This is a genomic window from Candidatus Buchananbacteria bacterium (genome assembly GCA_013359225.1).
In the GTDB taxonomy this organism is placed as follows: Bacteria; Patescibacteriota; Patescibacteriia; order Buchananbacterales; family UBA6539; genus JABWCG01.
This window is the reverse complement of record JABWCG010000001.1, coordinates 171962-229632: the sequence shown is the minus strand read 5'-3', so window position 1 is coordinate 229632 and position 57671 is coordinate 171962. Positions and strand designations below refer to the sequence as shown.

60 protein-coding genes (2 of these 60 running past the window's edge) are annotated in these 57671 nt (G+C 42.5%); 10 read left to right on the top strand and 50 right to left on the bottom strand.

From position 1 onward, the window contains the following. From HUU49_01260 to HUU49_01195, 14 genes are all read right to left on the bottom strand, one after another. Window positions 1-1358 carry the 5' portion of a hypothetical protein gene (locus HUU49_01260; protein ID NUM25236.1) on the bottom strand. Its footprint begins 784 nt before the window's first position, so 1358 of the gene's 2142 nt are visible here — the first part of the coding sequence; the start codon lies at window positions 1356-1358; its stop codon lies beyond the left edge, outside the window. Further along, window positions 1342-3738 carry a hypothetical protein gene (locus HUU49_01255; GenBank protein ID NUM25235.1) on the bottom strand — a complete coding sequence of 799 codons (2397 nt, stop codon included), beginning with the start codon at window positions 3736-3738 and terminating at the stop codon, window positions 1342-1344. The genes HUU49_01260 and HUU49_01255 overlap by 17 nt, the downstream gene beginning before the upstream one ends. After that, window positions 3728-4561 (bottom strand): glycosyltransferase, encoded by an 834-nt coding sequence (locus tag HUU49_01250; protein ID NUM25234.1) that lies wholly within the window; start codon window positions 4559-4561, stop codon window positions 3728-3730. The genes HUU49_01255 and HUU49_01250 overlap by 11 nt, the downstream gene beginning before the upstream one ends. After that, on the bottom strand, window positions 4558-5370 hold the full coding sequence (locus HUU49_01245) for a glycosyltransferase family 2 protein (protein NUM25233.1): 813 nt from the start codon (window positions 5368-5370) through the stop codon (window positions 4558-4560). Before HUU49_01245 ends, HUU49_01250 begins: the two co-directional genes overlap by 4 nt. A 4-nt stretch (window positions 5371-5374) precedes the next feature. Further along, a complete protein-coding gene (locus HUU49_01240) occupies window positions 5375-6331 on the bottom strand; it encodes a glycosyltransferase family 2 protein (GenBank protein ID NUM25232.1) in 957 nt (318 codons plus the stop codon). Window positions 6332-6524: 193 nt separating this feature from the next. After that, entirely contained in the window at window positions 6525-8426 is a 1902-nt protein-coding gene (locus HUU49_01235) for a hypothetical protein (protein ID NUM25231.1), read from the bottom strand. Window positions 8427-8766: 340 nt separating this feature from the next. Further along, window positions 8767-11916 (bottom strand): DUF5011 domain-containing protein, encoded by a 3150-nt coding sequence (locus tag HUU49_01230; GenBank protein NUM25230.1) that lies wholly within the window; start codon window positions 11914-11916, stop codon window positions 8767-8769. 321 nt (window positions 11917-12237) lie between these two features. Beyond that, window positions 12238-12861 carry a hypothetical protein gene (locus HUU49_01225; GenBank protein ID NUM25229.1) on the bottom strand — a complete coding sequence of 208 codons (624 nt, stop codon included), beginning with the start codon at window positions 12859-12861 and terminating at the stop codon, window positions 12238-12240. Between the two features lie 85 nt (window positions 12862-12946). Then, complete coding sequence (gene dnaJ, locus HUU49_01220) at window positions 12947-14047, bottom strand: molecular chaperone DnaJ (protein ID NUM25228.1); 1101 nt, start codon at window positions 14045-14047, stop codon at window positions 12947-12949. A 9-nt stretch (window positions 14048-14056) separates the two neighbouring features. Continuing rightward, complete coding sequence (locus HUU49_01215) at window positions 14057-14341, bottom strand: DUF3467 domain-containing protein (protein ID NUM25227.1); 285 nt, start codon at window positions 14339-14341, stop codon at window positions 14057-14059. Between the two features lie 97 nt (window positions 14342-14438). After that, on the bottom strand, window positions 14439-16325 hold the full coding sequence (gene dnaK, locus HUU49_01210) for a molecular chaperone DnaK (GenBank protein NUM25226.1): 1887 nt from the start codon (window positions 16323-16325) through the stop codon (window positions 14439-14441). A gap of 125 nt (window positions 16326-16450) precedes the next feature. After that, a complete protein-coding gene (locus tag HUU49_01205; protein NUM25225.1) occupies window positions 16451-16876 on the bottom strand; it encodes an Hsp20/alpha crystallin family protein in 426 nt (141 codons plus the stop codon). A gap of 32 nt (window positions 16877-16908) precedes the next feature. Further along, window positions 16909-17403: a nucleotide exchange factor GrpE gene (locus HUU49_01200; protein ID NUM25224.1), complete on the bottom strand. Its 495-nt coding sequence runs from the start codon at window positions 17401-17403 to the stop codon at window positions 16909-16911. Further along, the gene (locus HUU49_01195; GenBank protein ID NUM25223.1) at window positions 17404-18102 is read right to left on the bottom strand and encodes a hypothetical protein; all 699 of its coding nucleotides are present in this window, start codon (window positions 18100-18102) and stop codon (window positions 17404-17406) included. A 152-nt stretch (window positions 18103-18254) separates the two neighbouring features. On the opposite strand from HUU49_01195, the gene HUU49_01190 reads away from it, so the two are divergent. From HUU49_01190 to prmC, 4 genes are read left to right on the top strand one after another with little or no spacing between them, the layout of a single operon-like run. Then, a complete protein-coding gene (locus HUU49_01190) occupies window positions 18255-18653 on the top strand; it encodes a hypothetical protein (GenBank protein NUM25222.1) in 399 nt (132 codons plus the stop codon). Between the two features lie 42 nt (window positions 18654-18695). After that, window positions 18696-18989, top strand: coding sequence for a 50S ribosomal protein L31 (rpmE, locus tag HUU49_01185; protein NUM25221.1), 294 nt, complete (start codon window positions 18696-18698; stop codon window positions 18987-18989). Window positions 18990-19043: 54 nt separating this feature from the next. Further along, the gene (gene prfA, locus HUU49_01180) at window positions 19044-20087 is read left to right on the top strand and encodes a peptide chain release factor 1 (protein NUM25220.1); all 1044 of its coding nucleotides are present in this window, start codon (window positions 19044-19046) and stop codon (window positions 20085-20087) included. Between the two features lies 1 nt (window position 20088). Next, entirely contained in the window at window positions 20089-20928 is an 840-nt protein-coding gene (prmC, locus tag HUU49_01175; GenBank protein NUM25219.1) for a peptide chain release factor N(5)-glutamine methyltransferase, read from the top strand. On the opposite strand, the gene HUU49_01170 is transcribed toward prmC, so the two are convergent. Genes HUU49_01170 through HUU49_01155 form a run of 4 tightly spaced genes read right to left on the bottom strand, consistent with a single transcriptional unit; the run spans window position 20925 to window position 25179 of the window. Further along, window positions 20925-21536 (bottom strand): hypothetical protein, encoded by a 612-nt coding sequence (locus HUU49_01170; GenBank protein NUM25218.1) that lies wholly within the window; start codon window positions 21534-21536, stop codon window positions 20925-20927. The genes prmC and HUU49_01170 overlap by 4 nt on opposite strands. A gap of 38 nt (window positions 21537-21574) precedes the next feature. Next, on the bottom strand, window positions 21575-22105 hold the full coding sequence (locus HUU49_01165; protein ID NUM25217.1) for a class I SAM-dependent methyltransferase: 531 nt from the start codon (window positions 22103-22105) through the stop codon (window positions 21575-21577). Window position 22106: 1 nt separating this feature from the next. Then, window positions 22107-24674, bottom strand: coding sequence for a type IV secretion system DNA-binding domain-containing protein (locus HUU49_01160; GenBank protein ID NUM25216.1), 2568 nt, complete (start codon window positions 24672-24674; stop codon window positions 22107-22109). 1 nt (window position 24675) lies between these two features. Next, window positions 24676-25179 carry a hypothetical protein gene (locus HUU49_01155; GenBank protein ID NUM25215.1) on the bottom strand — a complete coding sequence of 168 codons (504 nt, stop codon included), beginning with the start codon at window positions 25177-25179 and terminating at the stop codon, window positions 24676-24678. Between the two features lie 94 nt (window positions 25180-25273). On the opposite strand from HUU49_01155, the gene corA reads away from it, so the two are divergent. The 3 genes from corA (at window position 25274) to HUU49_01140 (ending at window position 26771) form a co-directional block, all read left to right on the top strand. Next, window positions 25274-26206, top strand: a complete 933-nt coding sequence (gene corA / locus HUU49_01150; protein NUM25214.1) for a magnesium/cobalt transporter CorA — start codon at window positions 25274-25276, stop codon at window positions 26204-26206. 166 nt (window positions 26207-26372) lie between these two features. Further along, on the top strand, window positions 26373-26549 hold the full coding sequence (locus tag HUU49_01145) for a hypothetical protein (protein ID NUM25213.1): 177 nt from the start codon (window positions 26373-26375) through the stop codon (window positions 26547-26549). 84 nt (window positions 26550-26633) lie between these two features. After that, a complete protein-coding gene (locus HUU49_01140) occupies window positions 26634-26771 on the top strand; it encodes a hypothetical protein (GenBank protein NUM25212.1) in 138 nt (45 codons plus the stop codon). 88 nt (window positions 26772-26859) lie between these two features. Here HUU49_01140 and HUU49_01135 read toward each other — a convergent pair whose 3' ends face one another. The 14 genes from HUU49_01135 to HUU49_01070 all read right to left on the bottom strand — a co-directional run bounded on the left by HUU49_01135 (window position 26860) and on the right by HUU49_01070 (window position 38844). Then, complete coding sequence (locus HUU49_01135) at window positions 26860-27987, bottom strand: glycosyltransferase (GenBank protein ID NUM25211.1); 1128 nt, start codon at window positions 27985-27987, stop codon at window positions 26860-26862. A gap of 2 nt (window positions 27988-27989) precedes the next feature. Continuing rightward, a complete protein-coding gene (locus tag HUU49_01130) occupies window positions 27990-29387 on the bottom strand; it encodes a cysteine--tRNA ligase (protein ID NUM25210.1) in 1398 nt (465 codons plus the stop codon). Window positions 29388-29469: 82 nt separating this feature from the next. After that, window positions 29470-30144, bottom strand: coding sequence for a CDP-alcohol phosphatidyltransferase family protein (locus tag HUU49_01125; protein ID NUM25209.1), 675 nt, complete (start codon window positions 30142-30144; stop codon window positions 29470-29472). A gap of 91 nt (window positions 30145-30235) precedes the next feature. Next, on the bottom strand, window positions 30236-31543 hold the full coding sequence (locus HUU49_01120) for a UDP-N-acetylmuramoyl-tripeptide--D-alanyl-D-alanine ligase (GenBank protein ID NUM25208.1): 1308 nt from the start codon (window positions 31541-31543) through the stop codon (window positions 30236-30238). Between the two features lie 7 nt (window positions 31544-31550). Continuing rightward, complete coding sequence (locus HUU49_01115) at window positions 31551-33290, bottom strand: penicillin-binding protein 2 (GenBank protein NUM25207.1); 1740 nt, start codon at window positions 33288-33290, stop codon at window positions 31551-31553. Window positions 33291-33370: 80 nt separating this feature from the next. Then, window positions 33371-33733: a hypothetical protein gene (locus HUU49_01110; protein NUM25206.1), complete on the bottom strand. Its 363-nt coding sequence runs from the start codon at window positions 33731-33733 to the stop codon at window positions 33371-33373. Window positions 33734-33762: 29 nt separating this feature from the next. Next, window positions 33763-34701, bottom strand: a complete 939-nt coding sequence (gene rsmH / locus HUU49_01105; protein NUM25205.1) for a 16S rRNA (cytosine(1402)-N(4))-methyltransferase RsmH — start codon at window positions 34699-34701, stop codon at window positions 33763-33765. A gap of 10 nt (window positions 34702-34711) precedes the next feature. Then, entirely contained in the window at window positions 34712-35143 is a 432-nt protein-coding gene (gene mraZ / locus HUU49_01100; GenBank protein NUM25204.1) for a division/cell wall cluster transcriptional repressor MraZ, read from the bottom strand. Window positions 35144-35424: 281 nt separating this feature from the next. Continuing rightward, window positions 35425-35805, bottom strand: coding sequence for a response regulator (locus HUU49_01095; GenBank protein ID NUM25203.1), 381 nt, complete (start codon window positions 35803-35805; stop codon window positions 35425-35427). Window positions 35806-35810: 5 nt separating this feature from the next. Next, window positions 35811-36281 (bottom strand): 8-oxo-dGTP diphosphatase, encoded by a 471-nt coding sequence (locus HUU49_01090; GenBank protein NUM25202.1) that lies wholly within the window; start codon window positions 36279-36281, stop codon window positions 35811-35813. After that, window positions 36281-37015 carry a L,D-transpeptidase family protein gene (locus HUU49_01085; GenBank protein ID NUM25201.1) on the bottom strand — a complete coding sequence of 245 codons (735 nt, stop codon included), beginning with the start codon at window positions 37013-37015 and terminating at the stop codon, window positions 36281-36283. The genes HUU49_01090 and HUU49_01085 overlap by 1 nt, the downstream gene beginning before the upstream one ends. Next, the gene (tsaB, locus tag HUU49_01080) at window positions 37012-37416 is read right to left on the bottom strand and encodes a tRNA (adenosine(37)-N6)-threonylcarbamoyltransferase complex dimerization subunit type 1 TsaB (protein NUM25200.1); all 405 of its coding nucleotides are present in this window, start codon (window positions 37414-37416) and stop codon (window positions 37012-37014) included. Before tsaB ends, HUU49_01085 begins: the two co-directional genes overlap by 4 nt. After that, entirely contained in the window at window positions 37413-38219 is an 807-nt protein-coding gene (locus HUU49_01075) for an alpha/beta hydrolase (GenBank protein ID NUM25199.1), read from the bottom strand. The genes tsaB and HUU49_01075 overlap by 4 nt, the downstream gene beginning before the upstream one ends. Then, window positions 38200-38844, bottom strand: coding sequence for a hypothetical protein (locus HUU49_01070; GenBank protein NUM25198.1), 645 nt, complete (start codon window positions 38842-38844; stop codon window positions 38200-38202). Before HUU49_01070 ends, HUU49_01075 begins: the two co-directional genes overlap by 20 nt. Window positions 38845-38921: 77 nt before the next feature. Between HUU49_01070 and HUU49_01065 the strand changes: the two genes are divergently transcribed. Continuing rightward, a complete protein-coding gene (locus tag HUU49_01065) occupies window positions 38922-41249 on the top strand; it encodes a hypothetical protein (GenBank protein ID NUM25197.1) in 2328 nt (775 codons plus the stop codon). Between the two features lie 54 nt (window positions 41250-41303). Here HUU49_01065 and rplL read toward each other — a convergent pair whose 3' ends face one another. The 8 genes from rplL to uppP form a co-directional block, all read right to left on the bottom strand. After that, a complete protein-coding gene (gene rplL / locus HUU49_01060; protein ID NUM25196.1) occupies window positions 41304-41705 on the bottom strand; it encodes a 50S ribosomal protein L7/L12 in 402 nt (133 codons plus the stop codon). Between the two features lie 28 nt (window positions 41706-41733). Next, window positions 41734-42258, bottom strand: coding sequence for a 50S ribosomal protein L10 (locus HUU49_01055; protein NUM25195.1), 525 nt, complete (start codon window positions 42256-42258; stop codon window positions 41734-41736). A 262-nt stretch (window positions 42259-42520) separates the two neighbouring features. After that, window positions 42521-42739 (bottom strand): hypothetical protein, encoded by a 219-nt coding sequence (locus HUU49_01050; protein NUM25194.1) that lies wholly within the window; start codon window positions 42737-42739, stop codon window positions 42521-42523. A 25-nt stretch (window positions 42740-42764) separates the two neighbouring features. Next, window positions 42765-43274, bottom strand: coding sequence for a hypothetical protein (locus HUU49_01045; GenBank protein NUM25193.1), 510 nt, complete (start codon window positions 43272-43274; stop codon window positions 42765-42767). A gap of 122 nt (window positions 43275-43396) precedes the next feature. Then, window positions 43397-44080: a UMP kinase gene (locus HUU49_01040; protein NUM25192.1), complete on the bottom strand. Its 684-nt coding sequence runs from the start codon at window positions 44078-44080 to the stop codon at window positions 43397-43399. 5 nt (window positions 44081-44085) lie between these two features. After that, window positions 44086-45129: an endolytic transglycosylase MltG gene (mltG, locus tag HUU49_01035; protein ID NUM25191.1), complete on the bottom strand. Its 1044-nt coding sequence runs from the start codon at window positions 45127-45129 to the stop codon at window positions 44086-44088. Between the two features lie 6 nt (window positions 45130-45135). Continuing rightward, the gene (locus HUU49_01030) at window positions 45136-45843 is read right to left on the bottom strand and encodes an NDP-sugar synthase (protein ID NUM25190.1); all 708 of its coding nucleotides are present in this window, start codon (window positions 45841-45843) and stop codon (window positions 45136-45138) included. 3 nt (window positions 45844-45846) lie between these two features. Continuing rightward, a complete protein-coding gene (uppP, locus tag HUU49_01025) occupies window positions 45847-46668 on the bottom strand; it encodes an undecaprenyl-diphosphatase UppP (protein NUM25189.1) in 822 nt (273 codons plus the stop codon). A 13-nt stretch (window positions 46669-46681) separates the two neighbouring features. Between uppP and HUU49_01020 the strand changes: the two genes are divergently transcribed. After that, a complete protein-coding gene (locus HUU49_01020; protein NUM25188.1) occupies window positions 46682-47113 on the top strand; it encodes a divergent PAP2 family protein in 432 nt (143 codons plus the stop codon). A gap of 2 nt (window positions 47114-47115) precedes the next feature. Here HUU49_01020 and mutM read toward each other — a convergent pair whose 3' ends face one another. From mutM to secA, 5 genes are read right to left on the bottom strand one after another with little or no spacing between them, the layout of a single operon-like run. After that, a complete protein-coding gene (gene mutM / locus HUU49_01015; protein ID NUM25187.1) occupies window positions 47116-47979 on the bottom strand; it encodes a DNA-formamidopyrimidine glycosylase in 864 nt (287 codons plus the stop codon). Window positions 47980-47987: 8 nt separating this feature from the next. Beyond that, on the bottom strand, window positions 47988-48302 hold the full coding sequence (locus tag HUU49_01010) for a pyrophosphatase (protein NUM25186.1): 315 nt from the start codon (window positions 48300-48302) through the stop codon (window positions 47988-47990). Window positions 48303-48328: 26 nt separating this feature from the next. Then, window positions 48329-48631 carry a nucleoside triphosphate pyrophosphohydrolase gene (locus tag HUU49_01005; GenBank protein ID NUM25185.1) on the bottom strand — a complete coding sequence of 101 codons (303 nt, stop codon included), beginning with the start codon at window positions 48629-48631 and terminating at the stop codon, window positions 48329-48331. Continuing rightward, window positions 48628-49077: a hypothetical protein gene (locus HUU49_01000; protein ID NUM25184.1), complete on the bottom strand. Its 450-nt coding sequence runs from the start codon at window positions 49075-49077 to the stop codon at window positions 48628-48630. Before HUU49_01000 ends, HUU49_01005 begins: the two co-directional genes overlap by 4 nt. Continuing rightward, entirely contained in the window at window positions 49067-51817 is a 2751-nt protein-coding gene (gene secA, locus HUU49_00995) for a preprotein translocase subunit SecA (protein NUM25183.1), read from the bottom strand. The genes HUU49_01000 and secA overlap by 11 nt, the downstream gene beginning before the upstream one ends. Before the next feature lie 129 nt (window positions 51818-51946). Here secA and HUU49_00990 point away from each other — a divergent pair, with 129 nt between their 5' ends. After that, on the top strand, window positions 51947-52297 hold the full coding sequence (locus HUU49_00990; protein NUM25182.1) for a hypothetical protein: 351 nt from the start codon (window positions 51947-51949) through the stop codon (window positions 52295-52297). Between the two features lie 39 nt (window positions 52298-52336). Here the strand turns inward: HUU49_00990 and murB are convergent, their stop codons facing one another. The 5 genes in view from murB to ftsW are tightly spaced (at most 36 nt apart) and all read right to left on the bottom strand, a layout consistent with a single transcriptional unit that may run on beyond the window. Continuing rightward, on the bottom strand, window positions 52337-53299 hold the full coding sequence (gene murB, locus HUU49_00985) for a UDP-N-acetylmuramate dehydrogenase (protein NUM25181.1): 963 nt from the start codon (window positions 53297-53299) through the stop codon (window positions 52337-52339). Window positions 53300-53306: 7 nt separating this feature from the next. Next, complete coding sequence (gene murC / locus HUU49_00980) at window positions 53307-54689, bottom strand: UDP-N-acetylmuramate--L-alanine ligase (GenBank protein NUM25180.1); 1383 nt, start codon at window positions 54687-54689, stop codon at window positions 53307-53309. Next, window positions 54686-55549, bottom strand: coding sequence for a patatin-like phospholipase family protein (locus HUU49_00975; GenBank protein NUM25179.1), 864 nt, complete (start codon window positions 55547-55549; stop codon window positions 54686-54688). The genes murC and HUU49_00975 overlap by 4 nt, the downstream gene beginning before the upstream one ends. Beyond that, window positions 55546-56592: an undecaprenyldiphospho-muramoylpentapeptide beta-N-acetylglucosaminyltransferase gene (gene murG, locus HUU49_00970; protein NUM25178.1), complete on the bottom strand. Its 1047-nt coding sequence runs from the start codon at window positions 56590-56592 to the stop codon at window positions 55546-55548. Before murG ends, HUU49_00975 begins: the two co-directional genes overlap by 4 nt. A gap of 36 nt (window positions 56593-56628) precedes the next feature. Further along, a protein-coding gene (gene ftsW, locus HUU49_00965) for a putative lipid II flippase FtsW (GenBank protein ID NUM25177.1) crosses the window boundary here: on the bottom strand, window positions 56629-57671 show its 3' portion. The gene runs 121 nt beyond the window's last position; only the last 1043 of its 1164 coding nucleotides appear in the window; the start codon falls outside the window, past its right edge — the gene reads right to left on this strand; its stop codon occupies window positions 56629-56631.

The window sequence follows — 57671 nt, the reverse complement described above, 5'->3', positions numbered from 1 at the left end:
GCACGTATGTCAGACATCATCAAAAACTGAGGTTTGCCGTCAAGGTAGTTGCTGCAGTCCCCGGCCTCCTGATCCCACAAGCCCTGTTCAAATGAGGGGTTGAAATCTTTCAACAGATTTGTGGTAGTTCGAGGAAATCTAAAATTATTTTCACCGACTTTTAGAGTAACCACATTATTGGTACCGTAGTTGGTATCAGTTTTTAAACCTTCAAGAGTAACTGTTCGATCAAGCACGTATGAACCAAGTTGAAAATTGTCATAGACGTTTGTTATCTCGCGATCACCTTCCGACGGTGCGTAAACATAAACAGTCATTTCATCCGCCTGGTCAATGGTTGGCTTGATAACGGTTTGATATTTATGCCAATTACGATCCTGGGCATTAAATGAATCAAATTTCTCCTGTGTTTGATCAATTTGGTTTTTTAAATAAAGGTAGTATCGAATTTCATCACCTGTCAGATTTTGATAGTCAAAAGAAAAAACATACAACAGGTTTGTATTAAGGCTGACACTAAACGGCTTAAAGGTACAGGCATAGTGATTAGTTGAAGAGATTTTTAGCGCCTGGCCACCGCTTGGATTGCCAATTAAGTCCATTTTTATTGCCGCATCTCCAGGCAAATACGCGCTGCAATCCCCGACTTGCGGAGTCCAGCGACCCTGCTCGAAAGAATAGTTTTGTGAAACCAATAAATTTTGGTCGGCCGATCGATAGATTTCAAAAGACTGCGAAGTTAATTGGTCCAACGGCACGCTTAAATCGTTAGGATATGTTGCCAAATTAACAACCAGCTCACCGACTTTAATTAAACTGTCAGGACTAATGCCTGGCAAGCGATAAATAACAAAATCGTCAAAACTCTTTAAATCATCGTTGATCTGCAGCGTTTGACCCTTGTAAACTAAATTCAGCGACTGATTTACTTTATCATATTTCAAAGTCACGTTACTGTCGTGCGCCAGATGAAATCTCAAATCAAACGGAAAAGCAATATTAATATTATTATTGAATTTTGATGACAAGTCGTCGGTTAATTGCGACTGGTTAAATAAGCTAATATAAATGTCGTCTGCCATTGAGGCAATAACACTTAAATTCTTTTGCTTATTAATATCATTATATAAAATTACACCCGTGGAATTATTGCCATTCTTTAACTCTTTAATATCTGCCAATAAATACGGCACCTGTTCGGCTCGACTATCAGTTGCCGTAAACGCCAACGACAAATGGTCAGCACGGAATGGCTGATAAATAAAATTAATCTTTTTACTAACCACACCAAAACTGACATAACCGATCAAGGTTAATACTGATAATACTAGGATAATTTTTCTAACGATGATTTTCATATTTCTTTTGAACAATGGTAAACACTATCAGCACTAACAGAACAGATGCGGAAATCAACAAAGTAATAATATAATAAAGCTGCTTATTGAAGTATAACACTAAATATAAATCTTCACCGTCCTGAAATTCGTCTGGAATATCCTGCGGCGTGATTAAAAAAGCGTTGCCAGCTAAGTTTCCCCGTAAATGGTTTTCGCGCTTCAAAAATTTATTATCAAGCAGACCAAAATCCCTAAAATCAAGCGCTGTACCGCCAACGGCACACTTGCTATTCTGAGTCAGCCAATATTCCTGCCACTGCGACTGACATGATATCTGATCCCAAGTTTTTTGATCAACAAAATACAGCCTCCAAAACGGAGAAAAAGTCTGATTAAGCTGAATTAAAAACGGATAATTTTTATTAACTTTCAATTTAAGGTAATACTTGTTTGAATTATTCGGCGAGGCTTTAACAAAAATATACGGTGAATTAAGTTCAAAATTAATGTCTTTAATCGTATTAACCAGATTATATTCATCTTTATTTAATAACACCGGCTTGCTGCTTAAATCAAAATTTTTAAGGTAAAAATTTTCAAAACCGACATCCAAAATAGATTTTGGCGAATAGATAAAATAATCAAAATCATCAGCACTGGCAAACCGATAATGAGTAAAGTGATAGTTGCTCTCGACAACATTCAAATCCGAACGATGAATTAGTTCATTGTTGATTTTTTGGCTGTTATTTTCCAAATTGACGACTTTATATGTGTCAATATTTTTATTAGCATCAACAACATCATGAAAAGCAAAAATATTTTTAATGTTAAATATAAACAAATTAGACAGACCCGGCCGTTTGAAATCTTCATAAATGCGGTTATAAAATTCCACAAAATTATTATCCAATAACCGTAAATTCGGGATCACTAAACTCTTGTATTTAGAATAAGGGAAAACATTAAAATCCAAAAAATAAGGCGACCACTCAAAATTAAGCCAGTGGTACGGCGTGAAAAGCGACGCTTCCTTAAACCCATAGGATTTGGGTGTAAAAAATGTTTTTTGGTAACTTTCGGGAATATCACCCACTTTCTTGAGCCCATAATGCCCCGACAGTAGCGGCAATAAATTAACCAATAAATACAAAACAATCATTCCGGCGAATAACGTCTTTTTAAACTGATGGTGGTGCCGTCCGGTTTCAAACAGCACAATAGCAATCAAAAAAGCATACAAAAAACTCTGGGTAAATTGCATAAAACCGTAATCGTTGTACAAAAAAACCAAAAAACTGTTATTGGCTAGGTTGAAAAAATGTTCATCGGAAAAAAATCCCAAAGTATTTATTAAAAATACCACTAAAATCAAAGCAATAATCTTCAGATTGGTTTTGTTTTTAAACAATACCAACGCTAAAATTAATAAGCCAATGTTAAAAATAATTTGGATAGCTTTATAAAACTCAAAAGAATCCTTGACCGCGAAATTGTCGGCAAACCCCGGCAAACCCCGGTTATTATAGAAAAAACTCAACGTTGAGGGAGTAAAACCTCCGGGATTAGCAAATGCGTTGATAAACGAGCTCTTGAATTCATAATTGGCCTTAGTATATTTATCAAAAGCCTCCTGGTAATACCCAACCACGTTTTCCGAACTGGTGAATGATAAAACGTTGCCAACAATGAATGGGCTACCGACCAAAATAAAAATCGCCAGCGCCAAAAAAAATCGTTCGGGCTTAAAATATTTTTTATCAAAAAAAATAAAACCAATCATCAAACAGGTAACGATAACAATCGGGATCAGCCGAAAATATGACAGCAGATAAATCCCGGAACATGCCGACAAAGCAAGCATCCTAATCTTCCCGTCTTTGAGATAGTTTAAAAATGCATACAAAAAGATAATAAAAGCAACATAAACGTATGAGATGACATACAACGTTACTAGCAAAATTGAAATCGGATTAAACGCCAAAAATAACGCACCAATTTTGGTTTCCGTTTTACCAAAATGAGGAAACAGCGTTTCTAACAACTTGGCGCCAAAATAAAAAGCCAAAAAATAATACAAAAAATAATACATAATCTGACCAAGATCAGCGCCAAACAAGAATGTTAAAATCACCTGATAAAATGCAGCTAATAAATGAGAAAAGCTAATTGAACTGCTGTCAAAACCAAAATAGAAACCGTCAGTATTGGAGAAAAAGCCAAACTTTGACAAAGCAACTTCCAGCGCCTGCCTGAGAGTGGGATAATAAAAACCGCTGTCGGCAAATGCCCAGACGCCGCGCTGAACAATCAGATACCCCAGTGCCATCAAAGCTAGAACGCCAAAGACAAGCCAATCCCAATGTTTAAAAATGAATTGTTTAATATTATTTACCATGATAAAAAATTTTCTTATACCAGCCTTCAAACATCTGCCGCTGACGGCCAGACAGCCCGATACCGATAAAATATTGCAAATAGATCATCAACCACTGCTTTCTAGGTACCTTTAAACTAAAACTCGTAATCGTTTCATGCCTAAGTAACAACATTTTTTTGGCCAATAATTTTGACCGATGAGCTACCGAATCATGATGATAACGATAATAATATAAAAATTCTGGTATATTCGCTAAGATATGTCCTGAATAGACCAAGCGATAAAACAAATCAATATCTTCGCAATAAAGATATTTATCACGATAACCGCCAAGGGCTAAAACTGCTGATTTTCGGTACAATAAGCTGGCGTGGACGACAGGCGAATAAACCAGAAGTTTCTTTTTCATCTGTTCAAAATCAACCGGTTTAGTCCGTTGATCAATTATTTTTCCATTTTCATCAATAATTTTAATAAAGCTGCCAACCGCCGCAACCTCGGGATGCTGCTGCAAAAATTCATACTGTTTAGCAAAACGATCCGGTTCGCAAACGTCATCGCCATCCATGCGGGCGATAATTTCAGATTGAGCCCGCTGTAAAGCCAGATTAAGATTAAAAACAATCCCCTGATTAACCTTATTTTTAATATAAATGATACGCTGGTCGGTTAAATAGCGCTGAACAATCTGGTCGGAATTATCAGTTGAAGCATCATTAATTAAAATTAATTCAAAGTCACGAAAGGTTTGATTTAAAATACTTTCTAACGCCGGGGCTAAAAACGCCGCCGCGTTATAAAATGGCATAATAACTGAAATCTTTGGCGTTTGAGAACTCATCGTTTTGAATTGCGCAAAGTATTAAATAGCCAAATTCTTAAACTAACCGGCGAAAGATACAATGTCACTAACTGCAACAAGTTATAGGCAGCATCAGCAAACCTGAATTGATAGGCCGGATTGGTGCGAAATTCATTTCTGATTTTTAAGGTATTTAATTCCAACGTTTTTAATTTTTTAAACGTAATGGAATTAGACTGTTGGCGATATCGCAATAATACCTCAGGAACATTGGCAAATTGATACCACTGACCAATTTTAAAAGACATCAATAAATCTTCGGCAACGTCAATTCCGGATTCAAAATGACCGGCGCGGTTGATCGCTTCACGGCGAATCATGGCAACCGGTTGAGCAACCGGCGAAAAACGAAAAATATTCTGTCGCAGCATCTTGTCAGTTGCCGCATAACGGCGAACCCCTAAAACTTTGTTTTTATTAAAAAATTCCAGATACCCGCCGCAGATGCCAATATGAGGGTTTTGATCAAGTACACTAACCTGCTTATTCAACCGCCATGGCTGCGAAATATCATCAGCGTCCTGCCAGGCAATATATTCACCGGTTGCCAAACCTAACAAACGGTTTCTGGTGGCGGCAATGCCTAAATTTTCTTGATTACGAACAATTTTAATCCGATCATCAGTAGCGGCATACTGCTCAAGTATCGACCACGTACCGTCGGTCGAAGCGTCGTCAACAATAACAAACTCAAAATCTTTAAAATTTTGATTAAGAATACTTTGAATCGACTCACCGAGGTAAGTCGATGCATTGTGAGCCGGCATTAAAACAGAAACTTTTGGCATAGGTTTATTGCTGTTTCAAATTTTTACGAGACCGCACTACATACATCGGCCGGTTTGTCACTTCGCTTTGAATGTCGGCGATATACAAAGCGATTAAACCAAGCGAACTTAAAATAATACCGGTAAAAAACATATTAATTAGCGCCAAAATGGCCGGGCCGGAAAAATTAAAGCCGGTCGCGTCATCCAAAATATATTTATCAATAAAAATAAATAAACCAAGCGGCCCAGAAAATGAAACAATAATAATACCAAGATAGCCCGCAAATTTTAACGGGAATAAACTATGTGAGACAAATGTTGAAAGTGCCAATTTTACTAATTTGATTTTTGAATATGACGGCTTACCGTGTTGGCGAGTGAGGGCCGTAAAGTAAATATACTCTTTCTTAAAGCCAAGCCAATCAAGTAAACCCCGGGTAATTCGGTTATGCTCAGTAAAACGTTTGAATTCATCAATCACCTTACGATCAATAATTCGGTAATCGGTGGTCCGGCTTGCCAATTTGGTTTCGCCAATCAGCTTCATTGCCTTGTAAAAGGCCACCGAACCTAAACGTTTAATGACACTTTCTGATTCATTATTATTTCGAACGCCAACAACCATATCAAATCCCTGAGTCCAGCGAGCTACGAAATCCGGAATTAACGACGCCGGATGTTGCAGATCAGCATCAATAATAATTGCTGCATCTCCGGATGCTTCATGCAACCCAGCAGTGGTCGCAACCTCTTTACCGAAGTTACGGGAAAATTCAATTAATTTAACTTTTGGATCAGCATCGCATAGTCGGGTAACTGCAAAATTGCTTTTATCAGTACTGCCATCATCCACAAAAATTATTTCATAATCAAAATCACTACCCAATTTGATCAGCTGGTCTTTTACCGCCTGATAAATCAAAGGGATGTTAGCCTCTTCGTTATTAACCGGAATAATGACAGAAATTAGTTTAGCCATATTTATGCTTATTTAAGCAATATTTAGTCATTAAATATAACTTATTTTTAACCAATTATTATACATATAAATTAAAAAAATGTCAATACCTACACAAAAACCCCTTGCCAAGGTCAGCAGTGGGGATTTTTGTTTTAGATAAATTAATATTGTATAAACACCGTATGTCTCCCCCTCCTTGCTCGGCTAGGTTTTACACTACGATAAAGATTACCATCAATGAGATCAATCCAAGAGTCGAGGCAATAACATGAGGATACTGTTTCTTAATTTCAATAAAGATATTCAACAATAGGGCAACAACGGCAATTACTAGAATGATGCGGTAATACCAACCGGAAATATCAAACAATAAATCAACTTGTTTCAAGGGGTAGGACTTCATAAATAAATATTGTCTGGTCAGTGAGGGGCTTGACGGTACGATATGCTCCCAACTAATATCCTGCACTGATTCGTTGCCGCTTACATCAGTGATTGATAACACCGGCAACGTCACTGTATTAAATATATCTTTGCCGTCTGATCCGAATACAATCAACTCTCCAGTCCAAAGATTAAAGCCATCTTTAATTTCGTCTTCCTTCGTCAATTCAATACGATAATTATCAAAAGTAATCTGGGCTTCTTTGGCGTCGGTGCTCAAGTACATTCGTGCCATTATAATTTTATCGTTACCACTTGAAGGTTGAGAAATCACCATCTCGCTGTTTTCCAAATCAGCGCCCGGAACGCTGTCGTTAACCGTTAACGTCAGTGTTTGCGAAACTGCCTCTAAATCACCTTTAAAGGACTTAGCGACTAATGTATGAGATCCAGGCTCAAGTTGCAACGCAAAGTCAAAAAATTCACTCTGTAAACTTGTTTTTTCCGCAATCTTATTGCCGTTATCTAAAATCATCAAGCGTTCAGCTGTTGGCGCATACGCCACAACGAGAACCTGATTTTGTTCGGAGACGTCCTGCGTCGGATACATAACAAATTTAGGATTAGCTAAAACCGGCTTAACAACTACCTGTGGCTCAGGTGTAACAACCGGTTCTGGGCTCGGAGTTGGAATGGCGGTTGGTACTGGCTTGGTTACTACTGGAGTTGGAGCTGGGATTGGTTTAGGTTTTTCAACTACCACTGGTGTCGGTGCAGGAGCCGGGGTTGGTTTAGTCACCACTGGCGTGGGTTCAGGAGTTGGAGCTGGGGTTGGTACAGGAGCCGGTTCTTCAACTTTTTCCGGTAAAACTTCCTGCGGCTGATTTACTGCTGCCACAACCGGTTCTGGGCTCGGGGTTGGAACCACTGCCTCAACAACTTGGGATTTCGGCTCTTCAACGGCAACCGCCGGACCGGAAGCTAAAGCAAAATACTGAGCAACCATCGTCGTATCAACACCGCTATACATACCAGAAGCCATTCCAACACCAATTTCCTCATAGTCTGTGTCAATCAAATTGGCGTAGTGAGTCCGGCTTTTTGTCCAAGCAGTAACAACTTCATCAGCGCTGGCAAACCCCATCGCTAAATTTTCACCAGCCACCAAATAACGATACCCGGTTCCCTTAATCCAATCGCTTAAATCCAAGCCATCAGGACCGACGTGAGCGAAATACTGTTGGATAAGCATATCCTGAGATTTATCAAACGCCGCCTGGGTTAATAACGAACTTTCCTTTAAAGCCGGGACTGATTGGCGCTGTCTGATTTGGTTAGTTAACTCAATCACCCGCTTACTTTCTTGAATCATCAAATCGGGCGTTAACCAAGCGCCGGCCGGAAACAACACAACTAACCCGGCAATAATCACTTTAGTAACCGTGGCAGCAACAGCATAAAACAACACCCGACGCGGCAATAAAATATGCGGCTGATAATTGTTACCAGCATAAGGAATAAATAAATCTTTCAACGTACCGGGTCCGAGCGGATTGCGGCCGCGACGAATTTCTTCACCGTCCGGAATCCCGTCTTTATCCGTATCCGGATTATATGGATTGGTATGATAGATATTGATTTCATCATAATCAGAAAGACCGTCACGATCCGTGTCAATTTGGTGACGGTTAATAGATAAATCCTTAATTTTTTTTAGTAATTTCTTCATGTTTTTAGACATTTAATTACCACTTAAATTAAATCATATTTTAGAGTTTTTGTCAATACTGCGAGATTAAATAACTAGAGCTATGCTATTTTTTACGATACTTTTTTAGAAAAAGTATCCAAAAAGCGTGGGACGGTAATGCGCCTTTAACGCCAATCTAACTTTGACTATTTGTTCTAGGGCTTAATACCGCCCCACACCCCAAAGACTTAAATAGTTGTAGATGATTTAAAAAATTAACTTAAAAAAAGAGCCCTCGCTTTCCCGTTCTTGTTGAACAGTACTTGCGAGGGCGTTGTCACTCTCCCCTAAAGTCGAGTGTTGGTTTGGTTATTGATTGTCACCCGTTGGTGACAAAGGCGAGGCCGAGCACACCGGAAGTGTTTTCCAGGTTTAACCCAAGGAAATCGCTCCACAGCATTGGACCACTTGACCCAGCGTCGGGCATCGAAGTACCATCTTCAACCAAGTACGCCCGCACCTCTTTCCAGGTATTGGCGTCAGGAGCGACCGACGACTCCCAGGTGCCGTCCGGATTGATGGCCGTGTATTTCTCGGCCCCGAAGTTCGGCTTTACCCAAGCGTAATCGTTACCGCTCACCGCATCGTGCACGCGAACGTACAGAACTACTTTATGCGTTGACGGATCGACGCCGCACACTTCGCCGGCCACCGCATTCGGAAATCCATCAATACTGCCGGGTTCGGCGGTAATCTGGATAAATGCCGTTTGGCAGGGGCTAACCGTGACGTTGATGTCGGCCGTGGTGAAATTTCCACTGCCATCGGTCAGTTTCACGGTGAGTACGGTTGTACCACCGACGTTTTTCCCGGTGATCGTCAGGATCGTTCCCGACAAGCTCACCGAAATCAGGTTGGTGTCGTATCCGGGTACGATGGACCACGTCGCGTTCTCGTCGTACGCGTCGTAGCCATAGTTACCGAGATCAAGGTCGCCCGATGCCAGCGCCAAACGGAACTGGTCCGGAATCGGATCAACAACCGGCGCCACCGTGTCGACAACGTAAACGACTTTCACCGCTTGGACCGGGTGGCCGCCGCTGTCTGTGACCGAATAGGTCACGTTGTACGTACCGATCGTCGTCATGTCCACCGTGGACACGGTTCCGATCAGGTTCGAGATGTCCCCATCTTCCGGGTCAAGGGCGGTCGCACCGGATTCCGGATACGGGCCGCTCAAGACTTGGACGGTATGAGGATTTGACCCCAAGATCGTAATGACCGGGGGTTGATCCTCGACCACCTCATCCACCACTACCGTGCGCGAAGCGCTGGCAGAGTTGCCGGAGCTGTCTTGCACGCTGTAGTTAATGGTGTAGGTACCGGGAGTGTTCGTGTCGACCGAACCGGTCTTCACAATGCTGCCGGTGATGTCACCGTTGTAGTTGTCAAACGCCGTGGCGCCTGGATCAACATACGGGCCGCTTCCCTGCTGCACGTGCAGCGGGTTTGCGCCCAAAACGGTAATTACCGGACCGACGGTATCCACCACGTGAACCGTTCGGGAAGCGTTCACCGTGTGGCTCGCACTGTCCGTCACGCTGTAATTCACGTGATACGTTCCCACCGCCGACGTGTTGACGTCATTGGTGGTAACGATTTCTGCCGACAGGTCGCCGTCTTCCGTATCAAACGCCGTAGCGCCCAAATCGGTATACGGCCCGCTGCCAACTGCCAAAGTGACCGGGTTTGCGCCGATGATGGTGATAATAGGTTCTTCATCTTCCGCTCCCGGACGACGATTCACCCAGATCCCAGCACTGGCGTTGTTCACCACCGTGTCGATATTCAGGTCGCTACAAACAGCGTCTCCGCACGGCGTTACTTCAACACCCTTGCCAAACAGCAAAACCCAGATCTCAGTTGCCCGATGATCGTTGGTCTGCCCCGGCAATCCGGTAACGATGTCACACGACCACGTACCGTCAGCGGCAACAACCGTCGCGTCGTCAGGCGCAAAGCCCGGCTTCGCAATCCAGCCTTCACCGGGAACCCGGATAAAGGTATGGATATCGTACTGCGTCGGGTCGAGCGCTTCCACGATACCGCGCAGGTCACCGACCGTGTCTTCGTAGGCCGGAATTTTGGTCAGGCCGATATGCGGTACCCGGTTCACGATGACGTAATCAACCGCGCCCGGGATATCAATACCAGCCACCAAGGATTTGCTCTTGGTCGGATACACCGTGCAGGGTACTGAAGTACCCCGCGGGACGAGAAACGCGGCGAACTGCGTTGCGTTCGCGTCGCTTGGCACCACGGTCACGTCAGCCGACCAGGAACCATTGCTCATGATGTCGACGAGGGTGCAGTCCGGCTTTTGCCACCAGACTCCCTCGACAAGGATGTAGACAGCGACTTGATAGTCAGCGAAATTGACTCCTGAAACCGTACCGCGAAGCACCCCGTCAGGATCCTTGTAGTAGGGCACTTCAGTGAAATCAATCACGCCAGGTCCGCCTTCAACCGGTCCGGGATTACGCACCAATAGCTTGCTGGTGAGCGCTTCCGGAATGTAGGGCTGGTCAAGGCTGGGCGCCTGCGGCACTTGCGTACCGTTTGGCACCACAGCCAAGTAGATCAACGTTGCGCGCTGATCGTCGCCGCCCGTGGTAATGTCGGTCTCAAAGTAACCGCCATTTTCCAACGGGGTCAAGGCGCCGTTGCCGAAATCCGGCTTGGGCCACCACATTGAGTCGACGTTGATGTAGCACGCGACGGAGTGGGTCGACGGATTCACGCCATGGACGATGCCATAGACGTACCCGTTGACGTCTCCGTAATTGCTGAAGTACAGGACTTCCAGGTCGGCGGTGTCTTCGGGATCCGGGTCCGGCGTTGTTCCATCGTAGTCAGGCAACACGGTTTCAAACGGCTTGAACTCAACGTTCTGCTCGTTAAAACCAGTGACCCGAACCATGTAGCGTCCGGCTTCGGGCAACACGAATTGTGCGCCCAAGTACGCCCCTTCACCGTCAACAAACGTCGTTTCGGTGATGGTGATCTCCTCGTCAGTCACGTATGTCTCCCAGTCCACGCTTATGCTGGGCGGAACCGGGTAGAGATACAGCGGCGCATACGGATCCCACCACCAGTAACTGTGAACTCCGCCGCCGCCGATGTCGATCACGGGGTGACCTTCATACGTGCGGTTAACAAGCTGTCCAGTTACGGTGGTTTGGACTCCCGGCTGCATGATGCTGCGCAGGAGCTGGTCGCCGGTTTCGTCGTACGCGGGAAAGTAGTCGCCGGTACGGTCATCCTGGACCAGAATCTGAATGCTGACCTGTCGCGTGTCCGTGTTGCGGACCACTACTTCGGCTTTGCCTTCAATCAGCCGGGTCCGAACGTCGAACGTCGGTTGCGTCGGCTGGTTGGGCGGATCGGGCGTCATCGGGCAGCCGGAGGTCAACAGCACCACCAGCGCCGCCATGACGCACACCATCATGTTGCGAACCATCGTGTTCATTCGTTTCACTCCTCTTCATTCGTTTCCGTTTCGGTTTCACGTTGTTCGACACTCATCTCTCAAGCCGCGCGGCTCAAGAAATGTTCCTTACGCACTTGTCCTGCCAAAGCTTCCCTGCTCTCCTTATAGGCACATCTCCTCTTGTTGTGACACTCCTTTGGTGTCGTTTTTCGTTGTTATCAATAACCCAAATTATAAGGTGCAAACACAAACTGGACCCATGGTGAGCCAGTCCCACATTTTAACCTAATTGCTCAAATTTGTCAAGTGCAAAAAAAATAAACAAGCCTGCGTTAAAAATGGCTTGTTTTAGTAAAAAACTTAAGCTAATTGATCTAAATCACCCTTAAAGAAAATTAATCCGGAAATCGGCAGGATAATCCAACAAAATTTTCCGACGTCTGAAATAAAAACAGTCTTAGTAAATTCAGATAAATTACTATATGCTTCTGACGGCAAAAAAGAAAGAATAATGCTGGTTAATAAGCCAACCTGCAATAACGAAAAAATAATAACCTGCCACCAGCTGCCGCCGAGACTGGCGTATTTTTGCAGCAGACTTCCCCTGGTCAAGAGAAAAAATAATAAAATAAAAACAATCAAAAATGAAGAAACCTGAAACGTAAACGTTACATAGCGGTTGATGATTTCAGTCAGCTTATCCATAAACGGCAAATTAGTTGTTACCGCTAACGATAGATACGTACTGATTAAAATTGCCACTACGCGGTTACGTCCCAGAGCAAAGCCATAAATCAAAACACTCACCAAAAAAAATAGCAGGATAATAATATCCCAGCTCGGCGCCGACCAATCAATATTTAAAAATGCCAACCATAAATCATGACTGCCGACTTTTGCTTGTGCCACTGCCTCTTGAGTTTGAGGTGCTGAAGCAAAATCCATCACCTCATTAATGGTAGTTGTTGCGATTTCTGAAATCATACTTACCTATTAAGTATAGCATCTTTTTAAAACAAGAATAAATGGATTGATAATTAAAAAACGGGGCTAGCCTTAACCCCATTTTTTAATCCAAGTCCAATGCTTCAATCTGTTTTCGTTGTTGCCGGCTTAGCTTAGTCGGCGTTTTAACAATTACCTCAACCAAATGATCCCCTCGGTTACGGCCCTGCAAGTGCGGCACCCCCCTGCCCTTAATAATAAATACCTTACCGCTTTGAGTTCCTTCGGGAATTTTTAACTTTACCACGCCGTCAACAGTTATAACGTCAATTTTATCTCCTAATGCAGCTTGCTTAAAAGAAATTTCAGCAACCGTTTTAATATCATATCCATCTCGCTGTAAACTTTTATTTGGAGTTACCTTAACCTTCAAATATAAGTCCCCGGCCTGTGCGCCACGCCTTCCGGCAGCGCCATACCCGGCCAATCTGATGGCCTGACCATCATCAATGCCGGCCGGAATTTTTACTTTAATATTTTCTGATTTTTTCACCACTCCAGCGCCACGACACACCTGACACTCTTGTTCAACTTTTTTTCCTTCCCCCCGACAATCGGGACAGACACTAGGCATGCCAATGCCAAAACCAACATTTCGCACTACCTGGCCGGTACCATGACAAGTTGAACAGGTCAACACCTTTGAGCCGGCCTGTGCGCCAGTACCGGTGCATGCCTGGCAAGTTGCATCTTTAGTTAAGCTGATATTCTTTTCCGTTCCAAAAACTGCTTCAGTGAACTCAATAGTAATTTGAGCTTCAATATCACTGCCCCGATTACGGCTTTGTGAGCGGCCTTGTCCCCGACCGCCGCCGAAAAAATCACCAAAAATATCACCTAAGTCGCCAAAATCAAAAGAAAAATTCGCACCGGCGTTATTGCCGGCGCTACCTCGAAAAGCCTGGGCAAAATCCGAAAAATCCTGAAAACCGCCAAACCCGCCGGCACCAGAACCCTGTTGAAAAGTCGAACCAAACTTGTCGTACTGCGAACGCTTCTCGGCGTTACCTAAAACACCATACGCCTCGTTGATTTCTTTCATCTTCTGCTCGTCGCCGCCCTTGTGCGGATGGTGTTTATGAGCCAGCTTATAATACGCCTTTTTAATTTCCTCCTGTGTTGAGCTTTTACTGACTCCTAAAATGTCATAATAATTTTTGGCCATAACGCGCCGTTACTCCGTTCGAAAACCAATTTCTTGCTTAGGGCTTTCCGCTTCCTGAACTTTGCCAAAACTGCCTTCATACTTCTTCAAACTTTCTTCCAGTGCTTTAATCAAACGTTTAAGGTGTCCAGGATTAGTCATGATTTTTCCCACTACCCGTCCGGTTGGGCCGGCGATATTCAAAAACGTCAGCATAAATTCTTCCTTACTGTATCCAACCTGCATCGCGTTAGCATATTCCGCACCGGCAAATGTATCGCGAATTTGAATTTTTTGCTCTGGAGTTTGTGTCATATGATTTTTAATATTTTATCTCCTTAGTATACCAAAGTTGTTTCAAAGTGTCAGGCGGGGCTTGCTTGTCACCCCGCCTGATTTCACTGATTAAATCTTACTTTGCGTCTTCAACTTCACCTTCGACCGCTTCACCCTTAGTACCGGCCCCGGGTTCGGCCTGAGACTGATCGGCATTGGGCTGAGCCGAACCATACATCGCCTGACCAATCTTTTGCGCTTCCGTACTTAATTCCTCGCTCGCTTTTTTAATGGCGTCCAAATCATCCCCGTCTTTAACTTTTTTAAGTGCCTCAATTTTTTCTTCAATCGGTTTTTTCTGGTCCGCCGGAATTTTATCACCGGCATCTTTTAAGGCTTTCTCCGTGGAAAAAATCAACGTCTCGGCAATATTTCTGGTTTCAGCCAGCTCTTTCTTTTTCTTATCTTCCTCAGCATGACTTTCAGCGTCTCGTTTCATTTTTTCAATTTCTTCTTTGGACAAACCGGAACTGGCGGTGATAGTAATCTTTTGTTCTTTGCCAGTGCCTTTATCTTTAGCACTAACGTTTAAAATACCATTAGCATCAATGTCAAAGGTAACTTCGATCTGCGGCACGCCGCGTGGTGCCGGTGGAATACCGTCAAGAATAAAGCGTCCGAGCGTTTTGTTGTCCGGAGCCATCGGCCGCTCACCTTGCAAAACATGAATTTCAACGCTTGGCTGATTGTCAGCGGCGGTTGAAAACACCTGAGATTTTGAACTTGGAATCGTGGTGTTTCGCTCAATTAACGGCGTCATCACCCGACCCAAGGTTTCTAGTCCCAAAGTTAACGGCGTAACATCAAGCAACAGTACGTCTTTAACATCGCCCTGCAAGACTCCAGCCTGCACTGCCGCCCCCAGCGCCACTACTTCATCCGGGTTAACTGAGATGTTTGGTTTCTTGTTAAAAAGTTTTTCAACGGTTTTTTGAACCAATGGCATGCGGGTCATACCGCCGACCAAAATCACCTCTTCAATGTCTTTAGCTTCAAGTTTGGCATCTTTCAAAGCCGCCTTACACGGTTCGAGCGTTCGCTCAACCAATCCGCCGACTAATTCTTCTAGCTTTGCGCGGGTCAATTTCATCACCAAGTGCTTTGGTCCGCTACTGTCAGTAGTAATGAATGGCTGGTTGATTTCTGATTCTTGAGCCGTAGAAAGTTCAATCTTAGCCTTTTCCGCCGACTCTTTAATGCGCTGTAACGCCAACGGATCCTTACCAAGATCAATGCCATTTTCTTTTTTAAATTCACTAATTACCCATTCAATAATTACCTGGTCAAAGTCATCACCACCCAAGTGAGTGTCCCCATTAGTTGATTTAACCTCAACCGTGTCTTCCGAAACTTCCAAGACTGAAACGTCAAAAGTACCACCACCTAAATCATACACAACAATCTTTTGCCCTTTCTTTTTGGCAAAGCCGTACGCTAAGGCTGCGGCGGTCGGTTCGTTGATAATCTGCCTGACAGTCAAACCGGCGATTTCACCGGCATCTTTAGTGGCGCGACGCTGCGCATCGTTAAAATAGGCCGGTACGGTAATAATCGCTTCAGTAATTTTTTCACCAAGCTTACTTTCCGCGTCCGCTTTTAATTTCTGCAAAACCATCGCAGAAATTTCCTGTGGCGTGTACTCCTTATCTTTCATTTTCACTTTAACGCCGTCGCCGCTTTTAACAATCTTATACGGCATTAACTTAACGTCTTTTTGTACCTCGGCGTCTTCCCAACGTCGGCCAATCAAACGCTTAACCGAAAAAAGTGTATTTTCCGGATTAGTAACTGCCTGGCGCTTCGCCAGCTGTCCGGCCAGCCGCTCGTTTGATTTGCTGATTGCCACCATTGACGGCGTGGTTCGGTTGCCTTCGGCATTTTCGATGATTTTTGGTTCGCCACCTTCAACGACAGCCATCGCTGAGTTTGTCGTTCCTAAATCAATTCCTAGAATTTTTCCCATAGTATTTAATGATTAATTATTTTAATTATTGATTAATATACCCCGGACCGATTAACTAATGTTTTAATTACCCGGTCCGGACCCGCCCAGCGGCTAGAGGCTGGGCGGTGAGCCGGATGAAAAAATTACTTCTTGTCTTTTGGCGGCGCCACTTTTACTTTAATCGTTTTTGGTTTTGCTTCCGGCGCTTTTGGAATGGTGATCTTTAACAACCCCTCAATCGACTCGGCCTCCGCGTCCGCTGAAACAACATGAGCCGGCAAAGCCACTGAACGAAAGAAACTTCCCGAGCGAATTTCTTTGCGGTAATAATTTTTATCGTCAACCTCTGATTCCCGCTTAACTTTACCCTTGATCGTTAAGACATCGTTTTCAATTGAAATTTCGACGTCTTTTGGGTCAATTCCGGCCAGCGGCGCTTCCACCACAACATTGTCTTTTGTTTCATAGACATCAATGGCTGGGGCAAACCCCGAAGCACCGTGGTCGGAGATAAATTTTTCCATTTCCTCAAATGGCTCAAGGAATGGCGTCCATTTAATGATAGGCATATCTACCTCCTTAAAATTAATTATTAATTATTTTATTCGGCAACTTTGACTTGTGCCGGGTTAATTACTTTATTATGCAATGTATAGCCTGACTTCACCTCTTCAACAATAATGCCGCTTGACACACCGTCACGTTTTTCAGTCACTAGCGCTTCATGAAGCTGAGGATCAAATTTCTGGCCAACTGTTTGAATTTCCTCAATTCCTAGTCGCTTAAAAAATTCCTGAAATTGATTTTTAATATGACCAAGTCCCACCACCCAATCCGCGGTTTTTTGATCATCGGGCACGTGTTGCAACGCCAATTTAAAATGGTCAAAGATTGGTAACAATTCAGCCAGCAGGGCGGCGTTAGCAAATTGAGCCATTTCCTGCACCCGCTTTTCCGACTCTTTTTTCAAATTGGAGTAATCGGCTTTAGCACGGCGCCAACCGTCAAGGTACTCTTGCATTTTATGTTTTAACTCTTCAACTTCCGTTTCTAAACTTTTTTCATCACGGTCCGGAATATCATGTGGCGTAGTCATTTATTTTAAATTATTGATTAATTGCTGGCTGAAGCTAATCAGGCTAAAATTATTCTGGTAATCCATCCTCATTGGTCCAATAATACCAATCATCCCCTCTATCTTATCAGTGCGATATTTGGCAATAACCGAACTGCAATCGCGGGCAAATGGATTTTTGGCGCCGATACTCACCACCACATTTTCGCTGATGGTTGAAAAAATTTTGCCAATCACCTTGTCAAGATGGTCAATTGTTCGGGTTAGGTCATACATCAACTGCTGGTGAGCAAACTCCGGCTGGGAAAAAAGATTTGAAATACCTGTATAAAAAAAATCATTATCTGCAAAAGCTACGAATACCGCCTGATTGGAAATTTCTGCCAGCGCCTTAGCGCCGGATTTAATCGCATAATTATTAAAGTCGTTTGGTTCAAAATATTTAGCCAATATCTCCTGCTGTCGTTTTGACGGCGGCTGGGGTTTCAAAAAATTGTCAACAAAATACTGATAGCCTTTTTCGGTTGGCATCCGGCCGGCTGAAGTATGAGGATGGTAAATGTACCCCGACGCCTCAAGCTCTGCCATTTCATTCCTGATCGTTGCTGAACTTAGATCAAAATCACCAGACTCGGTAATAGCTTTTGAACTGACCGGCTGGGCGGTTTTTATGTATTGAACCGTAATGTTTTTTAGTAGTTCCTGGCGTCGTTCGTTCATAATAGTGTGATGATTAGCACTCTACCTTTAAGAGTGCTAATTCTATAGTAGCGATTCAAAAAAAACTTGTCAAGACAAAAGGAGGCCTTCCTTCCCCCTGCCTTCTTTGAGTGGCAAATTGCCCAAAAAAATGCTACAATACCAATGGATTTATGAACAAACACAACGCGACCATTCGTCACCGGTTGATTCTTAAAGGAATTTTGAACCTCTGGACCATCGTCACCATAACAATGTTTATGGTCGATTTTATTTCTGGAAACGGCTATGACACTTCCGTCAGCGCTATAGGGGTAATTTACCTCATCATCTTGGGAATCTACGTCAGTGACAAAGAATACAGCCGCTGGCAAAATAATTTTGCCTCCCGCTTCCTGGGTGAGGGTTTTGTCATTGTGTGGACAGTAATGATGGTGCTATTTGTCGTTTTAGCACCCCTGTCAGACGGGCGTTTCAGAATTCCGGCGGAATTTGCCTTTATTTACACCAGTGTTATTGGCACCTTTGCCATCACCATGCATTCAAAAGCCTTAAAAGAGCGGAAAAAATAGCCGCTCTTGTCAAAATTAAGCCAATGTGGTAGTGTTAAATTCATGAAAAAAGAAATTCACCCAAAGTATTATTCTGACGCGAAAGTTACCTGTGCCTGCGGTAATACTTTTACTGTTGGCTCAACTCAAAAGGAACTAAACGTTGAAATCTGTTCAATGTGTCATCCTTTTTATACCGGCAAGCAAAAACTGCTTGATACTGCCCGACGAGTTGAAAAATTCCAGGAACGACTTGCCAAGAAAGAAACGGCGGCCAGCACCCGAAAAGGCAAAAAGACAAAACGCCAGAGCCGGACTGCCAAGACTGGAACCAAAACTTCCAAAAAAGAACAGTAACTACTCTAACTGCGAAACTCCTTTTTTAAAAGGAGTTTTGTTATAGATAAAACAATGGACAAAAAATTCCTCGAAATCAAAGAACGGTATAACCAACTTAGCCTTGAACTTGCGGACACGGCGGTGATTAATAATCCCGAAAAGCTAAAAAACGTGTCTCAAGAATTCAGCCGGCTTGAAGGCGCCATTAAAAAAATTAATGAGTTGGAGAAAATTGAACGGCAGCTTGCGGAAAGTGAGGCAACGATTAACCAAGACGAAGATAGTGATCTAATTATGATTGCTCAGGAGGAAATTTCCGGCCTCAATGAATTAAAAGCAAAACTGGAGTCAGATATTCTAGACATCGTCACCCCGCCAGACCCGATGGATCAAAAAAATATTATCATTGAAATCAGGGCCGGTACCGGCGGTGATGAAGCAGCACTCTTTGCGGCAGAGCTTTTTCGGATGTATTCCCGCTATGCGGAAAGTCAGAAATGGAAAACAAAAATTTTAAGCTCTAATCGAATTGGCATTGGCGGTTTTAAAGAAGTTATTTTTGAAATTGCCGGCAATCAAGTTTATAAAAATCTCAAGTATGAAAGCGGTGTTCACCGCGTCCAGCGGGTCCCGGAAACCGAAAAAAGCGGCCGGGTCCACACTTCCGCCGCCACCGTAGCAGTCTTACCGGAAGCTGAGGAAGTTGACATTGAAATCAAGCTTGAAGATTTACGAATTGATGTTTTTCGAGCAGGCGGACACGGCGGTCAAAGCGTCAATACCACTGACTCAGCAGTACGAATCACCCATTTACCTACCGGCACGGTAGTTTCTTGCCAGGACGAAAAATCTCAACAACAAAATAAGGCCAAAGCGCTCCAAATTTTACGCTCACGAATCTTAGCATCGGAACAGGAAAGGATTGCCAAGGAGCGGGGCGAATCACGTAAACTGCAGATTGGTTCAGGTGACCGATCGGAAAAAATTAGAACCTATAATTTCCCCCAGGACCGTGTTACCGATCACCGTATTAAACAAAATTTCAACCAGATTGAACTGATTATGGATGGTAAAATTGAACCAATCATCGAGGCTCTCAAACAAGCCGATCGATAATATGACTATCGCCAGCGCCTTAGCGCGAGCAATGAACACAATTAATAGTTCATCAGCCTCTCTTGATGCAGAGGTTTTATTATCTTTTGTTTTAAAAAAACCAAAAGAATTCTTCTACACTTATCCTGAAAAATTGCTAACCAAAGCTCAGGAAAAAAAATTTGATCAACTGATCAAGCGGCGAATAAAACACGAGCCGATTGCTTACATAACCGGTGAAAAAGAATGGTTTGGTCTTGATTTTTTTGTTAATCGAGATGTCCTTATCCCTCGACCGGAAACCGAATTACTGGCCGAAGAAGCAATCAACCTGGTAAAAAAAAGAAGTGTTACCATTGCCGATATTGGCACCGGTTCGGGCTGTATCAGTATAGTACTGGCTAAACAATTGCCCAACGCCAAAATCTACGCCACGGACATTTCCGCAAAAGCCCTGACAATTGCCAAAAAGAATAACCGCCGCCATCAAACTGACATCAAATTTTTTAAAGGCAATTTGCTCCTGCCGCTAAAAAACAAAAAAATTGACATCATCGTGTCAAATTTGCCGTACGGCAGCACAAAAATTTGGAAAAACCTTTCTGTCCAACAGCAAAAAGGTTTATCCTATGAACCAAAAATTGCCTTATATACGACAAACTCTGGATTAACCAAGTACGAAGAATTATTCAAACAAGTTAAGAAATACCATGTTAAACCCAAAACCATTATCATCGAGATTGATCCGACCCAAAGTCGTCTCATTACTCAGATTATCCGCCGGCAATTTCCCAAAGCAAAAATTGACATAAAAAAAGACCTAGCCAAACTAGATCGGATTGTCATTGTCACGATTGCCTAAGAAGACTTGATTATATTTTCAACCGCCGCCCAGCGGCTACCCCCTTCTTTTGGAACTAAAATTACCACCTCATCGCCCGGCATGCCGTGAAAGTAAGTAACTGAAGCGGTTAAAAGTTTCCACCGTTTTTTACCGTCAACAGCATACCATTCACTATTTGCCTGATCTTGAGCCAAAGTAGCAACCATCTGTTTGCGTTCCACCGGACCAATTTGTTTATAAACAAAAGAACCATCCTTCGTGATGGTTAATTTTAATATGTCGCCTTCAACCAGCTTAGACTTTGAAGCATAATTTGCCGGCATGTTATATTCAAGTCCGTCACCACCGACCATTTTTTCACCATTAAACACCCCTTCAATGATTCGTTCGCTGCCGTTATCCGTACCGATAAACCCCTTTGATGCCTCATTAGCATCCTGCAAAGTTCGCAAAAGACTCTCTGAATCAATATGTCGTTCTTTTAATAAATTCAAAGTTTTTTTAATATTGGCCTGAGTATTTTCTAAAATATCGCGAAGCAAATCTAAATGACGAAGCACCTCTTCTTCGTTTAGCTCTTCAATGTCAATGTCGTCTTGGGTATTTTTTTTAATTTTTCCAGTCATTTTATTTTTTGCCCCTTTTTGATTTTTTTTATTTTGACCTACCGATACAGATAAATGGACGTTTCTCCAGGCCCTTTACTCACTTTCTCCGGCTCCCAATCAGGAATTTTGAAGGCGTAGGAAACGATGCGACAATTTTTATTTTTTTCTTTTTGAAATTTTGGTTTCAATTTTTTCATTGCTTCCGGTGTCAGGAATACACAAATAACGTCCGCCTGACTCAAATCCTGATTGAAAAAATTATTATACTTAAGCTTAGCTTTCTTACTTAAGCCAAGTACCTTTATTTTAATATAACCCCACAGAAATGGCAAGACTGCAACCTCAAAACCGGTTGCGGTTGCGCCAAATTCTTTAGCAGCAATAATGATAATTCGGCCGTCACCGGCACCTAAATCGTACACTGTTTCGCCTGGCTTTACTTCGGCCAATTCCAACATTCGACGAACATCTTTTTTCCAAAGCGGCACCCATGGTGCGGCTAACACACCACCCAAAGCAAACGTTCCCAAACCCAACAGAATAAACGGGATGAAAAATAACCAAAATAAAAAGGCAGCACTAGCCATATTATAAAGACCTTTCAACGGATTGGGTACCAGTTATCCCTAAGCGACTGCGTTTAACAATCTCAGTTTCAATTTGCTGGCGATCACGACCGTATTTAAAACGCGAAAACTCAATAATATCCTCAACACCCCGCACGTCGCCATGAGCGGGCGGAAACGTGTGAATGTTGAAAGCTTTTCGTGGCTGGTTATCAACCAAAAGCCTGATATAAGCATTAAATTTCTCAATATTCATCAAGTCATATTCATCAACAACCGGCGCCATCTGTTTGGCAATAACTTCCGCATCTTCAACACCAATTCGAAATGACATCAATGTGCCGACATTCCCAAAAATTGCGTCTTTAATTTTATCACCGTAGCTCTTGCCTTCCGGCCCCGAACCTTCAGTCAGTTGACCAATATACTGATGAGCCAAAATCAAATTCAGTTTGTATTTTCTGGCTTCCGCTAAAATTGTTGCCACGCTGTCAGTAATGAAATTTTGGAATTCATCAATATACAAATAAAAATCCTGCCTGGTGTTTTCCGGAATATCAGTGCGCGACAGCGCCGCCATTTGTAATTTTGCAACAATAATTAATCCAAGCAAGTTGCTATTTACCTCACCCACTCGCCCCTTTGACAAGTTAACCAGGAGAATTTTTTGCTGATCCATAATTTCCCGGAAATTAAACCCGGATTTCGGCTGGCCAATAATGTTACGAACCATGCTGTTTTCAATAAACCGGCCAATCTTTGAAATCAAGTAGCCAAGCATTTCCGACTTATGAAAATCGGAAGTTTTCGCCATTTCTTGTTCCCAGAACGAACGAACCATCGGATCAGTAACTTTACCGAGCTTATAGCGCTGAAATTCACGATCGGTAAAAATTCGAGGGATTTCTACAATCGTACCAGGGTCCTTTTTATCCGCCATTAAAGTCAGCATGGCATTTCTCATGTTATGTTCAAACATCGGGCCAATCATTGACGGATCAGTGACCAATTTATAAAAAATAGCGATTAATTCCTGAATGGCAAAATCCTGTTGTTCAATAGTCTCAGCTTCCAACATATTCAAACCAATCGGTCGGTTGGTATCGGCTGGATTAAAATAGATCACCTCATCAATTCGTTCCTTGGGGATGCTTTCTAAAATCGACTCCACCAAACTGCCATGCGGATCAATCACACAAACTCCCTTGCCGGCCCTAATGTCTTGAATTGCCAAATTGCTCATCAACACCGATTTACCAGTACCGGTCATGCCGATGATGTACATATGCCGCCGGCGATCATCCGGGGCTAGATAAATATTTGATTTCTTGCCGCGATAAATATTTTCTCCCAGCAATAAACCATTTGATGACAGCCCGACAGCGGGCGGTAATTTTTTGGCCAGAAGCCACTGGATATTAGGTGTCTCTAAAAATGGCGTTGGAAAATGATACAGACTGGCCAGTTCTTCAATATTCAAAATTAATTTCTGACTTTCCCGATAGTGGCGATAAATAAAATCTTTAATCAGCCTATTTGAAGATTCCTTAATCAATTTAAAACTGTTGCCATATTCATAATAATTAAATTGGGAAAAAGAGTTCACAACATTTTTCAGATATACCTCTGCCGATGTCTTATCTTTAGCAGAAACAATAATTCTAATATTACAGTCCAATCCGGCTTTCGAAGTTTTTTCTTCCAAACCCTTCACTAGCTCCTGCTGCATCGGGGACAGTCCGGAAGTAGTTTCCCCTTTTTCTTGCCGCTGTTGCGGTGTTTTAGTACTAAAAAAATTAACCACCTTAGCGAGACTAATCGTTTTAGTGGCATCAATTGCCTCAGATAAGCTGCGGCCCTTCTGAAGCTCGGTAGCCACTTTTGATCCGATCCGATGCCAGCGCTTATGGCTTGACCGAGCGATAATTTGTAGTGCAATACCATCACCAGGTTCAATAGTACTCAAACTGTTTGTTACGGCGTTTAGTGGATCTGAATTAAGATCCAGATAACTTTTAATCGGAAACATGAAACTCCGAGAAAATTTCAAATATCCGGACAACACTTGCGATTGCGGCCCAAAAATATTATAGTCTTCAACTTCAGTCAAATTAGCTTCGGGGTACTGGGCTAAAATCTGCTGTTCCATATACCCCTGTAAATATTTTGGAGTGGCCACATAAAAAGAAATTTGCTGGTGTTTAGCGACAATTTCCAAAGAAAAATGATCAGACCGACCCCACAACCAGGCTTTAAACCCCTTTTGCGGCGCCTGGCCGCCCAGTGTTGCCAGCCAACTTTCGGCCACAGAAATTTGGTTTTTCAACTGTTCAATAGTTTCTTCCTGATCGGCCGAATCAGAAGATTCTTTTGGCACCGTTACCAATAAAACCACTTTTGCAAACGAATCCGGCATAAAACTCTTTGATCGAAGCAAAAGACGAACTAAGTAAAACAAAATAATCACTAAAACAACCAGCACCGCTAAATCTAGAGCAACAAAAAAATAAGACTGGTCGATTGCAACTTCCGGTGCAAGGTTTGGATAGTTAGGTTTTGGCACACCCGCCTGGATTGCAAAAAGACTCATCTTATTTTTTAAGTCTTAAAATTTTATCCGTTTTGATTTTTGCTTCCTGCTCAACAAAAAATTTATTGACCCCTGGCATTAGTCTTAACCACTTAAAAATGAGTTTGAAAATATTTCTTGCCTCATCTTTGGTTTTTAGCAACAGCTGATCAATTTTTTTGGCAATCTGTTCACCTTCCAGTTTAAATTCTTTCTGCTTGGTCGCAGACATTTTAAAATAAGCGTCGGCCAAGTCTTCCTCTAAAATTGCCTCAATCTTAACTAAGCTTTCACTTTTGAGTTCGGCTATTGGGGCTGGTGCCTGACTAGCAGGAATCGAATTTGGCGCCGGCTGTCTGAAAGACGGCTTTTCTGTTTCCGACCCAAAACCGGGCTTTTCCTGAGCCTGCTCAAATCCGGTTTCTTTAATTTCCTTACCGCTTACCTCGCCGGAAGAAAGAGTTTCACCTGGATTGAGCCTTTCCTGATCAGGATTAACAAATTTATTACTTGGTTTTAACGCCATATGACCAAATTATACTATAAATAGGGCTAAAAAACAAACCTATTTATCAGGCCAATGCTTTTATGATATACTTTTTATAATAAGCAAAAAAAATATGCCAAAAGTCCAAAAAGTTTCATTTGCCCATTTTGACTGGATTAACATCACCGACCCCAGCGAAACAGAAATTAACCAATTAGGTCAGGAATACAAATTTCACCCGCTAGACCTGGCTGATTGTATTTCCACCAGTCACCGTAGCAAAATTGACGTGTACCAAAAATACACTTTTTTAGTACTCCTGTTTCCTGTTTTTGACGAAAAAAATCGACAAATTGACTCGACTGAATTTAATATTTTTATCAGTAAAAACTACCTTATCACCATCAACCGCGGAAATCTGAAAATTTTTACTGATTTTTTTGATTTATTCAGAGTCAGTTCCGATATGCGGCAAAAATATGATGATAAATCACCGGAAAAGCTGCTCTATGAAATGCTGCATAAAATCTTTTATTACATTTTCCCAATGATTGATCACTTAAGTGAAGACTGCGACAATATTGAAAATGCCATTTTCGCCGGCAAAGAAAAAAAGATGGTTTCAGAAATTTTGGTCATCAGGCGAAACATTACGGATTTTCGTAAAATTATGCAGGTGCATAAAAACGTTTTGAAAAAATTAATTTATAACCTCAAAGACAGCCCGCTGTTTGTAATGAAAAAAACCGACGCTTACTTTGAAAGTCTGCTTGATTACACCAAAGAAATTTGGGACACGTTAGAAAATCTTAAAGAACGTATTGAAGCCCTTCAGCAAACCAACGAATCACAAATCCAATTTCGACTTAATGATATTATGAGAATCTTAACCATTATCTCGGTTATTGTCTTTCCGGTAACGCTTCTGGCGGGAATTTTTGGTATGAATACCACACATTCAATGCCATTTTTAAATAACGAATTTGGTTTCTGGTATATTATTGGGATCATGGTTTGTATTGTCCTGGGGATGCTGCTGTTTTTCAAAAAAAAGCGTTGGTTATAGCATAATTTATCTTAAATAAGCCAAAAAATCCTCATGTAAGAGGATTTTTTATTGACAAAAAATATAATTTATAGTATAATAAGGTCTAAGTGTTATGTTCCTTTACCTGGTCACTAACCATGACCCTAAAACAGGGTTCAGCAAGAAATAGGAGCACGAAACAAGGATGATTGTACAGTGTTGTGTCTGCAAGAAGATCCACCTGAAAAACTGGTGGATTCGTTTTCCGCAGTGGTTTGTGCGGAAAATCTTTGGGGGAGATATCTCCCACGGCTACTGTCCAAAGTGTGCCGCTAAGGCATACGCCAAGCTGGACGAGTATCGAGCAACAACCAAAACGTAATAAGGAGAACCAGCCATGCCTCAATACGGAATCGCTATCATCGCTGGACAACGGGTCCCGGTCGAAATCGTGAAGATGGCGATCGTGGTCCGTCCTTTAGAAGGACACCTTGGCGACGGCATTGAGCCGGAGATCGAAGTAGATGGTAGACATCTCATCATCTGCAACGATCAGGCTGAAGCGGAAAAGTTCGCCAAAGCCAACGTCCCCGACGCCGCCTAGTCCAATCCTGAACCCTAACCAACGACCCCCGAGCAAAGACGACTGCGTCTACGCTCGGGGGTCAAATCATTTCTGCGCAAATTATTTTTTACTTTTGGGCGATTTTTTTTAGAACAAAATCAGCAACTGCGATCGCTGAATTCGGCCGGCCAATGCTTTTAGCTGCCTGGCGCATCAAAGCAATTTTGGCGGGGTCAGCTAAAAGCTCGCTGACCACTCCCCCAACCTCGTTAAAATCCTTCACCCGCACCGCCGCGCCCTTATCAACCAAATAGGTAACATTATCTTCTTCCTGACCCGGGATAACTTTATTGATAATCATAGGTAAGGCCTTAGCCATGCATTCTGACACCGTCAACCCTCCAGCTTTAGAGAAAATAACATCCGACACTGTCATAAGTTCATCCATGTTACTGACAAAACCAAATACTTTGGTGTTTGATTTTGTCTTTAAGTCGGACGACTCAATCGCCTCTTTCAAATCTTTGTCGCGACCAGCCACCACTAAAAACTGAACTTTGCCATGATGTTTTAACTCGACACTATTAATGACATTCTGCAGTGACTCGAAACTAAATTGTCCACCAACAATCAGCATGGTAAACAAATCACGTTGCAAACCGAACTTAGCCTGCAGTTCGGATCGGTTCAATTCTTGAGAAAATTTCAACTCAACCGGAATGCCGGTAACCACTACCTGCTCTGGTTTAACACCATAATTTTGCAAACACTTACCGACGTCATCAGTCGCCGTAAAATAGTAGTTTACTTCTTTATCGACCCAAAAACTATGACAACCAAAATCAGTGACCACCATTGACGAATAAATATCGATGACGTTAGCCTCTTTGGAATGGGAAATTAACCGCATTGGCAACGGATGGGTTGAAATAATAAAATCCGGATTGTATTTTTTGACGTATGGAATAAAATGCCCTTCAATCGCCAAGCGCGACAAAGCGGTCGGCAATTTCTGGCGGTTTGGATTGTTAAATTTTTTATACAGCCAGCCCCACATTTGTGGTTTTTTGGCGCTGACGTAATTATAACCATCAACAAAAAATTTCTTATACACGGTATTGGCGTAATCAATCACATCAATATTATTAACCTCCACTTCCGGATATTTTTGTTTGAAAGCGCTTTCAATCGCCCGGGCGGCAGAAACATGGCCCATGCCACCGGTGGCGTACACAATTAAAACTTTTTTTGGCATGATTATTTTTTTGTTTTAATAATAAACCCTTGCGCAGTGTCGGCGATTATATATCCGTCCTGCTCAATCTGCTTTCGCAAATTATCGGCCTTCACCCAGTCCTTAGCGGCCCGAGCGGCTTCACGTTCTTCGGCCACAGCCCTAATATGTTCCGGGATTAGTTGTTTTTTAGCCTGTTGCAAGCCCAACCCCAGTACAGTATCAAATTTTAACAACGTGCACTTCTTTGCGCCATCAGAAAAATCTTTATCTTTAACTAACTCCCAGACAATCGCCAAAGCCTTTGGCATATTTAAATCATCATTAACCACTTCTAAAAATCTCTTTTCATATTCCGCACATCCCGTTTTAGCGACCTTGCCATAATCAACTACCGTTTCCCAAAGTTTTAGCAAAGCGTTTTCTGCCGCCTGTAACGATTCCCAGGAAAAATTAAGTTTTTGCCGGTAGTGAGCCTGCAAACATAAATAACGATAGGCCAATGGCTCAAAGTCTTTATCAATTAGAGTTTGCAGCGTGATAAAATTTCCTTCGCTTTTTCCCATTCGAGCCGAATCAATAACCAGAAATTCACCATGGCACCAAAATTCAACTGATTTCTTTTTAGTTGCTCCTTCATTTTGAGCAATCTCATTGGTATGGTGAACCGGAACATGATCAATACCGCCGCAATGAATGTCAAAGTGTTCGCCCAAATATTTCATTGACATCGCGCTACATTCAATGTGCCACCCCGGAAAGCCTGTTCCCCACGGACTTGGCCAAACCATAACATGATTTTTATTTTCGCCAACCGCTTTAATCCACAACGCAAAATCTGTAGGATTCTTTTTCTCCCCCATCGCTACCCGCACACCCGCCTTTAGATCAACTTTTTCCAGTCCAGCCAGCTCGCCATAATTTTCAAGTTTGCTGGTGTCAAAATATATGCCGTCGGCTGTTTCATAGGTGTAGCCATTTTTTTCAATGCGCTGAATTAGCTTGATCATTTCCTCAACATGATCGGTAGCCTTGGTCCATTTATCCGGTTCGGAAATGTTAAGTAGCTTAATATCATGACGGAAAGCTTCGGTATATTTAGCAGCTAATTTCAAAAGGCTCTTGGCGGTAAAGTCCAGGTTCTCGCGCCTTAAAGCTTTCATCATTTTATCTTCACCCTCGTCGGCATCAGAAACCAGATGGCCCACATCCGTAATGTTTTCAATGTGGTTAACTTTATAACCATTGTACACTAACACTCGCTTTAAAATGTCTTCAAAAATATACGTCCGCAGATTACCAATATGAGCATAATCATAAACTGTTGGTCCACAGGTATACAGGCCAACAGTTCTATTTTTTAACGGCTTAAAATCTTGTTTTTTTCTAACTAAAGTATTAAAAAGTTTCAAATTTTCCATACATTGATTTTACCCGATTAAGGGGTTTTAATCAACCGCTTTTAAACAAAATAAAAAGGCTCAAAAGCTTGAGCCAAAACAACTAATGGTGCAATGACGAATCGGGAAAATTAAAGTGCCGTCGAAAGTTAAGAATCACGCTCGACAACCCAAACGCAAATCCTGCCCAGGCGATTTTCCAGGCCACTATTTGCCAAGCCGGCCAAATCGCCAGGATAATTCCGAAACTGTAACAAATCATCCCGACCTTGCCAAACACGTTTTCCGGCACCGCCTGCTCGTCTTGGTAGTATTTATACACCGCCACGACGATAACAACAGCAGCACCAATAACTGAAAGGATCACCAGTGGCCGGTCAATCGTCCAGAATTCCACCGCTCCAAGCGGCAGGATTAAGAACTTGTCAACCACCTTATCCATCAGTGAGCCAAACTTCGACTCCTTCCCCAGCGCCCGAGCAACCGGACCGTCAAACAAATCCGTCACGCAGGCAAAAATTACCAATGCCGCAAACCAGTTCTGGTTTTGGTAACCGGACACGCCGCACCAGAACAAATGATTAATCAGGTATAACGAGATACCAAACCGCAATAACGTCAAATGATTTGGCGAAAACCACCTCGGCCAACAGCGCTTCACGAACGGAATCAATATGCCTTCTTTGCAGTCGGCAAGCGATTCCAGAAAGTTTTCGATCAGCTGTTCAATCGAAGCAATCACGACAAACGGCGCAATAAACGTTTTCGGAGTTTTCATAGTCCCTGCTCCTTGATACGGGTTGCAAAAATAAAAAGACCAAACAACGGTCTTTTAGTTTATCATAATAAATTTTAAAGTCAACTACAATTTAAGCCAACCAGCTTGCATCCTGTCGCACCAAAAGCAAAGCTGCTTGTTCGGGGTTAGCCATTAATTCTTTAACTGCTTTTTCCATTCTCATTCCCTGAGAACCTTTGACTAAAACCACATCACCCTGACTAATCCGTTGCTGCAAAAATTTACCGGCTTCAACGCTATTTTTAAAATTAAAGCATCGATCTTTATCCATTCCCTCAGCCAGCGCACCACGAATAATATCGCGCGACATCTCACCGACAGTTATTAAATAATCAATACCCAGTTCGGCAACTTTTTTGCCGACCTCCTGATGAGCACTTTCAGTTTGTACACCCAATTCCAGCATATCGCCAAGTACAGCAAACTTGCTGTGAAACTCATCAAGATTAATAGCCGCCAGCTGCTCTAACGCTTTATGGCAAGCCAGCGGCGACGAGTTATACGTATCATCAATGATCAAACTGTTTTTAATGCCACTGATAATATGCATTCGTCCTTTCGGCGGTTCAAAATTCTTTAACGCCTCAACAATGGTGTGCAGATTTAAATCATAAATAATGCCAACGGCTGCTGCTGCCAACGAACTATACACCAAATGCCGGCCCAACACTTTTGGCAAAAGCACCGGAACGGTTTTACCCTGATATTTCAGTTTGAAACTAATACCTTGAATTGTGGAAACATCTCGATAATCAACTTCGTGGCTAACCGAAACTTCCAACGCCGAAATATCTGCCGCCGGGTTAAATCCATACGTGATGACTTTTGCGTCGGTTTTTCCAGCCATTGACCTGACCAGCTGGTCATCATAATTCAAAACAGCATAAGAAGTTTTTTTTAACGACCGAATTAACGAGCCTTTTTCTTTGGCAATGCCCTCTAGATTTTCATAAAACTCAAGATGAACTGCCGCCACTGAAGTCACCACCCCGATATTTACTGGAATAAAATTAGTCAGATACCGTATGTCTCCCGGACGATCGGCACCCATTTCTAAAACCAATATATTCGGATATTTTTTACTTTTGAAAATAAGCAACCGCAAAGCTTTAAGAAAAACTCCCAGCCACTTTAAAATTGATCTGCCGCCGGACTCTGAACCGATAATCGAAAGCGGAATCCCAAGCTCATTGTTATAGTTCTTTAAATTGGTTCCAACCGCATACGTTGATGACAACACCTGATAAATCGCCTCTTTAGTTGAGGTTTTGCCGACACTGCCGGTAACTGCCACCACCTCCGGCGAGTACTTACTCAAAATTGCCTGAGCAAAAATTCTCAAGGTTTGTTCAAGTATTTTTTTTAATTGACTTTTCATAGGTAGTTTAATAGTCCGGCGGAATTTGATAATAGTTTAACAGATATTCGGCAATTCGGCTAAATAACGGCCCGACGCTGTCGGATGCAAAGGCTGGGCCACGCTTGATTTTGTCCATTTTAATCAAAATGACAAACGCCGGATCAGTCACCGGGCCAAAACCAACAATTGTGTGAATTGTCTGATTGCTATATCCGCCGCCGGATGCGGGAATCAGTGCCGTTCCGGTTTTTGCCGCCAAATAATGGTTGGGAACTCTGGCTTTTTTGTCATAGCTACTTTCAACCACTTCGGTGAGCATGCCAGTAATAATCGCCGCTGTTTTTTGATCAATTACCTGTCTGACGGATTCTGGCTGTGTTGTTTTAATCTTATCCTTATTGTCAATTTTTTCAGCAACAATATAGGGCTTCATTAATAGCCCCTTATTGGCGATCGCCCCGTATGCTGCCACCAACTGAATTGGCGTGACGGTTAATCCGTGTCCGTAAGATGCTGTTAAATAATACACATCACCAGTGCGGTCTAAATTTTTGATATCACCAGGCATTTCTGTATCTAATTCAATCCCAGTGTTTTTACCAAACCCAAAATTCTTCACATATCTGGTAAAAGCCGGCGCACCAATTTGTTCAGCCGCAAACGCCAGGCCCAAGTTTAACGATTGCGCCAGCGCCTGAGTCATGGTCTGGACGCCATACGCCTTGTTGTCAAAATTTCTAATCGTATAAGGGCCCACTTTCAGTTCACCGGTATCTTCATAGGTAGTTTCCGGCGTAACCTTCCCCTCATTAAGGGCCGCAGACATGGTAATAGTTTTAAAGACTGAACCTGGCTCATACGCGCTAAAAACAGCAGGATTATTAAAATAATTAATATTTTCAACCTCGTTATAATTTTGCGGATCAAAGTCAGGGAAACTGCACATTGCTAAAATCGCTCCCGTTTTTGGATTGGCAATCACCACCGTTCCCGATTCGGCCTGATACCAATCATAAAACTCTTTCAATTTTTGGCAGGCGGTAAATTGGATATTGCGGTCAATTGTTAAAACTAAATCAGTTCCGTCTTCAGCCTGTTGCACTGACCGCGGCCCGATGGCGATTAATGAACCAAGTGCGTCTTTCATTGATTTAATCAAACCTGACTTACCTGACAATTCTTCATTAAAATATCCTTCCAGCCCATACTGCCCAACCGCCTTATCGTCTTTAGTACTAACAAAACCAAAAATATGCCCGCCAATTCCCGCTTCCGGATAATAACGATACGTTTCCGGTGAAAAGCCAATTCCCGCCAAATCCAAAGCTTTAATCTGGTCAACCTGCGTTTTAGTAACTTTGCGTTTAATTGGTTCATAAGGATCATCTTTTTTGGCAAGTTTCGGGAGCAATTCCTTCCATTCCGCTTCTTCCAATCCTAAAATTGGGGTAATTGAATCAACAACTTTGTTTGGACTTTCAATTTTTGACGGCTCGGCAAAAACTAAATAATATTCACGGTTAGTCACCAGCGGATACAACTGGTCTTTTTCTCTCACATAAATAGAGCCGCGTTCAGCGATCAAATTTTTATAGACTTCCTGGCGTTCCGATGCCATGACGGCATAAAACGAATGCTGCAGCACCTGCAGACTGAATAACCGGATGATAATCACAACCGCGACAAACAAGATAACTAAAAACAAAAGCGCCATTCTTTTCTCAAATGGGGACGAAAAAACTTCTGATTTTTTTTCGGCAATCATGCGCTAATTTTTTAAATAAACCCCGCGAAAACCAACGGGGTTTATTATTATTTTAGAAAAACGCTATTAGGAAGTCAAAATTATCGGGCAACCGCCACTGGGGTTGGGACTAAATATTCCGGCTGGCCAACGGCAACCATATTCAAACCGGTTACTTTCTCTTTAATCCGGCCCATCGATTGTAGGCTTAAAGTTTCAAGCTCTAAATCACTGTTAGCCTCCTGCAAATCACTGACTTGCTGCTCCAGTTCTTTAATCTGGTACCCCTTGGCTGCCAAACCGTTAACTTGTACCAAATACCCAACAGTCAACAGCAGCACTAACGACCCTAAAACAATGTTAAGCATCTTGATATTGACAAATCCAAGACGAATTACTGCTTTATTGTTTCTGGAGTTAACTTTCATGCCCTGTTTTTTAGCGAGGTTAGAAAACTTAGTCATATTTTTGGTTTTTGTTTTAATATTTTGGTCTAAATTTTTTCGGCCACCCGAAGTTTTGCACTCCGAGCCCGAGGATTTATTATAATTTCTTGGTTAGTCGGCACGACAGGCTTTTTGGTTATCACTCGCAGACTCTTTTTATGACCGCAGACACAAACTGGAGTTTGGGGCGGGCAAAGACAATCCCGGCTCTCTGTGCGAAAAAAATCTTTAACCGTTCGGTCCTCCAAAGAATGATAACTAATCACCGCTAGCCGTCCACCCTTAGCAAGAATACTCACTGCTGCCGGCAACACCGTTTTTAAATTATTCATTTCATCATTAACAGCAATCCGTAAAGCCTGAAAGATTTTAGTCGCCGGATTAGTCTTGGATTTGCCCCGATAAAACTGGTGATAGATTTCCGAGACAATTTCGACTAGCTGCGACGGTGAAGTAAATGGCCTGGTCATACGAACCTCGATTATTTTCTTGGAGATCGGACCGGCTAATCGCTCTTCACCGTAGTTTTTAAAAATGTCAATTAATTCACTTTGACTAAACTCGTTTAAAATATCGCGCGCGGTTATTCCTGACTGTGCTCCAAACCGCATGTCGAGCGTTCCCTCGGCCAAAAAACTGAAACCTCGTTTCTGATCCTGTAGTTGACCACTGGATAGGCCAAGGTCAAGTAGGACACCATCAATTTTAGTAAACTTCCATACATGGGCGATTTTGTTTATGTTTTTAAAATTATCTTTGACAAAAATGACATTTTTTTTGTACGGTGCTGTTGCCTTAGTTGCCGCCTCAATCGCAATCGGATCAAGATCTATGCCCAACACCTGACCGCCGGGAACTACCCGTTGCAATAAATTTTCCGTATGACCGGCGCCGCCCAGGGTACAATCAATAAACCGACCGCCTGGCTTTGGTTGCAAGTAGCCAATAACTTCCGCACTCAATACCGGCTCGTGAAAATCACGCATAGGTTTTAAATTACACCCCTAATTCACCCAAAGCTTCAGCAATATCTCCAGACTTAGTTTCGGTGCCCTTCTTGTAAATATTCCATTTCTCTTCATCCCAAATTTCAAGCCGGTTGTACAAACCGGTAACAACTACCTTTTTACTCATCCCTGCGTAGTGACGTAAATAGTCCGGAATCAGCATCCGTCCCTGGGCATCAATATCAACATCCATCGCACCAGCCAGCATTAATCGAGCAAAAGCCCGGGTATTAGCTTTTGAAATCGGCAACGCCGCCAATTTATCAGCTAGTTTCTTCCACTCGTCTTTGGTATACAAAAAAAGACAGTCATCCAAACCCTTGGTAACAACTGCTCCCTTAGACAAGGCCTTACGAAACTTCGCCGGCACCGCCAAGCGTCCTTTCTGGTCGATATTGTGTTGATATTCTCCAATAAACATTTTTTTCTTTGTATTTGTCGTTTTTTCTTTTTGTGTTCTAATTAAACGTTTGTCCACACATTGATTTAGTTATCCCCACTTTCATCCACTTTCTACCACTCTGATATAATTTTAATCCACTTTTAGTCTACTGTCAACCACTTTCCAACACTATTAAATATCTTGTTTTAAGCCATTTTTTTAATAAACTTTAGCTATTTTGTCAAATATTTAACTTAATCTGTGGATAATTAAAAAACACCCTTATTTTGAAGGGTGTATAACTTCCTACTCCTGAAAAATTACTTCATACCAAGCTTTGATCTGACTTTTTGAACTACGGTATTTAAATCCGTTTTAGCTTTAACTAAATACTCATAGTGCCCAATGGCTTCCGCCTGTTCAAATGAACCTTCATCGGCCAAGTTACTTAAAATAATCACCGGCAGCGTTTTAGTCTTAGTACTGTTAGCAATCTCATTTAAAACGCTTAAACCGTCAATATCGGGCAACAAAATATCAAGCAAAACTAAATCAGGCAATGGCTGATTTTTCAAAAAATCTAGCGCTTGGCTGCCGGTTTCGGCTAAAACAGTCTCAAAGCCTTCTTGAGTCAATTTTAAATTCATCAGATTAAGCAAATCCGAGTCATCCTCCACCACCAGAATCCTTTTTTTGTCCATATAGACTAAATATCTTCAATAGTTACCACCCGCTCGTCAGGCGAAAAGAAAAAACGCTTTTTAAACATTTTACCAGCTAATGCCTCCGGATACCAGTGTTTGTCATCATCCCACATCTGATCGTATGGAATCGCGTCAAACCGAAACCAACCCGGCCGGCATTCGTCGGATTCCTTGGCCTCACCGCTAAAATCAGTTGCCAGAAAAATAAAACAGCGGGTGTTATACTCGCTTTTTTCTGCCGGCCAGACAAACTCAATAAATCCCAAATTCTTAATTGACATGACGTCAATGCCGACCTCTTCTTTAATCTCCCGAATTGCTGAAGCCTCAGCTGACTCGCCGGCCTCAACTTTTCCGCCAGGAGTATTCCATTTACCCTGACCAAAACCACGTTTTTTTAATGTCAGCAACAACTCAGAATTATTTCTAATCAAAAAAGATAATGTTGTTGTGACTTCAAAATCGTACTCCATTAATAATGGATAGTTAGTTTCGTACCAACCGGCGCCCAGTCATAAACTTCTTTTGCCGGACCAATACCTAAGCGAACACACCCATGAGAAACCGGAACCCCAAGATGATTAGCGCCTTCCTTGCTGCCGTCGGGCCACTCAGGAAGCTCATGAATGGCATACACACCATTAAATGACAGCCAATACGGCATCCAAAGCCCCGCCATCCTAGACCAGGCTTTAGGGTGTTTTTTTTCAATCGTAAAAGTCCCAAGTGGTGTTGGTGTTGAGGCTTTGCCGGTTGAAACCGTAAAACCGTTTAATCTGACCGGGCCTAAATAATAATTCAATTTTTGATCACTCAAGTCAACATCAATCCGTTTTTCCAGCTTAATTGCCTCCGGCTTAGTCGGATCATACTCGTTTTTAAATTCATCACCGTCATTAAAACCATCACCGTCCGAGTCGGCATTTTTAATATCAGAACTAAGCGCCAATTCATAGCCGTCGTTTAGCCCGTCATTATCAGTATCAACATTAATCAGCCGCTCGTTAAACCCAATATGCGGCGAATATCCATTAGTCAACTCATCTTTGTCGTTAAACCCGTCGCCGTCAGTATCCACACTGTTTTTATCGGTATAGTAAACGGTATCTTCCTGTATATCAGTTAACCCGTCGCCGTCAGTATCGATATCGGCTGCGAACACTGCCGCCGGCAACAGCAGGCACAGCGCCATAAATAGGTATCTCATTTCTTTTTAGTTATATTAGGTTCTTTATTATAAAAAGGCACGACAATCCCTCGTTGCTGATGCTTCATTTTTTCGCTGACTAGTTTCGCCAATGACCGGTCGTTCGTAAATTCATCGTTTTTAATCCCCAACACCGGGCACTGCAAGCTCCAAGCAAGCGTATTGGCGGTAACAACGCCGATTCGCAACGCCGTAAACGGCCCGGGACCGGTTACTACCGCAACGCCCGTTAAATCGCTTAATGTTACTTTATTTTGTTTCAAAATTTTATCAATAGCAACTAGTAGTTTTTCGGCTTGACGATGGCGAGCTAAAAATCGCTTCGCCGACACCAATTTAGCATCGTTAACTAAACCAACAAATACTTTCGCTTCATCGGCCGTGTTAATTATCATTATCATACATATTTTTGAAACCAATCTGCAACGATTGGATTAATTATTCTTTGATATTTATGACCAGGGTCTGACTTGCCGCGCCAGGTGTGCGGCGCACCAGGGACTAAAACCAGCCGCTTTTCCCCCCGGACTAGCCGGTAAACCTTTTTTGAGCTGTCAATTCTGACTGTACTGTCTTTAGTACCGTGCAACAATAACGCCGGAATAGTAATCTCACTAGCAGCCTTAAGCGTATCGTGTTTTAACAAATCATAATAAAAACCAATTTTTATCTTGAATTTTTTACCTGTTCTCTTGCTGGTAGTGTAAAAGTGACTGGTCTTTTTGTTGCCAGCTATCTGTTCAGCCGCTTGGCGTTCAAGGCCAGTCATGCCCCGGCCGCGAATGTATGAACCCGCCAGTCCAGCCAAAGCCTTAACTCTATTGTCGCTTGAGGCATAATGAAAAATCAATTGGCCGCCCAGGCTGTGGCCGGCTAGACCGATTCTTCGCTTATCCACTATTCGCACAGAATTTGAGAGATAATCAATAGCTGAACGTAAATCTTCTAATTCATCGCTAAATTTAATATCTTCGAGCAGACCATCACTTTCCCCCACGCCAGAGGTGAAATCAAACCGCAACACAACAAAACCCCGGCGAGAAATTTCTTGCGCCAGAGTTTTCAAGTGCAATTGTTCTTTGTAACCTTTAAAGCCGTGGCACACTATCACTGCCGGGAACGGCGGCGTGCCCTTGGGTATAGTGAGTAAACCGACGATTCTTTGTCCCCGCCGATTCTTGAAGCTAATCTTTTTGGTCGTCATCGTCCGAAAGTTTATCAAGGATAACAATCTTTCTTCCCTCTAAAATGTCATATAAAAATCTGTCTGTAATATCTTTACGATATTTAAATTCCTGCATGCTCATCACGGTATAATTGATATTACGATTAAGCTCTTTCTCGAAATCTTTAACGATAGTCGCCAAGCGCTTACGATTCATTGATCCAACTAACAACATATCAGTGGCAAATCCTTCAATACCAACAAAAACACCGCTCAAAATAAAAAGCCTCAGGTTAGCCATCCGTTCAATTTTTGAAACGAAATTACGCTCCAATAACAGTTGAGCTTTTAGCAGAAGCGCCTTAAGCTCCGGATATAAAATAAACTCCGTATCGGCCAAAAAATATTTTTTAGTGCCGCCACGATCCTTCTTTTTTTTGCCTTTTTTGTCCGCTACTTCGGCCGCACCGGCAGATTCATCAGCCAGCGTGACCGACTGGATGATTCCAATCTTTTCAAGATTGGTGACCTCCCGCCGGACCGAATTCAGCTGAGTCTTAAGGTTTCTCGCCAATTCCCGCAAATAATACGGCTGACTTGGATTATTCAAAAAAAGTCTTAAAAGTTTGACCCTTGTTTTTGAACCAAATAATTGTTCAAGCATAGAAAAATGACCATTTACCTAAAAAGCTTATTTATAGTATAATATAATAGTTAATTACTGACAAATTCAACCAAATAATGGACTATCTGGAAGCAAAAATCAACCAGTTAGTTGTTGAGTATTCTGGTAAACAAAAAAACTTTGTCCGAACGTTTTCCACCAAGCCCTCAAAACAGCTGCTCAATAGCTACGGAAAAATATTAGGCCTGATTGAGATCAAAAACACTGATGAAAAGATTCCCGAACTGATTGATTTAATCATTGAGGAGATTAAAAACAATTATTACCGACCGACGAGCAATCGTTTCCGCGAACCGGGAACTTTTTCAATTTCAGATTTATTTGAAGATGCACTCAAAAAAACCAACCTTACCGTCGCTTCATTCCTGGAAACCAAACAAATTACCGTTGATCTAAATAAAATCAACATCGTTATCGCCCTGATTCACAACCAAGAGCTTCATTTCACTGCCGTAGGCGATATCTCGGCCATTTTGCTTTATAACTTAACCAGCGGTAATTACCGGATTATTAATATACTAGAGGCTTCGCAATACCCCATCACCACCGCAGAGCCTTTTAAATTTTTTTCCCAGGTTGTCACCGGCCGCATTCGTCCGCGCGATGTATTGCTGCTCGCCAGCTCAAACGTCCTTGATTATTTTTCTCTAGACCGGGTCAAAAATTTACTGACCGCAACCGTACCGCAAGACGGACTAAAAGAGTTAAAAGATCTTTTAGAACGGCTTAACGGCCATGAAAGTTTTGGTTGTGTCACAATTGATCTAGACCGGGTAACAGTTCCCGCCAAAAAGACTGTTAGTATTGAACAATTCAATTACCGCGAGGCGGCGTCTCAGGATTCAATTAAAGAATTAGTGCGCACTGAGCAGGAAACTGAAAAGCTGCTTACCCCCTCACTGTTTCCGGAAATCAAAAAGTACGCCGGGTCATTTAAAACTGCCTTTTCTAACTACCTTGAAAAGGCAAAAAGCTCAACCAACACCTTCTATCAGAAGAATAAAGTCGTTCTTAAACCAGGATCGTTGTCAACACCAAAAATTAACATCCCCCGCCCAAATTTTGGCTTTAAATTTAAACACCAGCCAAATAAAACTGCACTAGCTAAAAAAGTTGTTGAGCCCGTCGCCAAAGTTGCCGCCCCAGCGCTACAGGTCACAAAAAGCCTTTACCGGATAGTTATTCATCAGTCAATTTGGCAAAAAATTTCTAATCCATTTCGTTTGCTTGGCGGCCAACTGCTTAAAAAATTTAAAACCCTGCCGGCTTCCAGTAAAATTTTATTGGTTATTGCTGTACTTTTTGCAATACTTTTTTCTCAAAGCGTTATCTGGCTGTCAATTAAAAATAACCGCGAACAAAAAATTGAGGTTTTTAACCAGTTGATATTTGATGCTGAGAGCAAAAAAAATGAAGCTCAGGCGAGCTTAATCTATCGCGATGAAGCGCAGGCCCGGGACCTGCTACTTAATGCTAAAACGATGCTCACAAACGGTACGCCAATAACCAAGACTCAGCAGGAAAAGTCCACACAGCTTGTCGCCCAAATTGAGGAGGAGCTTCAAAAATTACGCCACTTCATTGAGATAAAAGATCCAATTCAGATTGTAAACTTCCAAAACCTGGATAGCCAGGCCAATATTGCTCCGGTAGCAAACATCAGTAAAAACATTATATACACTCAAAACACCAACAATAAAGCGCTTTATAAAGCAAACCTGGACACTCGGGTGATGTCAGCAATTGTTTCTCCAACCGCTGACGCCGGAAATTTTGTGATGACCACCGCCTTGAGCGAAAACGAACTAATATTCTTTAATGATTCATTAACCGCTTTCCAACTCAATCCAAATAACGATTCACTCAGCTCCCTGACCATTAACATCAATAACGGCAGCAATATTGTTGACGTCACTTCATTTAATTCCCGAATTTATCTCCTTGATGAAGCGACAAACCAAATTTACCGCTACACTAAAACCGGCAACAGCTTTGGCGGTGTTCAAAATTGGCTACGGCAAGAAGTTGATCTGTCTGGTGCGGCTTCGCTCACCATTGATGGAGCAATCTATGTTATCAAAAAAACAGGCGAAATTCTAAAATTTGAAAACGGCCAAGCGGTTGAATTCAAAATTAAAACAATTGATCCCCCCTTACAGTCGCCGACAAAAATCCGAACCTCTGAAGCGACAAAATACTTATACGTTCTTGATCCGGCCACTAAACGACTTGTGGTACTCGATAAGGAAGGCAACCTAATCAACCAGTATTATTCCGAACAGTTTAACGATCTAAAAGATTTTGTAGTCCTGGAAAAAACAAAACAAATCTACGTCCTGAACGGCACCTCTATTATTGGCTTTGGCGCCGACCATCTTAACTAAATAAAAAAACACCGACGGTTTTTAAAGCCTTCGGTGTTTTTTATGTGTGTAAAATTACTTCAGAGTAACGGTAGCGCCGGCTTCCTGCAAAGTCTTTTTCATTGCTTCAGCGTCTTCTTTCTTAACGCCTTCTTTGATAACCTTTGGAGCGCCGTCAACTAAATCTTTAGCTTCTTTCAAACCAAGATCAGTTACGCTGCGAACTGCCTTAATGACACCGATCTTGTTGTCACCTGCAGCAGTGAGCTCAACAGTGAATTCAGTCTTTTCTTCGGCAGCTTCAGCGGCACCACCAGCAACTGCCATGGCAGCAACCGGAGCGGCGGCTGAAACACCAAATTTTTCTTCTAGAACCTTGACCAATTCGGCCAAATCTAGAACTGACATCTTTTCGATCTCAGACACCAAAGATTTGAATTTCTCTGGAACTGTGACTTCTTTTTTTTCTTCCGTCATAATATTATTTCCTTAAATTTTAATTATCTTAATTTTTAGAACTTTTAATCGCATTCAAAACGTAAACAAAATTACGCAAATTGCCAGCCAAAACATTAACGAAACCAGACACTGGGGCGTTAATTGAGCCAACAACCTTCGCCAATAATTCATCACGTGAAGGCAACTTTGACAACTCTACTACTTTTTCCCGACTGACGAATTTACCTTCCAGCACACCACCAATTGATTTCAAAGCTTCATGATCTTTGGAAAACTTTTCCACCATCCGAGCTGGAGCAACTTCATCGTCATAACCAATAACAGTTGCAACTTCCTTGGTAAAGGCCTTAGAATCAAAGCCCTCAACACCTGCCTCCTTAAAGGCAACATTCATTAAGGTCTTTTTAGCAACCAAATAATCAACATTTTCCGCTCTGAAAGTGCGACGCAATTCTTCAACTTCTTTAACCTTCAGGCCATCAAAGCTCACAAAAACTAGCGACTTGGCTTTGCCTACTTTATCGGCCAAATCTTTAACCATTTTTTCTTTCTTTTGTCTTGTTTTAGCCATATTACTATTAGGATTAAATAAAAAAATGTGGTAAAAACCACAGAATTATAGCATTATTTTTAGCCAGAGGCTAAAAAGTATTACCTGCGTCGGGCTAGTTTTAGCTAATTTAAGCAATTTTTGCCCCAACGGTCTGTGGTCTTATTAAATTTACTTAATTAGATTAACAATTCCGTAAAAAAAAGTCAAGGATATAAAAAAGAGGGTTTCCTAAGCAAGAAAACTCCCCTGACATTGCCTGAAAATCAGGCTAATTCTAGTTCTAGCTGGCTTTCTGCGTTTGCGCGTCTTCTGGCAGCTCAAGAAGCTCTTCGCCAACGGAAACATAGTTTCCTTCATCAACACCGCTCTTGATCCGACAGCGATAGGTATTGTCGGTAGCTTTGGGCAAACCAACTACCTCCACGCTCACGCCGGCGTGTTCTCCGTTGAGGACCACCAGCCGGTTACCAACGCTATACTTGCATCCTGATTCCGTCATCTCGTTCATTTGCTCCTTGTGGTTTTCAGTTTGTTTGTGTTTGTTTCCTTTCAGAAACTATCTTAATGACCGCAAGGGTCACCATGCAGCAAATAAAACCCAGAAAAACTGCCGATCCTCCCAACGACACGGCCAACACCACTTTTCCCAAAACGTCGTCTTGCGGAATAAAGTGATATTTACCAAGCAACAGATAGGTCGGAATATCGACCAAAACGTTGGCAACGATAGTGCCGAAAAACACTTCGAAATACAAGATCCGCCGGTTGCCGGTGAAAAACACCTCAGCGAAAGCCTTGATGATGACAATCGCCATAAACGTCATCAACGTTGCGGCAAAGTCGAAGAACACCGCCAGAAATATCTGCAAAGCGAACTCATGTCCCTTTAACAAATGCATGTTGTTCACCAGCAGATATGTGGGTGCAAACGCCACCACGAAAAATCCTACGGCACACCAGAACAGTTTGCCGTAAAAATCAGCACCAAAACTGTCCGAGACAGTCGCTGGTGCCATCCTTCCAACCTTCTCCATGCTCTTTTTCCTCCGTGAGTGGGGTTGCAACAAAGTAGCGTTTCGATAACGCCAGACTAGACAAATTAAGGTACGAACGTATCCAGGTAGTATAGCGATTCAGACTTAATTTGTCAAGATTTTTAGGAAACAACCGTGCCGCGAAATTTAGCACCGGCGAGATATTTTTTTAAATTAATCAAATCACTGCCCTTTAGTACCACTAAATCCATCTTCCAGCTCTGAGCCAAAGAACTTGCCACTGGATCAAACGGTACATGAGCACCCGGCACCCACTTGTTACCAACCAATTTTCGGAAACTTTTCCAACTCATCTGTTTTTGGGGTTGGGCGTCTTTGTATTTTCTGGGGTCCTTATCATAAACGTAGGTAATATTTGATAAGTTAATCACGGTCTTAGCTCCAAACGCTTTGGCGGCCAGCACTGCGTCCTTATCGGATGACGATCCCGGTTCAAAGCCGGCGCCAACAATAATCAACTTATTTGTCGGCACCCGACGGGCCGGATCCTGCAGAATACTTTCATATGCCTTATCGCCAAAAATACCGCTGATTAATTCTGCATTCAGTTTGGTGCTGGCAATACCAATCCAGTCTAAATCACGGTTAGTTATTCGTTCATTAACAAACCGTGCCGCTTTCTGGTAATCGCGACAGGTATTGCCTCCACCACAAATGATCACTACTCGATTCCCCTTTCGGACATACTCTAAAATAACTGATCGAAAGCGCTTCAAAAAATTTATGTCAATAGTCGTCGGCGCAATTAAACTACCACCCAACGACATAACGATTGTCTTAGCCATAAAATTTAACGATAATACTTAGCCTTATCCGCCACATGGCCGTCGTGGGTTTCATTATAGACCACATGACCATCAGGCGTTGTTAGAAAATAATAATAAGCATTTTTCTCCGGATAAATTGCCGCCATAATTGATGATAAACTTGGATTGGCAATCGGCCCAGGCGGCAAACCCTTATGTTTATAGGTATTATACGGACTATCAGCCTGCAAATCGTCTGCCGATGATCTGGCTACACTTTTGCCAGTAGCATAATTAACCGTTGAGTCGGCTTGTAGCGGCATGCCAATGGCCAGGCGTTTATAAAAAATATCGGCGACAATCTTGCGATCTTTGTCTGACGAAACTTCCTTCTCCAAGATTGACGCCAGTGTTAAAATTTCATGAATAGTTTTTCCCTGGCGGCTAATTTCCTGGCGAAGCTCGGGGGTAATTTTTTTATCTAAATTATCCAGCGTCTTCCTGACAATATCGGTAATCGTAGCATCATGAAAAACCCGGTAGGTGTCGGGAAACAAATACCCCTCAAGGTCGTGGTTTTTAGGGCGGCTGGCCAGCAATTCATACTCATCCCACCAATCAGCTTTGGTTTGGATTATCTCAAAAAAATCGTCCTGCGATGCAATCCCAAGCTCTTCCAGATATTCGGCAATATCCTGATTATTCCAGCCTTCAATGAAAGTCAACGTTACCTCTTTGGTTAATCCGGCACCGCGGCTTAAAATCTGAGCAATTTCTTTGAGATTCTGAGCCGGAGACAAGAAATATTCGCCATCCTGCAACCGGGTATCAATATCATGAGTCCAAACGTATAACTGAAAAACATATGCATTGCGGATCAACCCGGCACGTTTCAATTCATGGCTGATTTTTGTACTCCCCCAACCCGGCTCAACCACAAACTCTTTGGTTTCCTGGCTGCCCGCAATCGGCGTTTTAATATCGTACGAATAATACGCCCAGCCAAAAATAAAAATAATCACCAACCCCAAAATAATTGGAATGACCTTTTTTTGTTTTTTATGATTGTGGGAAAAAAAATTAATCATAATAACCTACACTCCGCGCCAAGTTTCTTCAACTTGTTTATAGCGTTCCGGCGTACCGGTATCAAACCACTGGGCATCGGACCGAAAACCAAACAACCGCCCGGCATTAGCAAGCGCCGGCCAAAGGTCATGTTCAACCATAACAAAATCCTGATCCGGTAAATAATCAAAAACTTCTGGAGATAAAATGTAATAACCTGAACTGGCATATGATGAAGGCGCCTGTTCAACGCTGGGTTTTTCAACAAATTCTAAAATTTTATCTCCTTCAAGTCGCGCAATGCCAAAATGAGTCGGATCATCAACCTTGGTCAACGCGATAGTTGCGGCGGCATTATTACCCTGATGGTGCCGCAACATTTTTTCCAAGTCCAACGCAAATAAATTATCACCGTTACACATAAAAAAATTTTCGTTCGGGATCAAACCTTGTTTTTTTAATAATAATAGCGGTCCGGCGGTGCCCATTGCCTCTGGTTCTTCCAAGTACTCGATATCAAACCCAAATTTTGATCCGTCGCCAAAATATTCTTTCATTTTATCAGCCATGTATGCTATCGACAAATAAATCTTTTTTACTCCCGCCCTTTTATAGATATCAAAGACATGCTCCGTCAAACTGCGGCCCTGAACCGGAATTAAGGCTTTTGGCATTTCATACGTCAATGGTCGAAGACGCGTCCCCTCACCACCGGCTAAAATAATAGCAATCATTGTTTATTTTGAAAATAGAATGATTAAAAGAATTATCGTTCCCAAGGCAATGCGGTAAAAAACAAAAACTTTTAAAGTATGCTCCTGCAAAAACTGCAAAAAATATTTAATACACAAATACCCGATAATCGCCGAAGATAAAAATCCGGCTAACAAAATCAAATAATCACTCGACGCAAACGCCGCATCATTAGCCAAATCAATAGTCTTTTTTATGCCGGCCGCAAAAACAATCGGGATTGAAAGCAAAAAAGAAAACCTGGCGGCGTCGGTTCGTTTTAACCTTTGGCTCAAACCTGCTATAATAGTAATGCCAGAACGAGAAACTCCCGGAATTAATGCCAGAGTTTGGGCAAAACCAATAATGAGTGAGTTGGTTAACGTCATTTCTTGAATTTGTTTGGTCTTGGCAAAAAACGAGTCGGCAAACCACAGCAATAGGCCAACGACGATCAGGCTCACGGCAACAAACAATGAATTGCGCAACCCCGTTTCAATTTCGCTTTCAAAAAAGTACCCCATCACGGCCGCCGGAATCGTTCCTAAAAGTAAATACCAGGCTAGCAACTGATCTTTATTGTTCTTCAAATTCCACTGGTACAGGCTTTGGATAAAAGCTTTGAGATATTTAAGAATATCTTTAAAGAAAAACAGCACTAACGCCACCAGCGTACCTAAATGCAAAACAACATCAAAAGCAACATTGTCCGGCAGGTCAAAGCCTAAGAAATCGTGAAACAGCACCAGGTGTCCCGAACTAGAAACCGGCAAAAATTCGGTTAAACCCTGGATAATTCCCGCTAAAATTGAATAAAAATAATCCATAAACATAAATACCATGGATCTGTCATATATTATTATACCAATTATCACATTAATTTCCAGCCAGGTTTTAAAACTCCTGACTGACGGCATCAAGGGAAATTTTGACCTAAAGAATATTTTTATCAGCTACGGCGGCATGCCATCGGCCCACACCGCTTTTGCCATTTCCATTTCAACGCTCGTTGGGCTGCGACTTGGCTTTGATTCTGCCATCTTTGCGGTTAGTTTAGTTTTTGCGCTGTTGATTATGCGCGACGCTGTTGGTTTCCGTAATATTCTAGGTAAGCAGGCAGCAGTTTTTAATCAACTTATTAAAAAAATGCCGGTCGCGGATCAAAAACAGCTTCCACTATTTCGGGAACGAATGGGACACAGCGTCTTTGAAGTTACCGGAGGGTTCATCTGGGGCGTTGTCTTAACTTACATTCTTAACTCACTAACCTAATATTATTTTTGACAAGCTGGACAAAAATGGGTGCCTCGCCCATTTTGTTTTATTTTTTTAATCAACCCTCCACACCGTTGACATTTTTGACGGGCTCGACCATACACTTTCAAATACTTCACCATCCCGCCGGGCCGAGCATCAAATCTCAAATAATTTCTAAATGAGGTACCTTTTTTGGCAACCGCAAATTTTAATATTTTTTTAATAGCTTCATGTAAATCACGAATCTCTTTTGGCCGCAAACTTTTCACCACCCGACTGGGAAGAATTTTAGCGTCATAGCAGCTTTCATCGGCATAAATGTTGCCAATCCCTGAAATCAAGGTATGATCCATTAAAGCTTGTTTAATTTTACGGTTGGGATACCGACCAATCGCTTTTTTAAATTTTTCAAACGTGAAATCTTTTGTTAACGGTTCAACCCCAAAGCCGGCCTCAATGGCCGTAAATTCAGCCTGGGTAATTAGCCTCATCCAACCAAACTTGCGCAAGTCGTTAAAAAAAAGCGTTGTGCCGTCCTTAAAATGAAGCACCACGTGCGTGTATTTATTCGGCAAGTTAGTAGCACCACCTTTCTGTGGATGGCCGCCGACAATCATGTTACCCCGGCGCGGCTGAAAAATTAATTGCCCAGTCATTTTCAGATGAATTGCCAAATATCTGCCGTCTGACAATTTAAAAAACAACACCTTCGCCCGGCGCGAGATGTCAATAATCTTTTTGCCCTTAATTTTTTGGGTAAACTCTTTAATGCTAAGAGGTGTTACCATCTTAGGCAAATTTACCTGTGCTAATGTGATAATCCTGCCCTTAAGGACTTTTAAATCGCGTTTTAGCGTTTCAACTTCAGGTAATTCCGGCATACTATATTTTACGACGGCAAATCTTTTTTAAGCCATTTCTTTAAAATTGCTTTTTCTAAATCAATTCCTAAAAGATGAGCATTCACCATACACATTCCAACCACATCAGCTAACTCCTTAGCCACCATTTCTTGCGATTCAGCTTCGGAGACGAACTTTTCCGGCCGGCTCTTTTTCTGATGAATCAAAATCGCCTGTGCCACTTCGCCGACTTCTTCATACAACTTTAAAATCGCAAAGTCTTGATCAATCTTGACCCCATGAACTTCGCCATAGCGATTGGCATTATTAATAACACCATCTTTAATTTCTTTAAAATCCATATTGTTATTATTAATGACGTTTTAGTTTAGGACTCGTCCAAAATAATTTTCTTGGTAAATGCTCCCCGCTCCTCCAATTTTTTCTTCCTTACTAAAGCGATTTGGGTTTCATCAAATTTTAAATAATCACTAATTGCCTTAATCACCTCCTGAATGTCGGCCAGTTCTTCAATTGTTTCATTCTCAAAAAATTCCTGCGTTTCCTCCTGCAGCTTTTCCTTTAACTTTTCCCAATACTCTTTATCATTGGCAATATGGGTAATAGCTTTACCGCCTTTTCGGGCAATGTATTCAGGGATTTTGTCTCTGACTAATTTATTATATTTCATATACTTGATAAATCTTCGTTCAAAACAATTGGCTGCATCGCTTTAATTTCATCGCTATAGATCATATCGGGAACGCCGTGCAACAAAAAGATTTTCTTTTTTAGCACATGTGCAAATCCCATTTCAAGAAAAACGTTTCCGCCAACATACCCGGCAATACCCTTTTTGTCATAATTTGCAATCAAGACGCAATCACACTCATTGATTATGTTCCAATATTCGCGAATTGAATTATTCTTTATCGCTCTTTCTGAAAATTTTCCAGCTCTTTTTTCTTGTTTAATCTCTTCAAGAGAAACCTCTCCTCTTAAAATTTTTTCCGAGCTAATCGGAATGAATACTTCAAACCCCCTATTCCGAAGCTCTTGCGCGAGTTTTTCAATTTCGTAAGTAAAATCTAGGCTCCCACAAATAGCAATTTTGACTTTCTTATTTTTATGCTCCATGGCACTTTTTAAACTTTTTACCAGAACCACATGGACATAAATCATTGCGTCCGACTTTTTGGCCCTGATAATGGGTGTGAGCATCTTCTACCACCGCATTGGACGCTTCACGGTTTTCCACTTCCCGCTGCTGTGGCGTTTTTCCGGCACCGGCCTGTAAAATCGCTGAATGACTGGAACTACCGGTTTTTGACGGCGCCTGAAAAGTCAGGCCGGGAATTTGATTCATCATCACTCCTGGTGCAATTTGACTTGCAGCGCCGACTTTGTAAATACTGTACACAATTTGTTTACGAATCATTTTTAATAATTCGGTAAACAGCCCAAAAGATTCTTTTTTATATTCAACCAGCGGATCACGCTGACCGTAGCCGCGCAAACCAATGCCAGCCCGCAAACTATCAAGCGCTTCCAAGTGCTCAATCCATAATGTATCAATGCTGCGCAAAATAATGCCCCGTTCCACCCGGCGCAACGCGTCGGCCGTACCAACGGTCTTAACGACCTCTTCTTCAATGGTATTGTAGTGGTCAACGGCCAGCTTAAAAAGATACCCAATTAACTTTCCTCTCGAAGTATTATCTTCAATGGCGTCGCCGGCTTCCAAACCAATGTCTTTAATTTCCAAACGAACCGTTTGATCAAGCGGAAAAACGGTATTTACCACTTCATAAATTTCCTGTAAATTCCAAGCGGTTTCATCGCCTTCGGCAGTATGGAAATTAACCACTTCTTCAATCTCTTGCCGAACTTGGGTTAAAATCTGATCCTTAAGATTTTCGCCTTTAAGCGCCTCGCGGCGTTTACGATAAATTGTTTCACGCTGTTTATTTAAAACGTCGTCATATTCAACCAAATGTTTACGAGTATCAAAATGAAATCCCTCAACTTTTTTTTGCGCTGCTTCTAACGACCGAGTAATCATTCTGTTTTCGATTGGCATGTCATCAGGCACTTTAAGAGTTTCCATCACCCGCTTAATCCGGTCTGAGCCGAAAATCCGCATTAAATCATCGTCAAGGCAAACATAAAATTGCGAGTTGCCGGGGTCACCCTGCCGCCCGCCACGACCGCGCAGCTGGTTATCAATCCGGCGAGATTCGTGCCGCTCAGTGCCAAGGATAAACAAACCGCCAAGTTCTTTGACTTTCGCCTCCTCTTGAGCATCAACCGGATCACCACCAAGTTTAATATCAACACCGCGGCCGGCCATGTTGGTCGCAACTGTGACAGCACCAATTCGTCCGGCCTGAGAAATGATTTGTGCTTCGCGTTCGTGCTGTTTGGCATTTAATAAATTATGAGGAATACCTTCACGATCGAGCAAAACGCTAAGTAGTTCATTTTTTTCAATCGAAATTGTACCAATTAAAACCGGCTGGCCCTTGGTGTGGCGCTCTTTGACTTCCGTCACCACGGCACGGAATTTTGCCTCTTCGTTCTTATAAATCCGATCCGATAAATCAACCCTGGCTAACGGCTTATTGGTTGGGATTACCGCCACGTCCAATCCATAAATTTTTTGGAACTCTTCTTCTTCAGTTTTGGCAGTACCGGTCATCCCGGCTAGTTTCTTGTATAATCTAAAATAATTTTGAAAAGTAATGGTTGCCAACGTACGGCTTTCACGCTGAACTTCAACCCCTTCTTTTGCCTCGATCGCCTGATGTAGTCCTTCGCTATAGCGCCGGCCAAACATCATTCGACCGGTGAACTCGTCGACAATAATAACCTCACCGTCTTTGACAACATAATCGCGGTCACGCTTAAACAAAGTGTGCGCCTTAAGCGCCTGCTCAATGTGATGAACCTCAGAAATCCCGCGATCGGTATAAATATTTTCAACGCCCAAAAATTTTTCCAGCTTATTGATTCCCTCTTCGGTCAGAGTTGCTGCTCGGCGTTTTTCGTCAATATTATAATCTTCGTTTTCTTTCAGTTTTGTAACTAGCTGGGCAAACTGGCGGTACTTATCAGTAGACTCCATATCCGGCGCGGAAATAATCAGCGGAGTCCGCGCTTCATCAATTAAAATACTGTCAACTTCATCAACAATTGCAAAGTGTAAATCGCGCTGAACCATTTGTTCTAAACTCTGCACCATGTTATCACGCAAATAATCAAAGCCAAATTCATTGTTGGTGCCGTAAGTAATGTCGGCCAGATATGCTTCTTTGCGCGTCACCGGCCTGAGATGAATCAAACGGGGGTCGGTTGCCTTATCATCGGTGTACTTCGGATCATAAATAAAAGCGGCGTCATGAACTATGACACCAACCGTTAAACCGAGCGCATCATAAACCGGACCCATCCAACCGCAGTCGCGGCGGGACAAATAATCGTTAACCGTGACCAAATGAGCGCCCGCACCTTCAAGCGCGTTCAAATATAGCGCTGTTGTTGCCGACAATGTTTTTCCTTCACCGGTTTTTTGTTCGGCGATATGGCCATGATGCAAAACAATTCCGGCCAATAACTGAACGTCGTAATGCCGAATCCCCAGGGTTCGTTTTGCTGCTTCGCGGACACAGCTAAAGGCCTCCGGCAAAATTTCTTCCAAAGTTTTGTTGTTTTTCAAATCCGCTCTGAATTTTTGGGTTTGATCTTTTAATGCTTGATCAGTTAACGCCTCAAATTTTTTTTCCAGGGCATTAATTTGATCCACCAATGGCGCTGACTTTTTCAGAAAATGCTGGCTAGGATCGCCAAAAATCTTTTCTAATTGTTTTGCTAAATTCATATAAAACGTAGATATTATATAACATAAACCGTTAATTGACAAGGTGAAAAAATCAGGCTACAATAATCAACCGATGTTTCATTGAAAGCTTACAGGAGGGCCGCACCCGTGTCAAAAGTGACATTCCTGATGTCCCCAACCAAGGATACCGAGATGTTGATTTTGGCCGATTACCTTCAAAACGAAGGTTTCGCCATAACTGCCGTCTTTTGCCTGGCAGATTTGCTCAGCCAGGTGGCTGGTGGCGCTGCCGACGCGCTACTGCTCCAGGAGATTAAAGAGGGCTGCGCCGAGATAAACACCTCACAAGCCTTAAACCAACTGAATCAATCCGGTTGCACAATTCCGATCATCGTCATCGGGCATTATCCCGCCAAAGAGTTCTGCACCAAAGATCACATCTTCATTGCGAGCTCATACCCAAGGGATTTGCCGAAGTTGGCAAAAAAGATCGAAGCGGCTATACAAAGCCGCCCCTGAACCTTAGACTCTTTGACAACCCACTTTGGGTTGTTTTTTCTAAAATCCCAAATACTGCACTTCTTCCTGCAGCTGAATACCGGTAGCATTGCGCACTTTCATTTTCACTTCTGAGATAAGCATAATTACGTGCTCTGCCCTAGCGTGTTCAGTGTTGACAATATACGCACCATGTTTTGATGAAATATGGCAGCCACCAATCTTTTTATCTTTTAATCCCAGCCGATCAATAATATACCCCGAAGAGAGCTTGCCATACTTAGTTGCCTCGTTCCATTCCTCCTCACTAATATCCAGCCCCTTTATAACTTTAGCCTTATCAATTGCAACTTTATCAAGTTCAATATTTTTAAACACACAACCGCAACTTGGTTCAGACGGTAACTTTGCTTCGCGCTGTTTGATAATCTCTCGGACTTTCGCCGCAATTTCTTTTTGATCTCCTTTTTTTAATTTCAATATTACCGACAGTACCAAAGCCGGCTTTTCTTTCAGGATGCTATGACGATACCCAAAGCCCATATCGCGGTTGCTCATTTTTTTAATTTCGCCGGCCTGGTACACCGTTACTTCGGTTACAATTTCAGAAAAGCTCGAACCGTATGCACCGGCATTACCATAGACCGCACCGCCAACCGTACCGGGAATACCGGACGCAAATTCCAGGCCGGTCAAACCTTTCTTGGTGGCGAAGTCAACAAGCTTAGACAAATCAACGCCGCTTTCAACGATAATTTCTTCTCCATTAGCCGTCAATTTACCGCCGAGATTTTTTATTACCAATCCATCATAACCCAAATCAGCAATTAAAATATTACTTCCCCAACCAATCACCGTATATTCAATGCCCAATTTGGTCGCTGCCTGAATTGCCTTTAACAAATCTTCACTGCTTTTTGCTAAATAAAAATACCGCGCCGGGCCACCCAACTTATAAGTGCACTGTTCAGCTAAACTGACATTTTCCTGCACTGTTGGCAACAACTCTTTTAGATTTGGCATATAATTATTAAATTAATTTATCACGAACCCGATAGACATCCCCCGCACCCATCGTAACTAATACTGTACCAGGCTCCAGCCTTTCTTTCAAATAATTAATCGTTTGATTAAGATCACCGGCGTAAACCACGTCGGGATGATTTATTTTAGTGGCTTGCGCCAGGTGTTCTGAGGTAAAATCATGGCCTTGCTCACGCGCCGAAGCAAAAATATCGGCAAAAATTATCCGGTCAACGCTGTTGAAACTTCGGGTGAAATCAGACAAAAGCGCTTTAGTCCGCGAAACCATATGCGGCTGAAAGACACACCAAATTTTTTTATCAGGATAACGATGGCGCACCGCCTCAAGAGTAGTCTTAATTTCCGTCGGATGATGACCATAATCGTCAACAAATATAATGCCATTTTTTTCTGAGACATCAAACCGGCGTTCAGTTCCTTTAAAACTTAACAATGCCACTCTAATCTGTTCCAGGCTGACACTTTCCATTAAGCCAACAATAATGGCGGCACAACAATTTAATACATTATGAACGCCAAACAAGCCCGTCTCAAACTTACCAATTTCTTCCCCGGATTTAAAAAGCCTGAAGGTAGTTTTATTAAATTCATGAATGATGTCCCTAGCAACATACATATTATCGTCACCCAAACCGTACGTAACAATGGTTTTATCTTGGTTAGCAATAATCTTTCTAACACTAGGCCAATCACCACATGCCACAACAACATTCTTTGTCTTCTCAATCAGCTGGGCAAAAGATTTTTCTAAAGATGCCAAATCGGGAAATACATCAACATGTTCCCACTCCAAACTGGTAATAATCGAAATGGCCGGATCAAGATCTAAAAACTTTGAAACGGTATCATTTTTTGCCCGAATATATTCATCACCCTCAACAATAAAATGCGCGCCCGTCGACCAAGCGGCATTACTTTTTAAATCAGGCACTTGTCCGGTTCCAATTAAAAAGCTCGGATCTAGCCTCGCCTGACGAAACACATGCGCCACTAAAGCCGTGGTGGTGGTTTTGCCATGAACGCCGGTTACCGCGATAGTCCTTTTCTCACGGCTTAAAATACCGCGCAACTCTGAATCGCTGATGGTCGGGATTTTCCTTTTGTGACATTCTGCCACTTCAACATTTTCGCTTCCCCATGAGGCGCCAATCACCACTAAATCTGGATCAACGCTCATATTCTGAGCAGAAAAATTTTCAAAAACTTCGATGTCATTATCAATTAAAATCTTATCCGTAATAAATTTTTCGGGAACATCGGAGCCAAAAACCGTCAACCCCCGTTGTTTACAGATCACAGCCAAACCAGACATTGCTACGCCTTTAATACCGATAAAATAAATTTTTTTTATGCTGTTAATATTAATCATAAACCTAGATCCTTTTTAATCTGTGGCACTGCTCGCAATGCCGCCCGACGACCTTCCTGAATACAATATTTAACGGCGCTAGTGTGCATTCGGCCAATATGCTTAATTCCCGGATCAATAATAATATTATATGGATAAGCCGTATGATAAAAATTCCTTGATTGAGCGACCGATAGCCAGGACGCCCGATAAATTAAGTCAATAATATTCAAATTCGTTTTATGATTTTTAATTGCTTCTTTTTTATTTTTTTTCAGGCCGCGCAAAGTCGAAAAAAATCTGGTAAACAGGCTCGGCGGCCGGGAAACATACACGGCAATGACATAATCCGCGCCATTTTGATACAAGACATTTGAAGGGATCATATTAAAATTTCCGCCGTCAACTAAGACCTGCCCACCTCTTTTAACCGGTTTGAACACACCAGGCACCGCCGTACAAGCCTGAATTGCCTGCCCAACCTTGCCGTCGGCAATGATTGTTTCTTTCATGGTCAAAATATCAGTCACTGTCAGTAATACCTTTTTATGCAAATCCTTAAACTCCTTGTCGCCGACAAACTCCTCAAAAAACACCCGGTTACGCTCGCCTTTTAAAAACCCTTCCCGGGGAATCGTTGGTTCAAAAATAACCCGCCAGAAATCTCGGCGGCGGCCTTCAATCAACCGCTTCTTTAATTGCGGCAGTGTTCCGGCGGCATAAGCGCCGGCAATTGCCGAGCCTGATGAACAGCCAGAGATAATATCAATCGGAATATTATTTTCTTCCAAAACCTCAATCACGCCGATCTGAGCCGTGGCCCGGATAAAACCGCCAGACAAAGCTAAACCAACTTTTTTTCGCGAAATGTTTTCGCTCATAAAATTAACTCAACTATTTTTCGAGAAGCATTCGGCGGTAAAATCTTAGTGATATTACGGCTCAAATTACTCAGCGCTGGCTTGTCATCTAGTAGCTCTCTGACAGCCTTAGCCAGAATATCAGGATTAAGATCTTTTTCATTGATTAGTACTGCCGCATTATTACGGAAAAATTCCGCCGCATTTTCCTCCTGATGAGTTTCCGGAATCGGAACAACAATCAACGGTTTTTGCCAAGCGGCTAGTTCAGTCAACGACGACATCCCCGCCCGAGTAATAACCAAATCGGCGACCGCATACGCATACCTTAATTGGTCTGTTAAAAAATCAAAGCTACGATAACGTGAATGGCTGGCCTCAACATCAAGTCGCCCGCCGGTTAAATGAATCACCTGACAAAATTGCACTAACTGCGGCAAACTGTTAACGACTAAATTATTTAAACTCAACGCCCCCGTACCGCCGCCAATGACTAACAAAGTTGGCAAATTCGGATCAAGATTAAAAATTTTATACCCCTCTTCCCGGCGAGCGGTTAAAATGTCTTTTCTCACTGGATTACCAACCACTGTCGTTTTCTTAGACGGGAAATCTTTCAATGATTTTTTAAATGTGACGGTAATAATAGTTGCTACCGGCGCCATCAATTTGTTTGCTAATCCTGGTCTGATATCCTGCTGATGAACTGTCACCGGTTTTCCTAGCACCCAAGCTGCCCAGGCAACCGGCACTGAAACAAACCCACCGGCAGTCATTACTACCGAAGGCTGATACTGCCAGATAATTTTTAATGCCTGAAAAAACCCCGCTACAATTAAAAAGGGATCCAAAAAATTCCGCCAACTAAAATAGCGTCTCATTTTGCCGGAAGAAATTTTTTTGATTGGAATGCCATAGGAACTAATCAGCGAATTTTCTGTACCCTCCTTAGTTGCCAACCATAAAAAATCAGCACCCGAAACACTGCTGTTTATCTCTTCATAGATTGCAATCAAGGGACTAACCGAACCGATTGTTCCGCCTCCTGAAAATAGTATCCTCATAGCTTAAAAGTAACAAATTACTCCCCGGGCGGCAAGCTAAGACTGGCGGGAAATATTAATCAAAATGCCGGCCGCCGCCATCGCTGAAGCTAGGGCAGTCCCTCCATAACTAATGAACGGTAGCGGAATTCCGGTCAACGGCATTAAACCAATCATTGCTGCGATGTTGAAAAAAGCCTGCCAGGTAAACCAGCCAATGATGCCAACAACAATATACCTCGCATAGTCATCCTCAACCTTTTTTGCCAGCTTCAATCCGCGCCAAGCCAGCAGTAAAAACAAGACAATCAGACTCGCGGCAAAAATAAAACCCAGCTCTTCAGCAATGATAGCAAAAATTGAATCTCCCATCACTTCTGGCAGATATGCGAATTTTTGGCGCGACTGCCCAAACCCCAGCCCGAACAGACCACCAGAACCAATCGCCAAAAAAGCCTGATTGATATGATACCCAAACCCCAGCGGATCAAGCTCCGGATTTAAAAAAGTCATCAAACGTTCGGCGCGATATGGTGCTTTAGCGATCAACACCGCTGCAGCCCCAAAACCCAGCACTACTAAACTAATAACGTGCCTAATTCGCGCACCGGCAACAAAATAAATCACGACAGCAATCGCAACAATGACAATTGCTGTTCCAAGGTCCGACAACGCCACCAACCCACCAACCAGTCCCAAGATAACCAAAAATGGCAAAAAACCATTCCAAAAGTCGCCAGTCATTGCTTCACCGCGGTAGGAAAACCAGCCGGCTAAACTTAAAATTAAAAGCAATTTAACAACCTCTGACGGCTGAAACGACAAACCACCAATACTAATCCAGCTTTGCGACTGATTATACGTAGCACCAATGCCAGGGATTAAAACCATCACCAACAGCAGCAACGCTAAGCCAAAAATTGGCACCGTAAATTTTTCCCAAGTTCGATAATTAACAACCGTGAAAAAGACAAATAATGCCAAACCTGGCAAAAATCCTCTGATAATCTGCCGCTTTAAAAAGAAGTAAACATCATTGTATTCACGAAACGACGACACACTGCTGGCTGACGAAAGCATTAACAGACCAAAAAGAATAA

Bases quoted from the DNA above. Each gene is read 5' to 3' on its own strand.
- HUU49_01065 (NUM25197.1), top strand. From the start codon at position 38,922: ATGGACTATCTGGAAGCAAAAATCAACCAGTTAGTTGTTGAGTATTCT.
- HUU49_01245 (NUM25233.1), bottom strand. From the start codon at position 5,370: ATGCCAAAAGTTTCTGTTTTAATGCCGGCTCACAATGCATCGACTTAC.
- rplL (NUM25196.1), bottom strand. From the start codon at position 41,705: ATGACGGAAGAAAAAAAAGAAGTCACAGTTCCAGAGAAATTCAAATCT.
- HUU49_01055 (NUM25195.1), bottom strand. From the start codon at position 42,258: ATGGCTAAAACAAGACAAAAGAAAGAAAAAATGGTTAAAGATTTGGCC.
- HUU49_01130 (NUM25210.1), bottom strand. From the start codon at position 29,387: ATGGAAAATTTGAAACTTTTTAATACTTTAGTTAGAAAAAAACAAGAT.
- HUU49_01225 (NUM25229.1), bottom strand. From the start codon at position 12,861: ATGATTTCAGAAATCGCAACAACTACCATTAATGAGGTGATGGATTTT.
- HUU49_01075 (NUM25199.1), bottom strand. From the start codon at position 38,219: ATGACGACCAAAAAGATTAGCTTCAAGAATCGGCGGGGACAAAGAATC.
- HUU49_01120 (NUM25208.1), bottom strand. From the start codon at position 31,543: ATGAAAAGTCAATTAAAAAAAATACTTGAACAAACCTTGAGAATTTTT.
- HUU49_01195 (NUM25223.1), bottom strand. From the start codon at position 18,102: ATGAACGAACGACGCCAGGAACTACTAAAAAACATTACGGTTCAATAC.
- tsaB (NUM25200.1), bottom strand. From the start codon at position 37,416: ATGATAATGATAATTAACACGGCCGATGAAGCGAAAGTATTTGTTGGT.
- HUU49_01160 (NUM25216.1), bottom strand. From the start codon at position 24,674: ATGAGTCTTTTTGCAATCCAGGCGGGTGTGCCAAAACCTAACTATCCA.
- mltG (NUM25191.1), bottom strand. From the start codon at position 45,129: ATGATTAATTTTTTTTCCCACAATCATAAAAAACAAAAAAAGGTCATT.
- HUU49_01200 (NUM25224.1), bottom strand. From the start codon at position 17,403: ATGACTACGCCACATGATATTCCGGACCGTGATGAAAAAAGTTTAGAA.
- HUU49_01045 (NUM25193.1), bottom strand. From the start codon at position 43,274: ATGGAGAAGGTTGGAAGGATGGCACCAGCGACTGTCTCGGACAGTTTT.
- dnaK (NUM25226.1), bottom strand. From the start codon at position 16,325: ATGGGAAAAATTCTAGGAATTGATTTAGGAACGACAAACTCAGCGATG.
- HUU49_01165 (NUM25217.1), bottom strand. From the start codon at position 22,105: ATGGCTAGTGCTGCCTTTTTATTTTGGTTATTTTTCATCCCGTTTATT.
- prmC (NUM25219.1), top strand. From the start codon at position 20,089: ATGACTATCGCCAGCGCCTTAGCGCGAGCAATGAACACAATTAATAGT.
- HUU49_01125 (NUM25209.1), bottom strand. From the start codon at position 30,144: ATGAAAACTCCGAAAACGTTTATTGCGCCGTTTGTCGTGATTGCTTCG.
- HUU49_00975 (NUM25179.1), bottom strand. From the start codon at position 55,549: ATGAGCGAAAACATTTCGCGAAAAAAAGTTGGTTTAGCTTTGTCTGGC.
- HUU49_01010 (NUM25186.1), bottom strand. From the start codon at position 48,302: ATGGATTTTAAAGAAATTAAAGATGGTGTTATTAATAATGCCAATCGC.
- HUU49_01135 (NUM25211.1), bottom strand. From the start codon at position 27,987: ATGCCAAAAAAAGTTTTAATTGTGTACGCCACCGGTGGCATGGGCCAT.
- HUU49_00990 (NUM25182.1), top strand. From the start codon at position 51,947: ATGTCCCCAACCAAGGATACCGAGATGTTGATTTTGGCCGATTACCTT.
- HUU49_01190 (NUM25222.1), top strand. From the start codon at position 18,255: ATGAACAAACACAACGCGACCATTCGTCACCGGTTGATTCTTAAAGGA.
- HUU49_01000 (NUM25184.1), bottom strand. From the start codon at position 49,077: ATGGAGCATAAAAATAAGAAAGTCAAAATTGCTATTTGTGGGAGCCTA.
- HUU49_01095 (NUM25203.1), bottom strand. From the start codon at position 35,805: ATGGACAAAAAAAGGATTCTGGTGGTGGAGGATGACTCGGATTTGCTT.
- HUU49_01235 (NUM25231.1), bottom strand. From the start codon at position 8,426: ATGAAGAAATTACTAAAAAAAATTAAGGATTTATCTATTAACCGTCAC.
- mutM (NUM25187.1), bottom strand. From the start codon at position 47,979: ATGCCGGAATTACCTGAAGTTGAAACGCTAAAACGCGATTTAAAAGTC.
- HUU49_01240 (NUM25232.1), bottom strand. From the start codon at position 6,331: ATGGCTAAACTAATTTCTGTCATTATTCCGGTTAATAACGAAGAGGCT.
- HUU49_01230 (NUM25230.1), bottom strand. From the start codon at position 11,916: ATGAACACGATGGTTCGCAACATGATGGTGTGCGTCATGGCGGCGCTG.
- HUU49_01255 (NUM25235.1), bottom strand. From the start codon at position 3,738: ATGGTAAATAATATTAAACAATTCATTTTTAAACATTGGGATTGGCTT.
- HUU49_01090 (NUM25202.1), bottom strand. From the start codon at position 36,281: ATGGAGTACGATTTTGAAGTCACAACAACATTATCTTTTTTGATTAGA.
- rsmH (NUM25205.1), bottom strand. From the start codon at position 34,701: ATGCGTGATTTTCACGAGCCGGTATTGAGTGCGGAAGTTATTGGCTAC.
- HUU49_01110 (NUM25206.1), bottom strand. From the start codon at position 33,733: ATGACTAAGTTTTCTAACCTCGCTAAAAAACAGGGCATGAAAGTTAAC.
- murB (NUM25181.1), bottom strand. From the start codon at position 53,299: ATGCCAAATCTAAAAGAGTTGTTGCCAACAGTGCAGGAAAATGTCAGT.
- HUU49_01070 (NUM25198.1), bottom strand. From the start codon at position 38,844: ATGCTTGAACAATTATTTGGTTCAAAAACAAGGGTCAAACTTTTAAGA.
- corA (NUM25214.1), top strand. From the start codon at position 25,274: ATGCCAAAAGTCCAAAAAGTTTCATTTGCCCATTTTGACTGGATTAAC.
- HUU49_01250 (NUM25234.1), bottom strand. From the start codon at position 4,561: ATGAGTTCTCAAACGCCAAAGATTTCAGTTATTATGCCATTTTATAAC.
- murG (NUM25178.1), bottom strand. From the start codon at position 56,592: ATGAGGATACTATTTTCAGGAGGCGGAACAATCGGTTCGGTTAGTCCC.
- HUU49_01050 (NUM25194.1), bottom strand. From the start codon at position 42,739: ATGACGGAATCAGGATGCAAGTATAGCGTTGGTAACCGGCTGGTGGTC.
- HUU49_01215 (NUM25227.1), bottom strand. From the start codon at position 14,341: ATGACACAAACTCCAGAGCAAAAAATTCAAATTCGCGATACATTTGCC.
- secA (NUM25183.1), bottom strand. From the start codon at position 51,817: ATGAATTTAGCAAAACAATTAGAAAAGATTTTTGGCGATCCTAGCCAG.
- HUU49_01170 (NUM25218.1), bottom strand. From the start codon at position 21,536: ATGACTGGAAAAATTAAAAAAAATACCCAAGACGACATTGACATTGAA.
- HUU49_01145 (NUM25213.1), top strand. From the start codon at position 26,373: ATGATTGTACAGTGTTGTGTCTGCAAGAAGATCCACCTGAAAAACTGG.
- HUU49_01005 (NUM25185.1), bottom strand. From the start codon at position 48,631: ATGAAATATAATAAATTAGTCAGAGACAAAATCCCTGAATACATTGCC.
- HUU49_01115 (NUM25207.1), bottom strand. From the start codon at position 33,290: ATGATTGCCGAAAAAAAATCAGAAGTTTTTTCGTCCCCATTTGAGAAA.
- prfA (NUM25220.1), top strand. From the start codon at position 19,044: ATGGACAAAAAATTCCTCGAAATCAAAGAACGGTATAACCAACTTAGC.
- mraZ (NUM25204.1), bottom strand. From the start codon at position 35,143: ATGTTTATTGGAGAATATCAACACAATATCGACCAGAAAGGACGCTTG.
- HUU49_01085 (NUM25201.1), bottom strand. From the start codon at position 37,015: ATGAGATACCTATTTATGGCGCTGTGCCTGCTGTTGCCGGCGGCAGTG.
- HUU49_01040 (NUM25192.1), bottom strand. From the start codon at position 44,080: ATGGCTAAGACAATCGTTATGTCGTTGGGTGGTAGTTTAATTGCGCCG.
- HUU49_01020 (NUM25188.1), top strand. From the start codon at position 46,682: ATGGATCTGTCATATATTATTATACCAATTATCACATTAATTTCCAGC.
- uppP (NUM25189.1), bottom strand. From the start codon at position 46,668: ATGGATTATTTTTATTCAATTTTAGCGGGAATTATCCAGGGTTTAACC.
- dnaJ (NUM25228.1), bottom strand. From the start codon at position 14,047: ATGGCCAAAAATTATTATGACATTTTAGGAGTCAGTAAAAGCTCAACA.
- HUU49_01030 (NUM25190.1), bottom strand. From the start codon at position 45,843: ATGATTGCTATTATTTTAGCCGGTGGTGAGGGGACGCGTCTTCGACCA.
- HUU49_01155 (NUM25215.1), bottom strand. From the start codon at position 25,179: ATGGCGTTAAAACCAAGTAATAAATTTGTTAATCCTGATCAGGAAAGG.
- murC (NUM25180.1), bottom strand. From the start codon at position 54,689: ATGATTAATATTAACAGCATAAAAAAAATTTATTTTATCGGTATTAAA.
- HUU49_01205 (NUM25225.1), bottom strand. From the start codon at position 16,876: ATGCCTATCATTAAATGGACGCCATTCCTTGAGCCATTTGAGGAAATG.
- rpmE (NUM25221.1), top strand. From the start codon at position 18,696: ATGAAAAAAGAAATTCACCCAAAGTATTATTCTGACGCGAAAGTTACC.